The organism is Nonomuraea sp. NPDC049709 (assembly GCF_040674815.1).
GTDB lineage: Bacteria > Actinomycetota > Actinomycetes > Streptosporangiales > Streptosporangiaceae > Nonomuraea.
On the sequence record NZ_JBFANM010000023.1, the window covers coordinates 1 to 55,364 of the forward strand.

Annotated in this window: 58 protein-coding genes (1 of these 58 running past the window's edge); 32 read left to right on the forward strand and 26 right to left on the reverse strand. The window is 70.3% G+C overall.

Annotation, left to right across the window (positions count from 1 at the left end; genetic code table 11):
* The first annotated feature begins 549 nt into the window (after positions 1–549).
* From AB0J69_RS23635 to AB0J69_RS23665, 7 genes are all read left to right on the forward strand, one after another.
* Positions 550–2,523, forward strand: coding sequence for an APC family permease (locus tag AB0J69_RS23635; RefSeq protein ID WP_364120875.1), 1,974 nt, complete (start codon positions 550–552; stop codon positions 2,521–2,523).
* Positions 2,523–2,777 (forward strand): hypothetical protein, encoded by a 255-nt coding sequence (locus AB0J69_RS23640; protein WP_364120878.1) that lies wholly within the window; start codon positions 2,523–2,525, stop codon positions 2,775–2,777. Before AB0J69_RS23635 ends, AB0J69_RS23640 begins: the two co-directional genes overlap by 1 nt.
* A gap of 103 nt (positions 2,778–2,880) precedes the next feature.
* Entirely contained in the window at positions 2,881–3,012 is a 132-nt protein-coding gene (locus AB0J69_RS23645; RefSeq protein ID WP_364120881.1) for a hypothetical protein, read from the forward strand.
* Between the two features lie 149 nt (positions 3,013–3,161).
* Positions 3,162–3,509, forward strand: a complete 348-nt coding sequence (locus tag AB0J69_RS23650) for a hypothetical protein (protein ID WP_364120883.1) — start codon at positions 3,162–3,164, stop codon at positions 3,507–3,509.
* A gap of 246 nt (positions 3,510–3,755) precedes the next feature.
* On the forward strand, positions 3,756–4,178 hold the full coding sequence (locus AB0J69_RS23655; RefSeq protein ID WP_364120886.1) for a hypothetical protein: 423 nt from the start codon (positions 3,756–3,758) through the stop codon (positions 4,176–4,178).
* A 639-nt stretch (positions 4,179–4,817) separates the two neighbouring features.
* Positions 4,818–5,468, forward strand: a complete 651-nt coding sequence (locus AB0J69_RS23660; protein ID WP_364120889.1) for a DUF1345 domain-containing protein — start codon at positions 4,818–4,820, stop codon at positions 5,466–5,468.
* Positions 5,469–5,545: 77 nt separating this feature from the next.
* Positions 5,546–5,902: a response regulator transcription factor gene (locus AB0J69_RS23665; protein ID WP_364120892.1), complete on the forward strand. Its 357-nt coding sequence runs from the start codon at positions 5,546–5,548 to the stop codon at positions 5,900–5,902.
* Here the strand turns inward: AB0J69_RS23665 and AB0J69_RS23670 are convergent.
* Entirely contained in the window at positions 5,880–6,533 is a 654-nt protein-coding gene (locus tag AB0J69_RS23670) for a response regulator transcription factor (RefSeq protein WP_364120895.1), read from the reverse strand. The genes AB0J69_RS23665 and AB0J69_RS23670 overlap by 23 nt on opposite strands.
* 43 nt (positions 6,534–6,576) lie before the next feature.
* Between AB0J69_RS23670 and AB0J69_RS23675 the strand changes: the two genes are divergently transcribed.
* Together AB0J69_RS23675 and AB0J69_RS23680 are read left to right on the forward strand one after the other, a co-directional pair.
* The gene (locus AB0J69_RS23675; RefSeq protein WP_364120898.1) at positions 6,577–8,007 is read left to right on the forward strand and encodes a CHASE3 domain-containing protein; all 1,431 of its coding nucleotides are present in this window, start codon (positions 6,577–6,579) and stop codon (positions 8,005–8,007) included.
* Between the two features lie 120 nt (positions 8,008–8,127).
* Entirely contained in the window at positions 8,128–9,096 is a 969-nt protein-coding gene (locus AB0J69_RS23680) for a PrsW family glutamic-type intramembrane protease (RefSeq protein ID WP_364120901.1), read from the forward strand.
* A gap of 258 nt (positions 9,097–9,354) precedes the next feature.
* Here the strand turns inward: AB0J69_RS23680 and AB0J69_RS23685 are convergent, their stop codons facing one another.
* From AB0J69_RS23685 to AB0J69_RS23695, 3 genes are all read right to left on the reverse strand, one after another.
* Positions 9,355–9,681, reverse strand: coding sequence for an LLM class flavin-dependent oxidoreductase (locus AB0J69_RS23685; protein ID WP_364120904.1), 327 nt, complete (start codon positions 9,679–9,681; stop codon positions 9,355–9,357).
* Positions 9,653–10,402, reverse strand: coding sequence for an SDR family oxidoreductase (locus AB0J69_RS23690; protein WP_364120906.1), 750 nt, complete (start codon positions 10,400–10,402; stop codon positions 9,653–9,655). Before AB0J69_RS23690 ends, AB0J69_RS23685 begins: the two co-directional genes overlap by 29 nt.
* An 81-nt stretch (positions 10,403–10,483) precedes the next feature.
* Positions 10,484–11,224 carry an SDR family oxidoreductase gene (locus AB0J69_RS23695; protein WP_364120908.1) on the reverse strand — a complete coding sequence of 247 codons (741 nt, stop codon included), beginning with the start codon at positions 11,222–11,224 and terminating at the stop codon, positions 10,484–10,486.
* 127 nt (positions 11,225–11,351) lie between these two features.
* Between AB0J69_RS23695 and AB0J69_RS23700 the strand changes: the two genes are divergently transcribed.
* Positions 11,352–11,951, forward strand: coding sequence for a TetR/AcrR family transcriptional regulator (locus tag AB0J69_RS23700; RefSeq protein ID WP_364120911.1), 600 nt, complete (start codon positions 11,352–11,354; stop codon positions 11,949–11,951).
* A gap of 223 nt (positions 11,952–12,174) precedes the next feature.
* On the opposite strand, the gene AB0J69_RS23705 is transcribed toward AB0J69_RS23700, so the two are convergent.
* Positions 12,175–12,786, reverse strand: a complete 612-nt coding sequence (locus tag AB0J69_RS23705; protein WP_364120914.1) for a TetR/AcrR family transcriptional regulator — start codon at positions 12,784–12,786, stop codon at positions 12,175–12,177.
* 36 nt (positions 12,787–12,822) lie between these two features.
* Positions 12,823–13,662, reverse strand: a complete 840-nt coding sequence (locus AB0J69_RS23710; RefSeq protein WP_364120917.1) for a hypothetical protein — start codon at positions 13,660–13,662, stop codon at positions 12,823–12,825.
* Between the two features lie 76 nt (positions 13,663–13,738).
* Here AB0J69_RS23710 and AB0J69_RS23715 point away from each other — a divergent pair, with 76 nt between their 5' ends.
* The gene (locus AB0J69_RS23715; protein ID WP_364120920.1) at positions 13,739–14,746 is read left to right on the forward strand and encodes an alpha/beta hydrolase; all 1,008 of its coding nucleotides are present in this window, start codon (positions 13,739–13,741) and stop codon (positions 14,744–14,746) included.
* Between the two features lie 256 nt (positions 14,747–15,002).
* On the opposite strand, the gene AB0J69_RS23720 is transcribed toward AB0J69_RS23715, so the two are convergent.
* The 4 genes from AB0J69_RS23720 to AB0J69_RS23735 all read right to left on the reverse strand — a co-directional run bounded on the left by AB0J69_RS23720 (position 15,003) and on the right by AB0J69_RS23735 (position 17,008).
* Positions 15,003–15,776 carry an alpha/beta hydrolase gene (locus tag AB0J69_RS23720; protein ID WP_364121300.1) on the reverse strand — a complete coding sequence of 258 codons (774 nt, stop codon included), beginning with the start codon at positions 15,774–15,776 and terminating at the stop codon, positions 15,003–15,005.
* On the reverse strand, positions 15,773–16,033 hold the full coding sequence (locus tag AB0J69_RS23725; protein ID WP_364120923.1) for a hypothetical protein: 261 nt from the start codon (positions 16,031–16,033) through the stop codon (positions 15,773–15,775). The genes AB0J69_RS23720 and AB0J69_RS23725 overlap by 4 nt, the downstream gene beginning before the upstream one ends.
* A gap of 236 nt (positions 16,034–16,269) precedes the next feature.
* Complete coding sequence (locus AB0J69_RS23730; RefSeq protein WP_364120926.1) at positions 16,270–16,497, reverse strand: hypothetical protein; 228 nt, start codon at positions 16,495–16,497, stop codon at positions 16,270–16,272.
* Between the two features lie 106 nt (positions 16,498–16,603).
* Positions 16,604–17,008 (reverse strand): hypothetical protein, encoded by a 405-nt coding sequence (locus AB0J69_RS23735; RefSeq protein WP_364120929.1) that lies wholly within the window; start codon positions 17,006–17,008, stop codon positions 16,604–16,606.
* Positions 17,009–17,162: 154 nt separating this feature from the next.
* On the opposite strand from AB0J69_RS23735, the gene AB0J69_RS23740 reads away from it, so the two are divergent.
* Positions 17,163–17,405: a hypothetical protein gene (locus AB0J69_RS23740; protein WP_364120932.1), complete on the forward strand. Its 243-nt coding sequence runs from the start codon at positions 17,163–17,165 to the stop codon at positions 17,403–17,405.
* A gap of 753 nt (positions 17,406–18,158) precedes the next feature.
* Here the strand turns inward: AB0J69_RS23740 and AB0J69_RS23745 are convergent.
* The 4 genes from AB0J69_RS23745 to AB0J69_RS23760 all read right to left on the reverse strand — a co-directional run bounded on the left by AB0J69_RS23745 (position 18,159) and on the right by AB0J69_RS23760 (position 23,773).
* The gene (locus AB0J69_RS23745) at positions 18,159–19,505 is read right to left on the reverse strand and encodes an alpha/beta fold hydrolase (RefSeq protein WP_364120934.1); all 1,347 of its coding nucleotides are present in this window, start codon (positions 19,503–19,505) and stop codon (positions 18,159–18,161) included.
* The gene (locus AB0J69_RS23750) at positions 19,502–19,825 is read right to left on the reverse strand and encodes a metalloregulator ArsR/SmtB family transcription factor (protein ID WP_364120937.1); all 324 of its coding nucleotides are present in this window, start codon (positions 19,823–19,825) and stop codon (positions 19,502–19,504) included. The genes AB0J69_RS23745 and AB0J69_RS23750 overlap by 4 nt, the downstream gene beginning before the upstream one ends.
* A 255-nt stretch (positions 19,826–20,080) precedes the next feature.
* Complete coding sequence (locus AB0J69_RS23755) at positions 20,081–20,932, reverse strand: alpha/beta hydrolase (RefSeq protein WP_364120939.1); 852 nt, start codon at positions 20,930–20,932, stop codon at positions 20,081–20,083.
* A 102-nt stretch (positions 20,933–21,034) separates the two neighbouring features.
* Complete coding sequence (locus AB0J69_RS23760; RefSeq protein WP_364120942.1) at positions 21,035–23,773, reverse strand: carbohydrate-binding protein; 2,739 nt, start codon at positions 23,771–23,773, stop codon at positions 21,035–21,037.
* A gap of 120 nt (positions 23,774–23,893) precedes the next feature.
* On the opposite strand from AB0J69_RS23760, the gene AB0J69_RS23765 reads away from it, so the two are divergent.
* The 6 genes from AB0J69_RS23765 (at position 23,894) to AB0J69_RS23790 (ending at position 30,324) form a co-directional block, all read left to right on the forward strand.
* Complete coding sequence (locus AB0J69_RS23765) at positions 23,894–24,547, forward strand: GntR family transcriptional regulator (protein ID WP_364120945.1); 654 nt, start codon at positions 23,894–23,896, stop codon at positions 24,545–24,547.
* 76 nt (positions 24,548–24,623) lie between these two features.
* Positions 24,624–25,859 (forward strand): extracellular solute-binding protein, encoded by a 1,236-nt coding sequence (locus tag AB0J69_RS23770; RefSeq protein WP_364120948.1) that lies wholly within the window; start codon positions 24,624–24,626, stop codon positions 25,857–25,859.
* The gene (locus AB0J69_RS23775; RefSeq protein ID WP_364120950.1) at positions 25,849–26,787 is read left to right on the forward strand and encodes a sugar ABC transporter permease; all 939 of its coding nucleotides are present in this window, start codon (positions 25,849–25,851) and stop codon (positions 26,785–26,787) included. The genes AB0J69_RS23770 and AB0J69_RS23775 overlap by 11 nt, the downstream gene beginning before the upstream one ends.
* The gene (locus AB0J69_RS23780) at positions 26,784–27,611 is read left to right on the forward strand and encodes a carbohydrate ABC transporter permease (RefSeq protein WP_364120953.1); all 828 of its coding nucleotides are present in this window, start codon (positions 26,784–26,786) and stop codon (positions 27,609–27,611) included. The genes AB0J69_RS23775 and AB0J69_RS23780 overlap by 4 nt, the downstream gene beginning before the upstream one ends.
* Positions 27,608–29,536 carry a hypothetical protein gene (locus tag AB0J69_RS23785; RefSeq protein WP_364120956.1) on the forward strand — a complete coding sequence of 643 codons (1,929 nt, stop codon included), beginning with the start codon at positions 27,608–27,610 and terminating at the stop codon, positions 29,534–29,536. Before AB0J69_RS23780 ends, AB0J69_RS23785 begins: the two co-directional genes overlap by 4 nt.
* Entirely contained in the window at positions 29,533–30,324 is a 792-nt protein-coding gene (locus AB0J69_RS23790; RefSeq protein ID WP_364120959.1) for a hypothetical protein, read from the forward strand. The genes AB0J69_RS23785 and AB0J69_RS23790 overlap by 4 nt, the downstream gene beginning before the upstream one ends.
* 40 nt (positions 30,325–30,364) lie before the next feature.
* Here the strand turns inward: AB0J69_RS23790 and AB0J69_RS23795 are convergent, their stop codons facing one another.
* Positions 30,365–30,832 carry a helix-turn-helix domain-containing protein gene (locus AB0J69_RS23795; protein WP_364120961.1) on the reverse strand — a complete coding sequence of 156 codons (468 nt, stop codon included), beginning with the start codon at positions 30,830–30,832 and terminating at the stop codon, positions 30,365–30,367.
* A gap of 125 nt (positions 30,833–30,957) precedes the next feature.
* On the opposite strand from AB0J69_RS23795, the gene AB0J69_RS23800 reads away from it, so the two are divergent.
* The gene (locus AB0J69_RS23800) at positions 30,958–33,501 is read left to right on the forward strand and encodes a tetratricopeptide repeat protein (protein ID WP_364120964.1); all 2,544 of its coding nucleotides are present in this window, start codon (positions 30,958–30,960) and stop codon (positions 33,499–33,501) included.
* A gap of 182 nt (positions 33,502–33,683) precedes the next feature.
* Here the strand turns inward: AB0J69_RS23800 and AB0J69_RS23805 are convergent, their stop codons facing one another.
* Positions 33,684–33,983, reverse strand: coding sequence for a DUF4193 domain-containing protein (locus AB0J69_RS23805; protein ID WP_364120967.1), 300 nt, complete (start codon positions 33,981–33,983; stop codon positions 33,684–33,686).
* A gap of 441 nt (positions 33,984–34,424) precedes the next feature.
* On the opposite strand from AB0J69_RS23805, the gene AB0J69_RS23810 reads away from it, so the two are divergent.
* Both AB0J69_RS23810 and AB0J69_RS23815 read left to right on the forward strand, forming a co-directional pair.
* The gene (locus tag AB0J69_RS23810; protein WP_364120970.1) at positions 34,425–35,117 is read left to right on the forward strand and encodes a carbonic anhydrase; all 693 of its coding nucleotides are present in this window, start codon (positions 34,425–34,427) and stop codon (positions 35,115–35,117) included.
* Positions 35,118–35,182: 65 nt separating this feature from the next.
* A complete protein-coding gene (locus tag AB0J69_RS23815; RefSeq protein WP_364120973.1) occupies positions 35,183–35,356 on the forward strand; it encodes a hypothetical protein in 174 nt (57 codons plus the stop codon).
* Positions 35,357–35,689: 333 nt separating this feature from the next.
* Here AB0J69_RS23815 and AB0J69_RS23820 read toward each other — a convergent pair whose 3' ends face one another.
* Complete coding sequence (locus tag AB0J69_RS23820) at positions 35,690–36,493, reverse strand: DUF899 domain-containing protein (protein ID WP_364120976.1); 804 nt, start codon at positions 36,491–36,493, stop codon at positions 35,690–35,692.
* Positions 36,490–37,911, reverse strand: coding sequence for an FAD-binding protein (locus AB0J69_RS23825; RefSeq protein WP_364120979.1), 1,422 nt, complete (start codon positions 37,909–37,911; stop codon positions 36,490–36,492). The genes AB0J69_RS23820 and AB0J69_RS23825 overlap by 4 nt, the downstream gene beginning before the upstream one ends.
* Positions 37,912–37,992: 81 nt before the next feature.
* Here AB0J69_RS23825 and AB0J69_RS23830 point away from each other — a divergent pair, with 81 nt between their 5' ends.
* Positions 37,993–38,535 carry an Lrp/AsnC family transcriptional regulator gene (locus AB0J69_RS23830; protein WP_364120982.1) on the forward strand — a complete coding sequence of 181 codons (543 nt, stop codon included), beginning with the start codon at positions 37,993–37,995 and terminating at the stop codon, positions 38,533–38,535.
* A gap of 793 nt (positions 38,536–39,328) precedes the next feature.
* On the opposite strand, the gene AB0J69_RS23835 is transcribed toward AB0J69_RS23830, so the two are convergent.
* Together AB0J69_RS23835 and AB0J69_RS23840 are read right to left on the reverse strand one after the other, a co-directional pair.
* Positions 39,329–39,952, reverse strand: a complete 624-nt coding sequence (locus tag AB0J69_RS23835; protein WP_364120985.1) for an NAD(P)-binding domain-containing protein — start codon at positions 39,950–39,952, stop codon at positions 39,329–39,331.
* 31 nt (positions 39,953–39,983) lie between these two features.
* Positions 39,984–40,718 carry an SDR family oxidoreductase gene (locus tag AB0J69_RS23840; protein WP_031067588.1) on the reverse strand — a complete coding sequence of 245 codons (735 nt, stop codon included), beginning with the start codon at positions 40,716–40,718 and terminating at the stop codon, positions 39,984–39,986.
* Between the two features lie 143 nt (positions 40,719–40,861).
* Between AB0J69_RS23840 and AB0J69_RS23845 the strand changes: the two genes are divergently transcribed.
* Positions 40,862–41,473, forward strand: a complete 612-nt coding sequence (locus AB0J69_RS23845; protein WP_364120989.1) for a helix-turn-helix domain-containing protein — start codon at positions 40,862–40,864, stop codon at positions 41,471–41,473.
* A gap of 720 nt (positions 41,474–42,193) precedes the next feature.
* Here the strand turns inward: AB0J69_RS23845 and AB0J69_RS23850 are convergent.
* From AB0J69_RS23850 to AB0J69_RS23870, 5 genes are all read right to left on the reverse strand, one after another.
* Positions 42,194–42,952, reverse strand: a complete 759-nt coding sequence (locus AB0J69_RS23850) for an SDR family oxidoreductase (protein ID WP_364120992.1) — start codon at positions 42,950–42,952, stop codon at positions 42,194–42,196.
* Positions 42,949–43,719, reverse strand: a complete 771-nt coding sequence (locus AB0J69_RS23855) for an aldolase/citrate lyase family protein (protein WP_364120995.1) — start codon at positions 43,717–43,719, stop codon at positions 42,949–42,951. Before AB0J69_RS23855 ends, AB0J69_RS23850 begins: the two co-directional genes overlap by 4 nt.
* Positions 43,720–43,722: 3 nt before the next feature.
* Complete coding sequence (locus tag AB0J69_RS23860) at positions 43,723–44,616, reverse strand: ABC transporter permease (RefSeq protein WP_364120998.1); 894 nt, start codon at positions 44,614–44,616, stop codon at positions 43,723–43,725.
* A gap of 8 nt (positions 44,617–44,624) precedes the next feature.
* On the reverse strand, positions 44,625–45,413 hold the full coding sequence (locus AB0J69_RS23865; RefSeq protein WP_364121001.1) for an ABC transporter ATP-binding protein: 789 nt from the start codon (positions 45,411–45,413) through the stop codon (positions 44,625–44,627).
* Between the two features lie 65 nt (positions 45,414–45,478).
* Positions 45,479–46,258, reverse strand: a complete 780-nt coding sequence (locus AB0J69_RS23870) for a helix-turn-helix domain-containing protein (protein ID WP_364121004.1) — start codon at positions 46,256–46,258, stop codon at positions 45,479–45,481.
* A 197-nt stretch (positions 46,259–46,455) separates the two neighbouring features.
* Here AB0J69_RS23870 and AB0J69_RS23875 point away from each other — a divergent pair, with 197 nt between their 5' ends.
* Positions 46,456–47,346, forward strand: a complete 891-nt coding sequence (locus tag AB0J69_RS23875; RefSeq protein ID WP_364121007.1) for a DUF6282 family protein — start codon at positions 46,456–46,458, stop codon at positions 47,344–47,346.
* A gap of 47 nt (positions 47,347–47,393) precedes the next feature.
* On the opposite strand, the gene AB0J69_RS23880 is transcribed toward AB0J69_RS23875, so the two are convergent.
* Positions 47,394–48,281 (reverse strand): transposase, encoded by an 888-nt coding sequence (locus tag AB0J69_RS23880; protein ID WP_364121010.1) that lies wholly within the window; start codon positions 48,279–48,281, stop codon positions 47,394–47,396.
* 293 nt (positions 48,282–48,574) lie between these two features.
* Here AB0J69_RS23880 and AB0J69_RS23885 point away from each other — a divergent pair, with 293 nt between their 5' ends.
* The 8 genes in view from AB0J69_RS23885 to AB0J69_RS23920 are tightly spaced (at most 29 nt apart) and all read left to right on the forward strand, a layout consistent with a single transcriptional unit that may run on beyond the window.
* On the forward strand, positions 48,575–49,441 hold the full coding sequence (locus AB0J69_RS23885) for a hypothetical protein (protein WP_364121012.1): 867 nt from the start codon (positions 48,575–48,577) through the stop codon (positions 49,439–49,441).
* 15 nt (positions 49,442–49,456) lie between these two features.
* Positions 49,457–50,548 (forward strand): ABC transporter substrate-binding protein, encoded by a 1,092-nt coding sequence (locus tag AB0J69_RS23890; protein ID WP_364121015.1) that lies wholly within the window; start codon positions 49,457–49,459, stop codon positions 50,546–50,548.
* Complete coding sequence (locus AB0J69_RS23895; RefSeq protein ID WP_364121018.1) at positions 50,549–51,538, forward strand: LLM class flavin-dependent oxidoreductase; 990 nt, start codon at positions 50,549–50,551, stop codon at positions 51,536–51,538.
* Between the two features lie 6 nt (positions 51,539–51,544).
* On the forward strand, positions 51,545–52,627 hold the full coding sequence (locus AB0J69_RS23900; RefSeq protein WP_364121021.1) for an ABC transporter substrate-binding protein: 1,083 nt from the start codon (positions 51,545–51,547) through the stop codon (positions 52,625–52,627).
* Positions 52,628–52,655: 28 nt separating this feature from the next.
* Positions 52,656–53,849, forward strand: a complete 1,194-nt coding sequence (locus tag AB0J69_RS23905) for a thiolase family protein (RefSeq protein ID WP_364121024.1) — start codon at positions 52,656–52,658, stop codon at positions 53,847–53,849.
* Complete coding sequence (locus AB0J69_RS23910) at positions 53,846–54,508, forward strand: 3-oxoacid CoA-transferase subunit A (protein ID WP_364121027.1); 663 nt, start codon at positions 53,846–53,848, stop codon at positions 54,506–54,508. Before AB0J69_RS23905 ends, AB0J69_RS23910 begins: the two co-directional genes overlap by 4 nt.
* A complete protein-coding gene (locus AB0J69_RS23915; protein ID WP_364121029.1) occupies positions 54,505–55,188 on the forward strand; it encodes a 3-oxoacid CoA-transferase subunit B in 684 nt (227 codons plus the stop codon). Before AB0J69_RS23910 ends, AB0J69_RS23915 begins: the two co-directional genes overlap by 4 nt.
* Before the next feature lie 29 nt (positions 55,189–55,217).
* Positions 55,218–55,364, forward strand: partial view of an aldehyde dehydrogenase family protein gene (locus tag AB0J69_RS23920; RefSeq protein WP_364121032.1) — the 5' portion only. The gene runs 1,281 nt beyond the window's last position; only the first 147 of its 1,428 coding nucleotides appear in the window; its start codon is at positions 55,218–55,220; the stop codon falls past the right edge of the window.

Consider the following 55,364-nt stretch of genomic DNA (forward strand, 5'->3'; position numbering starts at 1 on the left):
CGGCGTCGAGGAGCTCAAAGCCCTCGCCCTGGGCGCGCTGCGGCGGTTACAGAAGATGCCTGCGCTGGTGCGATCGTTCTTCGCCGATCCTCATCTGGCCTACATCGCCGCCAGCCTCCGATAGTCCAGAAACCCACGAACTGATTGGATAAACGGTGTCATTCCCTTCAAAGCTGTTTAATTTCCCTATTTCCGCTAAAAGCGGATGATCCGGGGGCGGTGCACGCAGGGCTCTTTTCACCGCTCCCGCACCAGCCGTTCACCGTTCTGGCGGCGAAATCCTGCCGCCGAGCGGCGACGCAGACACCTGACCCGGCCCGATGTGACCGCTCACCCGCACGCCGACCGCGCACCGACGGCTGCAGGTGCACGACGAACACGTCGCCGCGATGGCGAACCGACCGCCTGCCACCTTCCACACCGACGGCCGCACCCAGCCCAGCCGGCCACCTGGATGATGGATCGCTGCATGTCGAGGCGGTGCACCGCTGCTCCCTCGATTACAGTCAGTGATCGAAAGGAGGCGGTGATGCGTGTGACCGCCGGCCCGTGAAGGACTGGGCGAAGCGGGTCCTGATCGGCCGCCCGTTGCCGACCGGGAGCCTTGCCACACAGCTCCTGCCCAAGCGGCTGGCGTTGCCCGTCTTCTGCAGCGACCCCATCTCATCGGTGGCGTACGCGACCGAGCAGATCATCATGGCCCTCACCCTGGGTGGGCTCGCCCTGCTGCACGTCACGGGGTGGATCGGGGCGGCCATCGTGGCCATGCTGGTCATCATCATCGTGTCCTACCGGCAGACCTGCTATGCCTACCCCAACGGAGGCGGAGCGTACGTCGTCAGCCGGGAGAACCTGGGCACCAACGCCAGTCTGGTCGCGGCGAGCGCGCTGCTGGTCGACTACGTGCTGACGGTAGCCGTCTCCGTCGCCGCCGGAGTCGACGCGATCACCTCCTATCTACCCGCGCTGGAACGCTGGTCGGCCGCGCTGAGCGTGGCCTGCATCGCGATACTCACCCTGATCAACCTGCGCGGCACCCGGGAGTCCGGGCGCGGCTTCGCCGTGCCCACCTATGCCTTCATCGGCGGCATCTACCTGCTGTTCCTGGTCGCGGCGTGGCGGCTGGCCACCGGCGACCTACCACGCGCCATCAGCGCGGACTTCGCCGTCGACCCGCTCTACCAGCCCGTCGGTGTGGTGGCGATCTTCCTGGTGCTGCGGGCGTTCGCCTCCGGGTGCACGGCACTGACGGGAGTCGAGGCCGTCAGCAACGGCGTACCTGCCTTCCGGCCGCCCAAGAGCAAGAACGCGGCGAACACCCTGGCGATCATGGGCGTCTTGTCGATCACGATGTTCTCCGGCATCACCGCGCTGGCGCTGTTCACCGGCGTACGGATGACCGACCCCGATCACCCTGGCCGGGTCGCCGGGATGCCCGCGAACTACGTCGAGCCGACCGCGCTTGCCCAGATCGGCGACGCCGTCTTCGGCGGCGGCGTCCTGTACGCCTACCTCCAGGCCACCACCGCGGCAATCCTGATCATGGCCGCCAACACCGCGTACAACGGGTTCCCCCTGCTGGCCTCCATCCTGTCCGCGGACTCCTACCTGTCGCGGCAGCTTCACAAGCGGGGAGACCGACTGGTCTTCAGCAACGCGATCCTGCTGCTCGCCACGGCCGCGGCGATCCTGCTCGTCGCCTTCGACGCCAACACCTCCCGGCTGATCCAGCTTTACATCATCGGCGTCTTCGTGTCGTTCACGCTCAGCCAGGCAGGCATGGTCCGGCACTGGCAGCGCCTCGGCCGGCCGTACACCCTGAAGGTGCGGCGGCGCCAGGCGATCAACGCGGTCGGTGCGGTGGTGACCGCCGTGGTGCTGGTGATCGTCCTGGTCACCAAGTTCCTCAACGGCGCGTGGATCGTCTGCCTGGCCATGCCGGCGCTGTTCGTGCTCATGAAGGCAATCCGGCGGCACTACGACCACGTGCGGGAGGCGACCAAGCCGGACGCGCCCCCGGTTCGCCCGGCCGTCGGTCACGCCATGGTGCTGGTGTCCCGGCTGAGCAGCCCGGCCCTGCAGGCGCTCGCCTACGCCGCCGCAACCCGGCCGGCCAGCCTCGAGGCCGTCCACGTGTGCACCGATGAGGAGGTGACCCGGGAACTGCGGGACGGCTGGGAGCGGTACGCCCCCGATGTGTCGCTGACACTGATCGACTCGCCGTACCGGACCACCGTGGGACCGGTGCTGCAGTATGTGCGCGAACGACGGGCCCGGCACGACGGCGAGATCGTCACCATCTACATCGTCGAATACGTGATCGGGCACTGGTGGGAGCGGGTGCTGCACAACCGGCTGGCCGCGCGGCTGCGGGACCGGCTGCTGCTGATCTCCGGAGTAATGGTCACGCTGGTGCCCTACCGCCTGGCCTCGGGTGAACGCCGCGCCGCCGACCGGCGTCCTCCTCGGCGGGTCCCTCGCCTGGTCGCGCTGGCCCGAGGGCTTCCCCGAGACTCAGCATGATGCCGAAACACTCGGTCCCCAAGCTCGCCGGCCGACGATCCGCCGATGCGAGCCGCCTGGCCCGGCACGGCAATCTGGGCATCGCTCTGCCCGGCGGCGCGATCGGCCGGCGCCTGCACACGAACCCCGCCCTGATGACGACCCTGCGGGGACTACCTCATCGACACCTGACCGCCCTCCTGCAAACGCCGGACCCCGCCGCCGCGACGATGGCAGCACCCGGCAAGCCTGACAAGCCCCCGCCGTGCGCCTGACCGCCTCCCTGCCACCCGGGGGAGCGCACCGAGATCGTGGCCCACCGGCTCAACCGGGAACCGCGGGCCGTCCGCCGACTCCGGCCTCGCGGACGTCTCGTGCGTGAAGCCGTACACCGAGCGCAAGCCGACGGCGTACGAGCACGCGTGGGAGATCCGGGACGCCTACGAGTACCACGAGTACGAGGATGCGGAGTGCGGGGCCGAGGAACCGGCGGACAGCCGTTGGCGCTGAGAAGGATCTTGATTGCCCGATTCTGAGTCCCGCTCAGCCGTCTCGTTCAGCGAACCAGTCCAGTCACTCTCTGTTGATGATGTGTGACTTTCTGCTTCAATGAAGGGTCTGCCTCCGCAGGCATCTCCGAGAGCAAGGAGTGAGCGCACATGCCCGTCCTCCGCAAGGCCACTGCCGTAGCCGCGCTGGTCATGGCCGTTACCGGCCTGCCCCTGCCCGCTTCCGCCGCGACCGCTCAACCGCCCGCAGCCGGCTTCCCGTGCCCGCCCGTGCTGGGCGTCTGCGCCTACGACGTGGACGACAACCTCAGGGTGCTCTTCGACGACGAAGCCGACATCATCCCGCCCATCGTCCGGGCGGCCAACTACAGCGGCGACCCCTGGTGCTTCTACAACTGGTTCGGTTACGGCGGTGACCGCCGAGAGCTCGCCCCGGGACAGGTCGTCCACGACTTCGGCTTCGTCATCCGCGCCGCTCGACGCGGACCGTGTAACTGACGGAAGCGGCGGCCGACGACCTCCACCCCGCGCACCGCCACCTCCAGCAGCGCCGTGCCCTTGGGCGGGACAGCAGCCCGGCGGGAGGTCGCGGCCCCATTGACCATCACGGCGCCTACACCGCGTCCCCGATTGTTTGTTCAGCACATCGCCCCGTCGCTGGACAAACCACAACCAACTAGCTTGACTCCCCGAACCCTCCGGTCAAGCAGCTTGACCGGGCAAACTAGCCGACAGGGGAGACATATGTTCATGCGATCGGCCCGCCGCGCGGCCACCGTCACGGGGCTCTTCTTTCTGGGGGCCAGTGTGCTGACCGCGACACCCGCGTACGCCGGCGTCAGGGGAGACATCCGTAACGACCTGCCAGCCAGCTACACGGTCAAGATCGCCACGTTCGGCGGCGGCTCGAGCTCGTGCCGGACGTGGAACGCCGGAACCCAGCGCTGCACCCACTGGTGGCTCCCCAGTGGCAAGGCGGACGAGGGCACGGACGGGATCCGGCCCGGAATGGACACCGACGGCTTCATGGTCGAACAGCCGGTCCTCGTCGTGCTGCCGACCGGCGTGGCGATCCGGGTCGCGGCATTCACGTGGACGAAAATCAGCGACTTCGAGGACGTTCACTGCTCGGTGAGCGGGGGAGCGCGCTGTGTGATCAGCAGCTGATCCGGGCGGACGTCCAGGCCCGTCACACATCAAGACGGGCCTGGGCCCTGAGCGGCTCAACGAAGGCTGGAGCGGAATCGGCCACTTCCTGAAGCTCCGGCCCTCCATCAGCTTCGCCAGGACGTCCGCAGAGACCTTGAGGAAGAAGTGCTGGACGACGGCCCCCGCTCCCTTCAGCAAGCCGAAGATCTCACCCGCATACTCTGCATCGACCAGCGTCATGGGAACCAGGACGTCCAGATGGCCGGCGACAGGCGGCGTTTGAGGCCGCGTGTCGCAGACCCGGCCATGCCTCGACCGAGACCACCCAGCTGTACGCGCGGCTGGACGACAAGGTCGCCGACGCCGAAAGCGGCGTCGCGACCAGACAACGCGCTGAGCAACCTGCACGACCGAGAGCGGGCCTCTCTCACCGCGATAAAGATCGTTCTCAGCGCCAACGGCTGTCCGCTCGTCCCTCAACCCCGGAATACGCGCACCGATCGGCCCAGACCGTCCTGCGCCGCCGGAGCCCTGGCGGCTAGCAGGTAGCGGCGGCTTACCGCTGGCCCCATCCCCGGACGGGCGCTGGCCGCGATGCCCGCCGGCCCGTTCGCGGCGAGGCTGGAAGCACGAGAACAGAGGATAGGGGCGATCCTGATGACGCGGGTGTCGGAGATGCTCGGAGCCTCGGTACGGCGGGCCGCGCTGACCGCTGCCGCGGGCGGGCTCCTGGCCGTGGCCATGGCCGCGGCGGTGGTGCCGTTGCCGTACGTGCCGTTGATCGGCTGGGACGCGGTGGCCGTGGTGTTCCTGGCGGTCACCTGGGCGCGGATCGCCCGGCTCGACGGCCCGCAGACGGCCGCCGACGTGGACCGGGAGGATCCCACGCGCGCGGGCGCGGACGTGGCCGTGGTCGTCGCGGCGGTGGCCAGCCTGGCGGCGGTGGGCTACATGATCATGATCGCCGGAACCGGGGCAGCCTTGGTCGTGGGGCTCGGCGTCGCCAGCGTCGTGGCGTCGTGGGCGGTCGTGCACACGATCTTCACGCTGCGGTACGCGCTGATGTACTACTCCTCGGGTGGCGAGGGCATCGACTTCCACACCGGCGACCCCGGCGGGGCCCAGCCGCGATTCACCGACTTCGCCTATCTGGCCTTCACCGTCGGGATGACGTTCCAGGTCTCCGACACCGAGTTGCACACCTCCGCGTTCCGCTCGACGGTGCTGCGCCAGGCCCTGCTGTCGTACCTGTTCGGGACGGTCATCGTCGCCCTGACCATCAACCTCGTCGCGGGCCTGGGCCGATGACCGCGCCGGCGGTACGCACGAGAGGGTTCCAGCTAGCGGGAATGCCCCGCGCCCTGCCGGGGTGGGAGCCTGGGGAGGTGGAGTTGCGCTGCCTGATCGTCGATGACAGCCGGCGGTTCGTGGAGGCCGCGAGCCGGCTGCTGGAGCTGCAGGGCGTCCAGGTCGTCGGCACGGCCGAGACCGGAGGCCAGGCGTTGGAGCTGGCCTCGGCGCTGCGGCCCGACGTCGCGCTGGTCGACGTCGGGCTCGGCGAGGAGAGCGGCTTCGACGTGGCCCGCCGCCTGGAAGCCGTCCCGGTCATCATGATCTCGACCCAGGACGCCGACGACTTCGCCCAGCTCGTGGAGGCGAGCCAGGCGGTCGGGTTCCTGCCGAAGGCGCGGCTGTCAGGGCCGGCGATCCGCGAGCTGCTCAGCGGGCATCGAGGAAGGTGAGCACGGCCAGCACCCGGCGGTGGTCGTCGTCGGCCTCGGTCAGGCCCAGCTTGGTGAGAATGCTGCGTACGTGCTTCTCCACCGTGCCCTCGGTCACCCACAACCGGCGGGCGATGCCGGCGTTCGAGCGGCCCTCGGCCATCAGCGACAACACCTCGCGCTCGCGCGTGCTGAGCGCGTCCAGCGGGTCGTTGCGGCGTCGCGCCGACACCAGCTCCTGGACCAGTGCGGGGTCGACGACCGAGCCGCCCCTGGCGATGCGCAGCGCCGTGTCGACGAAGTCCTCCACGTCGGTCACCCGGCTCTTGAGCAGGTAGCCGATCCCGCCGCCGCTGGCCAGCAGCTGCATGGCGTGCTCGGCCTCGGCGTGTGCCGACAGCACCAGGATGCCCACCTCGGGGTGCCGCTCGCGGATCTCCGCGGCGGCCCGCAGCCCCTCGACCGTGTTGGTGGGCGGCATCCGGATGTCCACGATGGCCAGCTCCGGCCGCCGTTCGCGGACCAGGTCCAGCAGCTGGACGGCGTCACCGGCCTGCCCGACCACGTCCAGGCCGGAGCGCGCGAGAAGGCTGGCGAGCCCCTCGCGCAGCAGCACGTCGTCGTCAGCGAGAACCACCTGCGTATCGGCCATGTCGGCATTATGGGACCTTGTCCCCGATCGGTACACTCCGGGCATGCTCGATGGCCGGTCAGGCGCAGCCAGGAACGATCCAGGCCGCGGTCTCACCCTCCGCACCGTTACGGCCGGCGCCGTGCTGGCGCTGATCGTGGGCACCGCCTTCGCGGTCCTGCTGGTCTCGATCGGCGACCTGCGTGACGCCTGGCGTCGCGAGCAGCGCTCCGCACAGGTCCTGACGATGGCCAACCGGCTGGAACGTCTGATCATCGACATGGAGACGAGCCAGCGCGGGTTCGCCCTCACCGGCCAGGAGAGCTTCCTGCAGCCGTGGCAGGCGGCCGTCGCGGCCTTCCCCGGGCAGGCGGTCGAACTGGAGCGGCTGGTGGCCGACGACCCCGCCAACCACGTGCTCGCCCGGAGGATCGAGGCGGAGGGCACGTCGTACATCGACGCCTACTCCGTCCCGCTGGTGCGGGCCATGCGGAGTGATCGGGCCGTGGCGCGGGCGGCCGAGACCGCGGAGGGCAAGCGCCGCGTGGACACGATGCGCGGGGAGTTCGACGCGCTGGTGGCGGGCGCCCTTTCCATGGCCCGGACCGAGCAGCGCCAGTCCGACACGGCGGCCCTGCGCGCGATCACCATCGGCGTGGCCGGGCTGATCGCGTCGGTCGCCCTGATCGGCGCCTACTCCCTCTACCTGGCCCGCGCGGTGGTCACCCCGGTGCGGCGGCTCGCCGGGGCCACGCGGCAGCTGGCCGGCGGCGACCTGCAGGCCCGGGTGCCCGAGCGCGGGGTCGGCGAGATCCGCGTCCTGGAGCGCGGCTTCAACACGATGGCGGCCACGCTGGACAGGCAGCGGGAAGAGCTGGCCGCATCCCGCTCGCGCATCGTCACCTCCGCCGACCAGGTCCGCCGCCGTATCGAACGCGACCTGCACGACGGCATCCAGCAGCGGCTGGTCTCGCTCGTGCTGGACGTGCGCACCACTCAGGCGACGCTGCCGCCGGACCGCCCCGACCTCGCCGAACCCCTCGACCGGCTCGCCGACGGGCTCGGTGGGGCCGTCGACGAGCTGCGCGAGATCTCCCGCGGCATCCACCCGGCGATCCTGAGCGAGGCCGGACTCGGCCCGGCGTTGAAGACCCTCGCGCGCCGCAGCGCGGTGCCGGTCGAGCTGGACGTGAACGTGCCGGGCCGGCTGCCGGAACCCGTCGAGGTGGCCGCCTACTACGTGGTCTCCGAAGCGCTCACCAACACCGCCAAACACGCCCAGGCCGCGGTCGTGACCGTGCGGGCGTGCCTGGAGCAGGGGACGTTGCGACTGCGGGTGAGCGACGACGGCGTCGGCGGCGCCATGTCCGGCACGGGCTCGGGACTGCTCGGGCTCGCCGACCGCGTCGAGGCGCTGGGCGGCACGTTCACCGTAGACAGCCCGCCCGCCCAGGGCACCACCCTGCACGCCGATCTGCCGGTCACCGGAGGCTGACCGGGATCCCGGGATTCCAGCCAGCCGGTAGCCGGGATGGCCGCTGGCCGGGGCGACACCGCGGCGGGGCCCGCGGATCCTGAAGGGAAAGCCTTGAGCACTCCCCGGAAGGAGCCCGCGGTGAAGTCACACCCGGCAGTTTTCCCTGATGTCGCATTCGTCAACGAGCCCAGAGCGCGGCGCACCGGCCCGAGCTGGGTCCGGATCCTCCTCGGAGGGCTGGCGCTGTGGGTGGCGACCGTGGTGGTCACGTTCGTCACCGGCAACGTCAACCTGGTGCCGACGATCATCCTGGTGGGCAGTTTCCTGGTCCCCGTCACGTTCGTCGCGTTCGCGTTCCGGCGCGCCGACGCGGTGATCACCACCCAGCGCATCTTCTCCGCGTTCGTGTACGGCGGCGTGCTCGGCGTCCTGGGCGCCTCGATCCTGGAGTCGGCGCTGCTGACGAACATGTCCAGCTGGGGCTACCTGGCGATCGGGGCGATCGAGGAAGGTGTCAAGCTGGCCGCGCTGTGGCTGCTCGCCCGCCGGCTGCCCTTCTACACCCCGCGTGACGGCATGGTGCTCGGCGCGGCCGTGGGCTTCGGCTTCGCCGCGTTCGAGAGCGCCGGGTACGCCTTCAACGCGCTGTTCACCTCCAGCGGCCTGTCGCTGCTCAATCTCGTTGAGACCGAGGCCCTGCGTGCGGTGCTCGCCCCGGTCGGGCACGGGTTGTGGACCGCGCTGCTCGGCGGCGTGCTGTTCGCGGCCGCGGCGCGCAGCCGCAGCGACCGGCCCCGGCCGAACCTCCCTCTCCTCGGCTGGTACGCCGTCGTGGTCTTGCTGCACGCCCTGTGGGACGCCGCGCAAACCATCGCGGTGTGGCTGACCCTGCTCGTGACCGGCACCCCGGCCCAGTGGCTGGCGATCATCCGGCTCGGGCAACTGCCCGGCGTCACCCAGACCCAGGTCCACCTGTTCACGATGCTGAACTGGGGGCTGCTGATGGTCGACGGGCTGATCGGGATGGCCCTGCTCCTCGTGCGCTGGGTCCGGCTCGGCAGGGGACGCGCGACCGCGCCCTTCCCGCTGACCGCCAGCCTGCGGTGACCGTTCAGCCTCGATGCCTGCCTGGAGGGCGCGCCTTCGGCGGCGCGCCCGGCGGGCCCTTGAACGCCTGGTAGCGGCGTTCGACGGCTTCTTGGCCTTTGTCGTGGTGCAGCACTTGGCCGGCGTCGGCAGATGTGCCGCGCACAGGAAACCGTCGCTCAAGCGGGCGGCACGCCGGATCCCGGCCGGGCTGAAGGCCCCGAACAGGATCTCGGGACCGCCACGGCGGGTAGGCTGCGGTCCGATCGGGCCGATGCCCTAGGCGTACGGCTCGCCCGACCAGACACGGCGCATCACCGCCATCACCTCCTCCAGCCACGCCCCGCACCGGTGCACGTCCACATTCACCGCCTCGCAGTCGTCCCGGCGCGCCCCCAAGCCGATGCCGAGCGCGAAGCGCCCTCCCGACAGGCGGTCCAGGGTCGCGCACTGCCTGGTCAGCAGCGCCGGCTCGCGGAGCGGAGCGAGCAACCCCTCGGTCTGCACGTGGATTCTGGCGGTTGCCCCGGGAAGCAGAGGTGCCGAGAGTGCGGGCAGGACCGCTGACGAATCGAGGTCAGTAGGCGAGTTCTCCGATGCCGCCATCGACGCGCAGGACGGTGCCGGCGGTGTAGGCGGACTCGTCGGAGGCCAGGTAGACGGCCGCCTTTGCCAGCTCGGTGGCGGTGCCGATGCGATGCAGGGGCACGGTCCGCCGCAGTTCGTCGTACACGGCGGCCTGCCGCTCGGGGCCGAGTGAGGCGAACGTGTCCGTGAGGGTCGGCCCCGGGCTCAGCCCGTTGACGCGGACGCCCCGCTCCTTCAGCTCGTAGGTCAGCCCGCGCGACAGGGACAGCAGGCCGGCCTTGGCGGCGCCGTAGACCGCCGCGTTCTCGTGCCCGATGAAGGCGGAGACGGAGCCGACGAGGATGACGGACGCCTGCCGGGACAACAGCGGCAGCAGGGCCTTGACCAGGAAGAACGGCCCCTTGAGGTTGGTGGCGATGAGCCGGTCGAACGCCTCCTCGGTCCATTCCTCGATCGGCAGGTGGGTGACGTCGGCGGCGTTGCTCATCACGACGTCGAGCCGCGGCCACTCCTGCCGCAGCCGCGCCGCGAGCGCTGCCTGGCCGGGCACGTCGCCGGCGTCGGACAGCACGGGCAGCACCCGGCCGCCCAGCCGCCGGGCGGCCTCCTCCAGACGTTCGCGCGAGCGGCCGGTGATCGCGACGGCCGCTCCCTCGGCGAGGAACTCGCGGGCGGTCTCGAACCCGATGCCGCTCGTCCCTCCCGTGATCAGGGCGTACTTGCCCTCAAGACGATCCATTGACCTCGATCTCCTCACTCGCGCCCGAGCGCGTGGTTCTGGTAACGGTGGTTGTGCAGAGGGACCGGAGGGTGCCCCGGGTCAGATGGCGGTGCGGCCTCCGTCGGCTGCCACGACGGCGCCGGTCATGTAGCCGGCCTGGTCGCCCGCGAGGAAGGCGATCACCTGGGCGACCTCGGCCGGGTCGGCGGCCCGCTTCAGCGCGGTCGTCAGCCCCATGCCGCCGAGGTCCGGGCCCATGGCCGCCACCACCTTGGAGGTGGTCATCGGGCCGGGCGCCACGGCGTTGACGCGCACGTTCGAAGGGGCGAACTCGGCCGCCCAAGTGCGGGTCAGCGACTCCAGCGCCGCCTTGGTGGCGCCGTAGACCGCCATCGCCGGCATGCCCAGGGCGGCCGCGGTGGAGCTGACGTTGACGATGCTGCCGCCCCCGCCGGCGGCCATCTTCGGTGCGAGCCGGGCGACCAGGACGAACGGCGCGCGCACGTTGACCGCGAAGGCGGCGTCGTAGCCGGCGAGGTCCTGGTCGGCGGTCGCGCTGAACGGGACGACGCCCGCGTTGTTGACGAGGATGTCCACCGCCCCGGCGTCGTCGCCCAGCCGTTGCACGGCCTGCGGGTCGGCCAGGTCGGCGGGGATGAAGCGCACGGTGCCGGCCGCGCTCGCCCGCACGTCATCCACGACCTGGGCGCCACGATCCGGGTCGGTGCCGGTGATGATCACGTTGGCCCCGCCGGCGGCGAGGATCCGCGCTGTCGCGTGCCCGAGCCCGCCGATGGCGCCCGATCCGGTGATCAACGCCGTCTTCCCGTTGAAGTCCATGGGTCCTGCCTCTCGTCCGCCGGCGCGCTCATGCGCCGGCAGACTTCCGTGTGGTCGTTCAATAAGTCGCTCGGCCTCACCGTAGGGCATTTTGTGCAAGCGGTCAAAAAGTCGTAACCTGGGGGACATGGCACGGACAGGGCGCCCCCGCGCATTCGACAAGGACGAGGCGCTGGAGCGTGCGCTCCTGCTGTTCTGGTCCCGGGGCTACGGAGAGACCTCCGTTCAGGACCTGGTTGACGCGCTGGCCCTGGAGCGGGGCAGCCTGTACGGCGCCTTCGGCGACAAGCGGCAGTTCTACCTGGCGGCGGTCCAGTTGTACTGGGACACCTACGAGCGCGAGCTGATCACGGCGCTGGAGGCCGGGCCGGTGCTGCCGGCGCTGCGCGAGGTGCTCACTCATCCCGCCCGGGCGCAGGAGTATGCCTCCGACGTCGGCGTTCCGCAAGGGTGCATGATCGGCAACACCACGGCCGAACTGGTCCCGCACGATGCCGAGGCCCGCGAGATCGTAGCCCGCTCACACGCTCGCTTCACCCAGATCGTCGCCGACGCCCTGCGGCGCGCGCAGGCCACCAATGAGGTCACCCAGGCCGCCACTCCAGAGGCCCAGGCGCAGCTCCTGCTGTTCACCGTCCAGGGCCTCTCCCTGGTCTCCCGCGCAGGACTCGACACCTCCGCCGCGCTCGCCGCCGTCGACGCCCTGATCGACGCCCTCCGCGCTTGATCCGCGGGCTCGGGGGCCCACCGCGCCGTCGGCCGGTCCGGATCGCTGTGGCTTCGACGAGGTCACTGTGCGACCCGGGGCCTTGCGCGAAACCCTCGAAGGACTTCACCGGTGACGAACGTGCCTGACAACCTCGGAGCCCACTTGCTCAACGGCGGCGGGGCTGGTGGGAGGCACCGCTGCGGTCAGGGCGGGTGAGCGGCGGCTACGGCATCGCCGGCGGTCAGCCGCCGGCGGTCTCGCCCGCCGCCGCGCGGGCGAGGGTGTCGGCCACCGTTGTGCGGGCGAGCCGGGCCACGGAACGCAGTTCGGCGTCGGAGGCGCCCGCACGGCTGAGCACGGCCAGCGACTGGTTGATGGCGACGACGAACGCGGCCAGCTCGTCCAGGACGTGGGGATCGGCCGGTGCGGCCGCCAGCGCCGCGCGTACCCGTCGGCGCTGGATGTCGAGCAGGGTGCGCACATGGCCGCGGCTCTCCTCACCGAGGATCGCCGACTGCGCTGCGGACTGCGCGATGAGGCACCCCGTAGGAACCGACGGGTCGGCGATGCGCGCCAGCACCACGTCCAGGAACGCCTCGATCGCGCGCACCGGATCGTCGGAGTGCGCGGCGAGCGCCTCCTCGTACTGGGCGCCGTAGGTGGCCGCGTAACGGTCGAGACACTGGCGGAACAGGGCGTCCTTGCCGCCGAACGTGCCGTAGAGGGAGCCGCGGCCCAGACCGGCGGCCGCGCCCAGGACGTCGAGCGAGGCATCGGTGTACCCGCGCTGCCAGAACACGCGCATCGCCTGGTCCAGGGCCGCGCCGACGTCGAACTGCTTGCGGCCTGACATGCCAAACCTCCCGGACTCTTGGTATCCGCCGTGATTCTATCCACATGTTGGACTGAACGATAAAACTATCTTTGACTGTTCAGTACAGGATGGCATAGCGTGCTGGAGCATTCGCAAGGGAGAAACCACTGTGATCCACGACATCGCTCCAGAAATCGGTTCGCGGGGCTGCGGCGGCCGCCGCGTCCGCGCCGGGTTCTGGCTCGTGGCAACGGTGTACGCCCTGGTCATGCTGGGCGGCACCCTGCCGATTCCGCTGTACGCGTTCAGGGCGCCACGCATGGGTTTCAGGCCCTTCACCACCACGCTGGTGTTCGCCGTGTATGTGCTGGGAACGGTGCTGGCGCTGATGATGTTCGCGTCCCTGTCCGATCGCGCGGGGCGCCGGCCGCTGCCGCTTTCGCCGCGTTCGCGGTCAACGGCCGCGGGCTTGTTTCCTCCCTGGTGCCCGCCTTCCTGCACGATCGGCTGCACGTCGACAACGTCGCCGCCGTCGGCGCGCGGATCGGGCGGCTGTTCCTGGTCGCCCTGGTCTCCCGGCTCGCCGCCCCGGCGCGGTGGCCCTCCGGCCGCCGACCGGCGCCGCTGTGGCTCGTCGCGGGCGTCGTCGTCCAGACCGCGCTGTGGACCCGGTCGCTGCCACTGTTCGTCGCCGGCACGATCCTTGCGGGCGCCGGCGTCGGGCTGGTGTTCCGCCGCGGCGTCGCCGTCACCCAGCGGCTGGCCCATCCGCGGCGCCGGGCGGATCTCCTGTCCACGTACTTCCTGGTCGTCTGCACCGGGTCGATCGTCCCGACGCCGGCGCCTGGGAGTCCTCGACCAGGCGCTCGACGAGAACCTGGCGACGTTGCTGCTGTCGGTCGCGGTCGTGGCCACCACGCTCGCCTCGGCGCTGAGGCGTCCCCCTCCGGCTGCTTGACGCGGCCGCATCACCTACCAGAAGGGAAACGCCGTGAAGGCACCCATGCTCGAAGGTCCCGGCTCGGTCGGCGGTGCGCCGCACCTGCCGCCCGGCTTCACCGACACCTTCATCAGCCGCTACGTCGACACCGGCGACGTGCGCCTGCACGCGGTCACCGGCGGCCGGGGACCCGCGCTGCTGCTGCTGGCGGGCTGGCCGCAGAGCTGGTATGCCTGGCGGCTGCTCATGCCCGCGCTGGCCGCCGACTTCCAGGTCGTCGCGGTCGACCCGCGCGGCGTCGGGCTGTCGGACAAGCCGCAGGACGGCTACGACACCGGCACCCTCGCCGCCGACATGGTGGCGTTGATGGCCGCGCTCGGGCACCAGCGCTTCTCCATGGTCGGCCATGACATCGGCATGTGGACCGGCTACGCGCTGGCCGCCGACCACCCCGAGCGCCTCGACCGCCTGGCCGTCGCCGAGGCCGCCATCCCGGGCCTGTCTCCCTCACCGCCGCTCTTCCACGGCGCGCAGGCCAACGACCGCCTCTGGCACTTCGCCTTCAACCGCCTCACCGAGCTGAACGAGCTGCTCATCCAGGGCAAGGAGCGCGTCTTCTTCGGCCACCAGTTCGCCACCAAGGCCGTGCGCAAGCTCCCTGACCACGCCGTCGAACACTACGTCGGCCCCCTCGCCGCCGACCCCGACGCCCTGCGCGCCAGCTTCGCGTTCTACCGCGCACTCGACACCACCATCGCGCAGAACCAGCGGCGCAAGGCCCGGCGGCTGACCATCCCCGTCCTGGCGATCGCCGGTGCGGGCAACTCCGGTGACCTGGTCGAAAAGACCATGCGGCTCGCCGCCGACGACGTGGAAAGCGTGATCATCCCCGACTGCGGCCACTATCCGGCCGAAGAGGCCCCCGAGGAGATGCTGGCGGCCCTCAAGCCGTTCCTGACGGCCCACCGCTTCGATGCGATCAGGGGAGAAAGGGTTCCGAGCTGCTCGCCCGGCTGGCCGCCCAGCGCGACCAGATCGACAGGCGGATCGCCGACCTGACCGGCATCCGCAACCGGCTCGACTCTGTACTGGGCCGACCACGGGCGCGGTGGTCTCAGCGGGTGCGGTTGGCCGTTGTCGCCGCCACCATGAGGGCGGCGACGGAGTCGCGATGGTCGTGCTCGTTGCGCCTGAGGACGATGTAGCTCGGTTCGGCATCTGCGACAGGGACGCAGATTGTGCCGGCTGATGCCGGAGCGACAAGTGAGCCAGAACCGGTGGCGGAGGACCGCCGGTTCGTGATCACGGTGCGAGTTCACGTGCGGGTGCTCGCGTAGGCGGCGAGGATCGGGGCGGTGGCCGCGTCGGGGCGCGAGAGCATCACCATGTGGGAGGAACCGGCGATCTCCGCTGTCTTGCTGCCGGCACGTTTGGCCATGAAGCGCTGGGCGGCGGGCGGGATGGCGTTGTCGGCGCCGGCGACCAGATACCAGGACGGGATGCTCTTCCAGGCGGGTGCGGTGCTGGTGGCGCTCAGTCGGGCCACGCTGCCGGGCCTCTGGGTGGTGGCCATCAGGCGGGCGGTGGAGGCGGGCAGGTCTGCGGCGAAGACCTCACGGAACGTGGCCGGTCGATGTAGCCGTCGACACCGTCCGGACAGGGGCGGGCGAGGATGGAGTCGGGCAGCTTGCTGCCGGGGAAGCGGCCGGTCAGCCGGCCCACTGCAGGCGCTGGATGATCGGGTTCCAGCCCGGAGGAGTCGGTGAAGGCGCCATGCACCAGCACAATGGTGGGTTTGGCGGCCCCCGCCTGGGCGGGCGCGGTGTCGCCCAGAGAGAGCACGAGCAGGAACGCGGATAGGGGAGCGGCGAGGGCACGGCCTGGTCTGGTGGTGATCATCGGCTGTCCCTGTCCCTGTCCCTGTCCGGGAGGGATGAAGCGCTTGATGAAGGTCAGGGCGGTGTCGCAGACCTCGTGCCAGCCGCTGTCGATGGTCAGCGAGTGGTCGCGGCCCGGCATTTCGACGATCTCGGTGACGTGGTGGGTGTTGCGCGCCTGCTTCTTGTAGGAGGCGCGGGTGATGGCTCAGGGGACGGTGTGGTCCTTCTCACCGGAGATCAGGGGGAGCGGGCCGCGGTTGCCGTCCGTGCTGTCGACCTTGGTCTCGCTCCACGGGTTGAAGTTGGCGACCGCGGCCTGGAACAGCGGCGCGCCCGGGGCCGGGACGGCGAACGTCTCGTACAGGTGCTTGGCCTCCTCCTCGCTGACGGCGTTGGCGAAGGCGTAGCGGAACTGCTCGTAGGTGAGCGGCACGGCGCGGTGGATGTCGGCCGGGTTGGTCAGCACCGGCGCGGCCGAGCGCAGGGAGGAGATCGGCAGGGGCAGTACGCCCTGGAACGGGGCCGGGTCAATATCGCGACCGAGGCCACTGACATGCCGCGTGCGGCGAGGATCTGGGTGAGCAGCCCGCCGAAGGACCGACGATGGTGGGCTTACGCTGCAGCTTGCCGATCAGGTCGCAGTAACGGTCGGCGACTTGAGCCACGGTCTTGTGCGCGAACACCTCAGGGTGGGCGTTCGCTTCATAGACCGTGTCGGGGTCGTCGGGGCAGCCGGGCGCGACGGGCGCGAAGCCGGCCGCCGCGAACACCTCCGCCCATCGTTCCCAACTGGTGGGCAGCAGCCAGCTCGGCCAGGTTGACCGTGTCGGTCCGGTCCAGTGCGCGCCCCACCAGCGCCACCGTCGCGACCAGCGCGACGATGGCCAGCAGAGCGGCCGGATACCACCTGCGGATGGGACGTCGGCTCACACCGACATGTTCGCCGCCGTCCAGCACCCGCGGCATAGATCACGGCCCATCCCGGTGCCGAATCGTGCCCTATCGGCAGCCGGCCGCGCTGATGACCGACGCCCTCTCAGCCCTGATGGTCCAGCGGGGTGACGTTGGGTTCGGGCAGTTCCAGCTGTTTGCGCAGCTCGTGGTTTTCCAGGGTGAGCTGGTGGACCGCCCGGACCAGGGCGGGAACGTCCTCCCGGATCTGGGCGAGTTCCTTGTTCTTGTTCTCGATCGTCTTCTTCAGCTTCTTGATCGTCGCGCGCAGCCGCACCTCGACGTCAGGTGTGGCTCCGCGGGCTTGGACGTGCTCATAAGACTCGTTCTTGAGATCCTTGTGCCGTTGGGTGAGAGCGATGCGGTGGCCGTCGGCCTCCTGGGCCAGCGCGACGATGGTGAGCGCGCCGGTGGAGTTCTCAGGCGCGCTGGCCAGGATGCGGTCCATGGCGGCGCGGATGCGCTCACGTTCGTCGAAGGCGGGGCTCACGTCGTCGTCTCCTGCAGGGAGATCCGGGTGCGATCATGGGTGTCGGCCAGGGCGCGGAGCGTGCTGGCGCGACCGCGCAGCCGGTCGCTCACCGGCTGAGGGGCGTGCGCTGCCCGTTGTCGAGGACGTCGGCGCGGGCGCGCAGGCCGACGGCGTGCCGGTCGGTCTGCGGGCGGTGTTCCCGCAGCCGGGAATGATCCGCTTCCGGCTCAAGGGCGGCAAGATCATCGCCGTGCCGCTGGCAGCGGAGGTGATGACCCTGCTGCGGCCGCTGATGACCGGCCGCGACGCTGGTGACCTGCTACTGCTGAGGGCCGACCGGCCGCAGCTTCGACCGCTGGCGGCAACAGACCGCGCCCCGCCGCCCGCGCCACCGGGCTGGACCTCGCGAAGCTGACCCCGCACATGCTCCGCGCCACCGCCGCCACCCTGCTGCGAGCCGCCGGCGTCCCGTCGAAGCCGTCCAGGAACTGCTCGGGCACGCCTCCCCGGTCACCACCCAGCGCTATGACCGCGGCCAGACCGCACTGGACGGCCACGCCGCCTACCGGCTCACCGACCTGCTCACCCAGCAGCCCGCTCCCGGCGTCGGCGACAGCACTGCCGAGACCGCTCCTGAGACCGACGCCACCGGCGAGACGGCCGCCACCGTGCGCACCCGCCGGAACCGGCCTCCGCACCATCGCGGCGCACAACCGCTGGCAGGAAAGCGCCGCAAGCCTGCCGACCCTCCACGGCGAAACCGCTGAGCGGCCAGTGGCCGACTGGTCGTTCTTGGAACGGCACACCAGCACCCCAGCGGGAGCGGATGTGCAGCCGCAGCCGCGAGCGCCCGCGGGGATGGTCGAGCAGGACCTGGTGCAACAACCGCCCGACCGGTGCGGGCCGCCCGGGCCGGGCGGGCTGTAGGCGCACACGCCTGGTCGCGGCGGCCGGCCAGCGCCGGCACCAGGCTGCCCAGGGGCCGGGTTTCCCGCCCGCCGACCAGCAGCACAGTGGCGACGGCGCGGGCGAGTTCGGGCTCACTGGCGTTTCCCGCTTCGGGCCCGCCACCGCCTGCTGAACGGGACAAGCGAAGGCCGAGCGGTGGAGGGGCAGACGGAGTCGGCGGCGACGGTGTTCTCCCACATGGCCGCCAGGCCTGTGGTCGTCAGCCGAGCAGGAACGTGCGGGCCTGGTCCGCGACCGGCCCAGGGGCCATCCAGAAGGCGGAGTGATCCTGGTCGGCGAGCGTCAGCACGGTCACGTTCGGCAGGATCGCAGCCAGCGCCTGTGCACCGGCGCGTATGAAGGCCTCGCCGTTGCCACCGACGGCCACCGCGACCGGCGCCTTGATCGACCAGCGGTCGGCGGGCAGTGGCTTGCCGTCCTGGAGTCCGCGCATGATCTGGCCGTCGTAGGCGTAGGTGTGGGCGTACTTGACCATGGCCTCCCAGGAGGGGTCCTGCTTCATCGCCGGGATGTACTCGGCCGGGACACCGATCATCTCGGTCATGAAGTATTCGACGGCTTCGCTGCGCTTACCCGCCGCGACCAGGGCGTTCTGGTGTTCGACGTAGTCGGCGGGCGCCGGGGGCTTGGAGTCGTCGACGATGAACGGCGGCTCGTACAGGTAGAGTCCCGTGACCTTGTCACCCAGCGCGCTCGCCGCGTCCAAGGTCAGCCCGCACCCACCGGAACCGCTGGTCAGGGCCGCGGAGCCGCCCGCGACCTCGATGAGCGCGGCGATGTCTTCGATCTCGCGCGCCGGGTCGTAGGGCTGCGGATCGCCGCTGGCCCCACGGCCGCGCCGGTCGAAGCTGATCACGGTGAAGTCCTTGGACAACGCCTCGGCCACGCCCGCGACGCCGGTGTGGTCTTCGGCGACATTGCTGATCACGATGATGGCCGGACCGGACCCGGTCTTCTTGTACGCGATGGTGGTGCCGTCGGCGGAGGTGATGGTGGAAAGTTCGGACATGATCGTTTCTCCTTCGCTGGTTGACGGGCCGTCCAGCAGGCCGCCAAGCCGGTCGAGCGCTTCGGCGTAGCCGTCGGCCATCTGGAGTTCGACGGCCCGTTGCAGTGCTTGGCCGTCGGGGAAGCTCGCGGCGACGGAGACGATGCAGCCGTTGCCGGTGGAGGTGAAGGTGACCGAAGTCGGGAAGGTGCCCGTGCCGTCGGGCCGCCACGCCGCGTCGGCGAACACGTCGTCGTAGGCGAGCTCGCAACGATCGACGACGGTGGTGTAGGTGGCGATGCTGCGCACCGGCGCGGCCGAGCCGTCCACTGGCGCGATCTCGAAGCGCCAGCGTCCTCCCGGCCGCACGTCCATCTCGTACACGGTCGCGGCCCACCCCTGCGGCCCCCACCAGCAAGTGATCGCCTCGGCGTCCGTCCAGGCCCACCACACACGCTCGAGCTCGGCCGCGTAGGTGCGGCTGATGTGCAGGGTGTTGGCCGACCTATCGACCACGATCCCGTCCGCGGTGTCTGGGGACATGCTCAAGCTCCTCATTGATCGGCCGTGTCGTCGAGAAAGGCACCGAGGCGATCCATCCGCTCCGACCACAGAACGGCGAACCCCTGCACCCAGTCACTCAGCTCACGCATCGCGCCCGGGTGCAGCCGGTAGATCCGCTGCTGTGCCCGCTTGGTCACCTCGACCACTCCCGCCTCGGACAGCAGTCGCAGATGCCGGGACACCTGCGGTTGGCCCAGGCTCAGCGCTTCGACGATGTCACCCACCGACCGCGGGCCGTCCCTGAGCAACTCGACGATCCGGAACCGGTTCGGCTCCGAGATCGCCGTCATTCGCAGTTGCACGCTGTTGACCACACCTCGAACATACATGACGGTGTATATATGTACAAGTGTATGTATTGCGCAAGGGTGCCGGTCGTCTGCGGGCGTGTGCGATCCGGGATTTGACTTCCCGCGTCCTACCTCATGAGCCTTCCAGCCGCTGCGCGAAGGACCTGGGTGGCCTGCTCTCCGTACTTTCTGGTTCCCGCGACACGCGAGGTGGTGCCCGGGGCGCTCCGACGTCGCTCGCGCAGGAGCGCCCCGGGGTTCGAGCGGGGGAGGTGCGTTCTAGCGGACAGTGGCATCGGCGGCCTGCTCGATCAGGCGCGTGACCGTGTCGGGCCGGGAGACGGACACCGCGTGGGAGGCGTCGACCTCGACGGCGTGCGAGCGGGCGCGCTTGGCCATGAAGCGCTGCGCGGCCGCCGGGATGTTCCTGTCCCGCGTCGTGATCAGCGTCCAGGACGGGATGGTCTTCCACGCCGCCTTGGTGGCCTTCTCCTCCAGCGCGGCGGCGGTGACGGGGCGCTGGGCGGCGGCCATGACCTTGGTGATCGCGGCGGGGACGTCGGCCGCGAACTGCCGGCGGAACTTGTCCTGGTCGATGTAGAGGTCGGTGCCGGAGGTTCCGTCCGGCAGGGTGAAGGGCACGGGCTCGAGCGTCTCGGACAGCGTGCTGCCGGGGAACCTGGCGGCCAGGTCCGCGGCGCTCTCACCGGTGTCCGGCGCGAAGGCCGCAATGTAGACGAGCGCCTTGACCTGGTCGTCCCCGTCGGCGGCGGTGCTGATGACCGATCCGCCGTAGGAGTGACCGACCAGTACCACCGGACCTCGCACGCTGTCCACCAGACCGCGCAGGTAGGCGGCGTCACTGGCCGGGCTGCGCAGCGGGTTGGCCGCGGCGATCACGGGATACCCGTCATGCCGCAGCCGCTTGACAACACCCGTCCAGCTCGAGGCGTCGGCGAAGGCGCCGTGTTCCAGGATGACGGTGGGCATGGCGCGTTCGGACGCGGCCGCGTCCGCCGCCGGGGTGCCGGTCAGGCCGACGGTCGCCAGGGTGACGATCGCGAGGCCGGCGCCGGCCAGGGTCGTACGGATCCAGGAGGGGCTGGTCTCAGGGGTTGAGGTCGCAATCATGCCTCCTAAGACCGGCCAGGTGTCCGGTATGTGACAACTTGGGGGAGAATTGGGGATCTGCTGTCCCGGATGGATCGGCTGCCGGGGACGCCGTCCGGGTGGTCACTCCAGGGCCACCCAGTCGATGTTCGCGACGCCCGCGCCCCCGTTCGCCACCAGGAACAGGTCGTGCACACCGCTCGTGTCGGCGATGCCGACGCTCTGCGTGGCGAACCGGGTCCACCCGCCGGTCGAGGCCGTCGTGAGGGTGCCGATCACCGGACCGGCCGGCCCGTCGATCCGTACCTCGAAGCTCTGGCCCGCGTACGCGGGGTCGACCCCGACCGAGGCGGAGAACGACGTGCGCCCCATGCCGAAGTCGATCGACCGGAACGTCAGGCTGTCGCCGCCGTCGAAGCTCCCGGCGAACTTCCCCGTCCCGCCCGCGGCCACGCTGGTGCCGGAGCCGGCGTCCGCGTGCTCGGCCTCCAGCTTGGCCGGGGTGCGGGTGAAGGAGATGGTGTCGATGTCGCCGATGCCCGGTCCCGTGCCCAGGGCGATGAGGTACACGTCATGGGTGCCGCTGGTCGGCGTGATCGGCGTGTACTGGGGCACGAAGCGGTCCCAGCCGCCGGTCGCCGAGACCGTCGCGGTGCCGATGACGGGGCCGGTGGGCGAGTCGATGCGGATCTCGAAGCGCTGGTTGGCGTACTGCACCTCGGTCGCGAGGGTCGCCGCGAACATGGTGCGCCCGTTGCCGAAGGCGACGTTCGCGTAGCGCAGCCAGTCGCCGCCGTCGAAGCTGCCGACGACCGTGCCGGTCCCGCCGGAGCGGGTGTTCGTGCCGGAGGAGGCCGCGGCCGACTCCGCCTGGACGGTCGCGCCGACGGAGCGTACGCCGGCGGTCCACTTCGTCGCGCCGTACTGGTAGGCGCCGATCGTGGGGGTCGCGTCGGTCGAGCCGTCCGTCCAGGGCGGCAGCACCGCGCCGGCGTTGCGGGCGGGGGAGCCGGAGGTGACGGTGAAGTCGCGCCCGGCGGCGTTCGTGAACTGCGGGTCGGTCGAACTCGGCAGGTTGTCGGAGACCGTGACCCCCGGCATGGTGTCGACGATGCCGATGTTGTTCTTCACCTCGGAGGTGGAGTAGGTGCCGCCGAACAGGCTGACCGCCTTGGGGTCGGTGCCGCTGGTGTTGCCGTAGATCTTGTTGCCCGAGGTCGTGCCGCCGTTCGGGTTGATCAGGACGACGCCGTACGTGGTGCGGTTCCAGGCGACGTTGTCGGCGACCGTGGCGTTGTGGGTCTCGAGGTCGAGGTAGACGCCGGGCGCCGGCCCGTCCTGGGCCACGCCCGGGGCCGCGTCGTGCAGCAGGTTGTGGTCGATGATCGTGTTCGCCAGGTTCACCCGGCAGCACACGTAGATCGCCCCGACGTCGTTGACGAGCTTGCCGTAGTCGCCGAAGTCGTTGTACCGGATCAGATGGCCGGAGGAGACGGTGCCGGCGACCTTGTTGTCGATGTTGAGGTTGCTGCGCCCGCTGCCCCAGGCCGTGTTGTGGCTGATGAGGTGGTCGCTGCCGAGCACGTTGATGCTGGCCGCGTAGCTGCCCATGTAGTCGGCGTTCGTGATGCGGTTGTTGGTCACCGTGTTGCCGGTGCCCGCCACCAGCACGCCGTTGCCGGCGCTCCAGTCGATCGTGCTGTTGCGCAGCACGTTGGCGGTGCCGCGCAGCTGGATGCCGCTGGTGGTCTCGCCGGCGGTGAGCACGTCGCACGGGTCGGCGGGGGTGACCTTGGCCGGGTCGACGACGAGGTCGCTGTAGGCGGAGACGTAGCGGGCGGTGATCCCGTCGAGCGTCACGTGGTGGGTCGAGGACGAGGTCTGGACGGTGGAGCCCTTGATGCCGATGCCGAGCACGGTCGTGTACGAGCGGCCCGACAGGTCGAACGCGAGCTCGCGCTGCTTGACCTCGACGGTGTGGGCGGACGGGGCGGCCCCGTCGGGGGTCCAGAGGTAGAGGTGGCCGTCGGCGGCGCGGTGGTGCCACTCGCCCGCCTTGCCGAGCAGCGCGAGCTTGCCGCTCAGCGAGTACAGGTTGCGCTGGTTGGGGCTGAGCCCCACGCAGGCCGGCAGGCTGCTCGCGGTCACCGACCCGACCGCCGAGCTGGTCACGGTGCCGGACTCGCTGACGAACCAGTTGTGCGAGGTGAGGCGGGCGCCGACCCACCAGCCGGCTGGCTGGGTGAGCGCCGCGTCGGAGAGCGAGGTCTGGGTGCCGGACTGCGCGGAGGCGAGCACCGGCTCGGCCGGGTTGTTGCCCGGGTGCGGCCACGCCGCCTCGGGCTGCATCGCCCCGTCGACGAACACCTGCTGCCCGGGCAGGGCGCCGTTGACGGTGACAGGGGCCCGGTAGATCCGGCCGGCCCCGACCGCCGCGGCGAACTCCGACCCGGTGAGGGTGGGGTCGGCCGCCTGGAGCGCGGCCAGCTGGGCTCCGGTGACCTGGGACCAGCCGGTCACCGGGTCGCTGCCGTCGACGATCACCGCCGCGCCCGGGGCGGCGGTGTAGGTGATGCGGTTCGCTGCCGTGCCGTCGGCGACCGGCTTGACGGTCTCGCGGTACGTCCCGGAGGCGATCTGGCAGGTGTCACCGGCGGTCATGACCGTGCCGCATCGCTGGATGGTGCGGAACGGGGAGCCGGAGGTTCCCGGGTTGGAGTCGGAGCCGGAGGTGCTCACGTAGTACGTGGTGCCTCCCGTGGCTGCGGCGGGGGGTGTGCTGGTGAGGGTGCCACCGAGTAACGCGGCGGCGGTGGTCGTGGCGAGTGCGGCGGCACGGGCCGCGACGATCCGACGGGCCATCCGAGATCCAATCACTAATCGATTATCGAGAAGTTAGTGACCAAGGTCCCGCCGCGTCAATGGGGACAATCGACTATCGCTAGCCTAGGCAGCACCATCGGAACGCAAGGAAAGGCGGCCATGACCGACACCGGCATCAACCGGGGACTGCTCTCGGACCAGGTGTACGACCTGATCCTCACCTCCATTCTCGACGGCACGCGCGCCCCCGGATCCCGCGTCGTGGAGTCCGAGATCGCCCGGCAACTCAGCATCAGCCAGGCGCCCGTCCGCGAAGCGGTCAAGCGGCTGGTGCACGCGGGGCTCGTCGTCTCGGTGCCCCGCCACGGCAGCTACGTGACCGAGATCTCGGCCGAGGAGTTCGCGATCGCGCGGCAGATGCGCGCCTCGATCGAGGCGGCGGGTGCCCGCCTCGCCGTCACGGCCGCGACCGCCACCGACCTCGCCCGGCTGCGCGCGATCGTCGCGCGCATGGAGAAGGTCGTCGCCTCGGGGGACTGGGCGGCCTTCCGCAAGCTCGACGTCGAGTTCCACCGCAGCGTGATCGCCTCCACCGGCGTCTCCGTGCTCGCCCGGCTCTGGGACACGCTCGAACCCATGCTCATCAGCCAGCGCGCGATCGGCGACCCCTCCTACCTCGGTGACCGGGCCCAGGTCGTCCGCTGGCACGCCGACCTCATCGACGCCGTGGTGAGCGGCGATCCGGAGGTGGCCGCAGCGGCCTTCGCGGCGCACGCGTCGGGCGACCTCGGGACCGACCGGTCGTCGTCCTAGGCTTGCCAGTCAGATGGACCACGGTCTACTGTGCCAATCGCCTATCGATAGGCGATTGTCTTAGCAAGGGAAAATCATGCGATACAGCATGCGCGGCGTCGCGATCCTGCTCGGCTCGGCGATGGCGGCCGGACTCCTGACCGGATGCGCGAGCAGTGGCGCCGAGGAGGGCGGAGGCGAGCTCCGCATCCTCGCCAACATCACCCCGGTCCTGACCAAGCAGTACTACGAGAACCTCGTCCAACCCTGGGTCGCCCAGAACAAGGGGGTGAAGGTCACCATCGAGGTGCCGAGCGCGGAGGACGTCCAGGCGACCCTCCAGCAGGAGCTCGCCTCGGGCGACGTGCCCGACATCGTCGCCAGCAACCTCGACCCGGTGGTGGCGCCGCAGCTGCTCGCCTTCCCGGAGGAGGACTGGGTGCTCGACACCCCGCTCGTCCAGGAGAACAAGGTCGGCGGCAAGATCTGGCAGGTCGCCACCGGCGCGCAGATCCAGTCGCTCGTCTTCTACAACAAGAAGGCCTTCGCCGACGCCGGCATCGACGGGCCGCCGGCCAGCCTGGAGGAGTTCACCCAGGACCTGAAGGCGCTCAAGAAGGCCGGCTACCTCCCGCTGCAGACGGCGGGGGAGTGGGTCACCGGAGCGCAGTTCGCCATGCTGGCCAACCCGCAGCTCCTCGGGTCCGGCGACTTCTACGCCCAGCGCAACGCCGGCACGGCCACCTTCGCGGCGAGCCCGTACAAGAACTACCTCGACGCCTACGCCGGCTGGATCGCCGACGGGCTGGTGGACCGGGACGCGCTGGGCCTGAAGTACCAGGACTCGATCGACGGGTTCACCTCCGGCAAGGCCGCCACGTACGTGATCGGCAACTGGATCGTGCCCTCCATCGACGAGGCCGCCCCCTCGTTCGACGTGGGCGTCTTCGCGGCGCCGTCGCTCGACGGCCGGCCGGCCGGGCAGCTCGGCGGGCCCGCGCAGCCGTACTCGATCCTGCAGGCCTCGAAGCACAAGGATCTCGCGCTGAGCCTGGTCAAGTACCTGGTCAGCGACAAGACGGCGGTCACCGCGTCGCTCGCCTCGGAGGGCAACTTCCGCCAGGAGCACCCGTACAAGGGCAGCCCGCTCAACCAGCAGGTCGCGGCGATCCACGACGCCGCGCCCCGACTGGTGCTCGGCACCTCCGGCCCCACGATCCCCGGCGGGTTCGGCGACGAGCTCAACAAGCAGGTCCAGGCTCTCTACGTCGGCACCGCACCGGCAAAGGCGGCGGCCGCGCTGGACTCGTGGTGGGATCTGAATGCCGGCTAGCAACACTCGGGCCGGTGCCGCCGGGGCGGCGCCGGCCACCCGCCGCGTCCGGGGCGCCCGCCTCGACCTGCTCACCGACACCGTCATGATCGCGCCGGCGCTCGCGCTGGTCACGCTGTTCGTGCTCGTCCCGATCGCGATCGCGGTCTACCTCAGCCTCACGAACTGGGACGGCTTCACGATCCCGCCGTCGTGGGTCGGCACCCGCAACTACGAGCGGCTCGTGCAGGACCCCGAGGTGCTGCGGGCCGCCGGCTTCACCGCGGTGATCGCCGTCGTGGGCACGATCGCCTGCAACGCGCTGGGCCTGGGCATCGCCGTGCTCCTCAACCGCAGCAACCGCGTCACCACGGTCATGCGCGTGCTGGTCTTCTCGCCGTACGTGATCGGGCCGGTCATCCTCGGCTTCCTCTGGGCGTCGATCCTCGGCAGCAACGGCGCGGTCAACGCGCTGCTGACCGGCTTCGGCGTCGAGCGGCTGCCCTTCCTGGCCGACCCCGTGTGGGCCACCGCCACCACCGTCGTGGTGATCATCTGGGCCAGTTTCGGGGTCAACGTCGTGCTCTACCTCGCCGGCCTGCAGACCATCGACGCCTCACTCCTGGAGGCGGCGGTCATCGACGGGGCCGGCCCCTGGCAGACGTTCTGGCGGGTCAAGCTCCCCGTGCTCGCGCCGACCGTCACGCTCAACGTCGTGCTCGCGGCGATCGGGCTGCTCCGGGTCTACGAGCTCGTCCTCGCGCTCACCGCCGGCGGGCCCGCCGGGGCCACCCAGACGTCGGTGTTCACCATCCTCACGACCTCCTTCAGCCGCTCGCAGCTCGGCTACGGCGCGGCCCAGTCGGTCGTGCTGATGATCGCGATCATCGCGATGACGGTCGTCGTCACCCAGCTCCGCCGGCGCGGCGAGCAGGCGGTCGCCGCATGACCGCCCGCCTGCTCCGCGGCGTCGTGCTCGTCGTGCTCGCCGCCGTGATGGCCGCCCCGCTCTACCTGCTCGCGACCAACGCGTTCAAGAGCCAGGACGACATCGTCGGCTCGCCGTTCGGCGTGCCCGCAGACGGGTTCACGCTCGACAACATCGTGCGGGCCGCGACCTCCGCCGACTTCAACGTGCTCGGCGCGTACGGCACGACCGCGCTCCTCGTCGCGGCCGTCAACGTGCTGTCCATCCTGGTCACCGGGCCGGCCGCGTACGCGATCGCCCGCGGGACCCGGCGCGGCCACCGCCTGGTGCTGCTCGTGCTGCTGATGGGCCTGTTCATCCCGAGCCAGGCGATCGTCATCCCGGTGATCTACGTGCTGCGGACCATCGGCCTCATGGGCACCGTGCCCGGGCTCGTCCTGTTCCAGACGGCGCTGACGATCCCCACGACGGTGTTCCTGTTCACCGCGTTCGTGCAGAGCATCCCGCGCGAGCTGGACAAGGCGGCCCGGATCGACGGCGCGAGCCGGATGGGCACGTTCTGGCGCATCATCTTCCCGCTGATGCGCCCGGCCGTCGCGACCGCCGTCGTGCTCAACTCCGTGAGCGTCTGGTCCGACTTCGTGAACCCGCGGATCATCCTGGGACCCGGATCCGGCGTCTACACGGTGACCACCGGGGTGTTCGCGGCGGTCAGCAAGTACTCGACCGACTTCACCATCGTCTACTCGAACATGCTGCTCGCGGTCGCGCCCGCGCTCGTGTTCTACGTGCTGCTGCAAAAGCGCATCATCGGCGGCCTCACCTCGGGAGCGGTCAAGGGATGATCAGGATTTCCGCCACCGTGCCCCTGCGCGAGCTGCCCCGCTGGGCGGTCCTGGAGCGCGAGCTGCTCGCCCGCCTCGACCGCGCCTGGCGCGAGTTCGAGCGGCGCTTCTGCGAGCCCGACGGCCGCCTGCGCTACCGGGGCCGGATGTACGGCCGCGACGGCGTCGACGACTTCTACGAGCCGTTCTTCAACTGGCCCGTGCTGTACCGCCTCGGCGGGTCCGGCGACCTGCTGGAGGCGGCCAAGCACCACTGGGAGGGCGTGACCCGGCAGCTCACCGAGTTCGGCTTCGTCCGGGAGGAGTACGAGCTCGGCTACGACTGGTTCCACCAGGGCGAGTCGCTGCCGTTCTTCCTGTCGATCTGCGCCGCGGACCCCGCCGACGCCGCCTTCCGGGCGCGGGCGAGCCGCTTCGCCCAGCTCTACCTGCCCGGCGCCGGCAACTACGACCCGCTCACCCGTACGATCGTCGCCCCGCACACCGGCTCCGGCGGCCCGCGCTGGGGCGTCGGCGAGGACTGGGAGGAGTACCGCGCCGACCAGCCCGGCATGGAGATCTACGGCCTGCCGCTGCTCGACGTCCCCGGCGTCCGCGACTGGGAGGACCTGCGCGACCCGGCCGCGGCCCGCGCCATGGGGCAGGCGATGCAGGAGCGGATGGGGCGCGGCGACACCGCCGTCAACCTCGCCGCGACCACCCTCGCGGTCAACGCCTGGCTCTACGACCACGACCCGCGCCTCGAAGCGTGGGTGCTCGAGTACGTGGACGCCTGGCGCGAGCGCGCGGCCGCGAACGGCGGCGTGCTGCCCGACAACGTCGGCCCCGGCGGCACCGTCGGCGAGCTGCACGGCGGCGCCTGGTACGGCGGCCACTACGGCTGGACCTGGCCGCACGGCCTGCACTCGATCGCGCCCGCCGCCACGGTCGCCGCGCTCAACACCGTGGTGCTCACCGGCACGCTCGACCGGCTCGACCTCGTCGGCGGCACCCTCGACGCCGTGATGGCGCAGGGCGAGGTCGCCGACCGCATCGCCACCCGCGGCAGCCTCGGCCCCGGCTGGGCCGAGCGGCTCGGCGCCGGCGAGAGCACCCGCGAGCTGCTCGTGCCCTACCGGCACGGCCCCCGGGGCTGGTTCGACCGGCACCCGGTGCCGCTCGCGCCCGTGCTCTGGCTCGCGTGGGCGCGCGGCGACATCGCCCACGACCCGCGCATCGAACGGCTGCGGGCCGCCTCCGACTCCGACTGGGAGGCGGTGCGCTGGTTCCACGACAAGGAGGAGCAGGGCCACGAGGCGCCCTGGATCGGCTACCTCGCCGGACGCAACCCGGACTACCCGGAACGCGCATTGGAGCTGGCCCTCGCCCAGGTCCTGCGGCGGATGGCGCTGATCGCGCAGGCCCCCGGCGAACCGGCGGACGGCGACATCCACTTCTGGCAGCGGCTCAACCCCGTCGTGACGGAGGTGCTGAGCCAGCTCGTGACCGGCGCGCCACCGGCCGTCTACTACGGCGGCCTCGCGCTCGCCCGCGTCCTGGTCGGCGACGGGGCGCGCGGCCGCCCCGGCCTGCCGCCCGGAGTCGCGGCCCTGGTCAGGGCGGTCGAGGAACGCCGCGTCGCGCTCGACCTCGTCAACCTCGGCGACGACGACCAGCTCGCCGTCGTCCAGGCCGGCGCCTTCGGCGAGGACGAGATCGTCAGCGCCGGCCACGACACCGCCGAGCCCGGCTACCCCGGCGACGACCGCCGATACGACATCCCGCCCGCCCCGGCCACGCGCCACCGCGTCGCCGTCGGCGCCTCGCGGATCGAGGTGCTGCTGCCCGCGCGCACGCGGATCGCCCTCGACCTCGAGATCACCCGGCGCGTCCACCGCGCCTCCCACCAGGACTTCGTCCGCACCGCTCAGGAGAACCACGCATGAACACCGCCCCCGAGTCGCCGTCGGCCGTCTGGCCCCTGCCTGTCCGCGGTGAGCCCTTCGACCGGGCCGACCCCGACATCCTGCGCCGCATGAAGGCGGTCAGCGCCGCCACGGCCTGCGCCAAGCTCAACGGCATGGGCATCACCCGCACCGCCGTCCAGGGTCCCGCCCCGCTCGAACGCGGCAGGAGCGTCGTCGGCTCCGCCCTGACGCTGCAGTTCATGCCGCAGCGCGAGGATGTCGCGAGCGGCCTGGGCCAGGAGTACGTCGAGCGCGACACCGCCCTGTGGGCCGTCCTCGAGACCGTGCAGGAGGGCGACGTGCTCGTCGTCCAGGCCTACGGCAGCACGTTCACCGGCTGCTTCGGCGACATGCTCGTCCGCTACTTCAAGCGTCGCGGCGGCGCCGGGATCGTCGTCGACGGGCGCATCCGCGACTCCGGGCGCGTGCGCGAGCTCGGGGTGCCGATCTGGTGCACCGGCACGACGCCGCACTACGCCTCCCAGACCGACCTGTTCCCCTGGGCGTACGACGTCCCGGTCGCCGCCGGTGGCGTGCTCTGCCTGCCCGGCGACGTCGTGGTCGCCGACGACGACGGCGCGGTGATCGTGCCCTCGGGCAAGGCGCTCGAGCTCGTGCAGTCGGCCGAGGACCACGAGAACTGGGAGGAGTTCAGCCGGATGCGGCTCGAACAAGGGGCCCGGCTGTCCGACTACTACCCGCTCAGCCCGGACAGCCGCGCCGAGTACGAGGCGTGGCGCGACGCCGGTCGCCTGCCGCTCCTCTGACGCCACGGGCCGGATCACTGGGCCGGATCACTGGGCCGGATCACTGGGCCGGATCACTGGGCCGGATCAGGGGGCCGGGATCCGGTCGAGCTCCACCAGGCCGAAGCCGAGCTGGCTGTACAGCTCCAGCTGGTCGAAGTACTCGCGGTGCGAGTCGATCTTCCCGTTCGAGACGTGCGCCTTCGTACTCGGCGCGGCCCCGGTTGACCTGAACGGTCTGCGTGGCCGGGGCGGTTTCGGTCATGACAGGGTCCTCCAGCGTGGCCTTGAGCTCGGCGGGCGCTGACGCGCGGCGCTCGGCGTACTTGTCGATCCACCGGTTGTGGATCAGCTGGATCGGCACCGGGCTCAGGAAGTGCAGCTTCTCCCGTCCCGGCTTGCGGGTGACGACGAGGCCGGACTCCTCCAGCAGCCGCAGGTGCTTCATGACCCCGAACCGGGTCGTCTCCACGCCCGACTCCAGGTCGGAGAGCGTACGGCCGTCCCGCTCGAACAGCCGGTCCGGCAAGTGACGCCGGGTGCGCCCGGCCGCGGGGATCGGCGCGGGTGGCGGGCCAGTAAACCGCGCCCTGACTCGCCGCGTTTACCGTAGTCTGGCCCTGATCCAGACCGGTGCGCGCGGGAGATGTCGTCATGCTGTCAGGAGCGAGTGACCGACCTCATGCGAGCCCTCCGGAGGAGGAGCCGGACCTGGGCACGTTGTTGCGCACCTGGCGCGATCGCGCCCTGCTGACCCAGGAGCAGCTGGCGGAGCGGGCGGGTGTCAACGTCCGCACCGTCCGCCGGTTGGAGACGGGTGAGTTGCGCCGGCCGCGCCACGCGTCGGTACGGCTGCTGGCCGAGGCTCTGGGCCTGGGGGCCGAGGAGCTGTGGCTGCTGAAGCGCGCCGCGGGCGGAGCCGAACAGCCCCCGCCCCTGCTGCGTCCGACGCCGCGGCAGCTGCCCGCCGATGTGGAGTTCGTCGGCCGGGCGCGGGAGCTGGCCCTGCTGGACGAGGCCGGCGGCGCGTCCACGGTGGTGATCACCGCCATCGACGGCATGGCGGGGGTCGGCAAGACCGCGCTGGCCGTGCACGCCGCGCACCGGCTGGCCGCCCGCTTCCCGGACGGCAACCTGTTCGTCGACCTGCACGGTTACACCCAGGGCATGGCCCCGGCCGACCCGGCCGACACCCTGGCCCGGGTGCTGGACGTGCTGGGCGTCGCCGGAGAGTCGATCCCCCAGCACGTCGACGACCGGGCCGCGCTCTACCGGAGCGTGCTGGCCGGCCGGAAGATGCTGATCCTGCTGGACAACGCCGCCGACGAGGCCCAGGTGCGGCCGCTGCTGCCGGGCGCGGGAGGCTGCCTGGTGCTGGTGACGAGCCGGCGGCGGCTGGTCGAGCTGAATGACGCGCGTACGGTGTCGGTGGACGTGCTGCCTGCCGAGGACGCGATCGCGCTGTTCGCGGGCACCGCGGGGCCGGAGCGGGTCGCGGACGCCCCCCGCGAGGCGCTGGCCGAGGTGGTGCATCGGTGCGGGCTGCTGCCGCTGGCGATCCGGCTGGCCGCGGCCCGGCTGAAGGCGCATCCGACCTGGACCGTGGCACACCTGCTGGGACGCCTGGAGGAGCACGAGCGCCGGCTGAGCGAGTTGCGGGCCGGGCAGCGCAGCGTCGTCGCCGCGCTCGACCTGTCCTACCGGGAGCTCACCGCCGCCGAGCGACGCGCGTACCGGCTGCTGGGGCTGCACGCCGGGGTGGACATCCCGCCCGATGCGGCCGCCGCGCTATTGGCCACCAACGTCGAGGACGCCTCCGCGCTGCTGGATCGGCTGCTGGAGATGCATGTCATGCAGGAGCCGGTGCCCGGCCGCTACCGCTTCCACGACCTGATCCGCACGCACGCCGCCGAGGTGGCCGCGCAGGAGGAGCCGGAGGCCGATCGGCGCGCCGCGCTGAACCGGCTGCTGGACCACTACGCCCAGGGCGCGTCGGCGGCGATGGACCGCCTCTACCCCTACGAGGCCGACACGCGCCCGCTCCCGCCCTCGGGCACCGTGTCCATGGCCGATGCGGCGCAGGCCACCGCCTGGCTGGACGCGGAGCTGGTCAACCTGCTCTCCCTGGCCCAGCACGCCGCCGAGCAGGGCTTCCCCGAGCACCTCCAGCACCTGTCGGTCACCCTGCACCGGTGCCTGCGCACCCGTGGCCGCTACGCCGAGGCCGAGACGCTGCACGCGCGGGCGCTGGCCGCCGCCCGCGCCGCCGACGACCGTACGAGCGAGATGGAGGCGCTGCTCGGGCTGGGCGAGATCCGCTACAAGCAGAGCCGGTACACCATCACCATGGAGGACACCTCGCGTGCCCTCGACATCGGCCGCGCCATCGGCAACCGCTCCGGCCAGTTGCGCGCCCTGAACACCCTGGGCCTGCTCCGCGCGATCCACGGGCAGTACAAGCAGTCGGCCGAGGACTTCACGCAGGCGCGGGACCTCGCCCAGCAGATCGGGCAGCGGACCGGCGAGCTGGACGCGTTGATCGGCTTGGGCCACATCCACCGGATGACGGGACGGCCCGAGCCGGCCGGCGACAACCTGGTGCGGGCGCTCGACATCGCCAGGACGATCGGCCACCGTACCGGTGAGATGCGCGCCCTGCTCGGGCTCGGGCACATCCACCTCGGCCGGGGCGAGCACGTGCCCGCCACCGAGCACTTCACGCGGGCCCTGGACCTGGCGCGCGCCACGCAGCATCGGCTCGGCGAGCTCGACAGCGTCACCGCGCTCGGCGATCTGCACCGCATGCAGAAGCGTCACCAGCAGGCCCGCGACTGCTACCAGCAGGCACTGGACCTCGCCCGCGAGATCGGCAACCGCAACTGGCAGTTCGAGGCCGTGCACGGCATGGGCCGGCTGCAGCACGCCTGCGGGCAGGACGACCAGGCGCTCGACAGCCACGACCAGGCCCGGCAGCTCGCCTCGGACCTCGATCAACCGGGCGACGAGGCCCGCGCCCACGACGGCCTCGCGCACGCCCACGCCGCACTCGGCCAGTACGAACAGGCCCGCCACCACTGGACCCGGACGCTGACCATCCTGAGCGACCTCGGCACCGACCAAGGCGACGAAGGGGGCGTGGACGTCGAGACCATCCGCGCTCACCTGGCCCGGCTCGGACCCGCATCTACTGAATCTTGAAGGACGAGCGATGGCCGCCGTCGAGGATGCGCCTGGCGGTGATGGCTCGGCCGACACCCCATGAACAGGCGCCTGCTCCGGCGGCATGGCCAGGAGGACGGCCTGATTGGCTACCAGGCTCGCCAACGTTGTCGCGCTCAGACATCAGCGATCGTGCTTGGTGGCCTTGATCGTCGCCGTGCTCAGGCGGCGCACTCCAGGCAGATCTGCTGATCGTCTCGGCCAGCGGCGCGCTGGCTGCGGTGGTGCACCAGGAAGCAGCGCGAGCAGGTGAACTCGTCCGCCTGGGGCGGGATCACCCGTACGGACAGCTCTTCGTTCGACAGATCGGCGCCCGGCAGTTCGATCGATTCGGCCAGGTCGGTCTCGTCGACGTCGAGGCTGCCGGACGAGCCGTCGGCGCGGCGGGTCTGGAGTTCCTGCAGACTCTCCTCTGCCGGGTCGTCGTCGGTCTTGCGGGGGCTGTCGTAGTCGGTTGCCATGATGTCCTTCCGCCTCATCTATGCGTCTTCCCGGGGCCACTTGTGTGTGTGCACCGATCCGCCGGGAGATTCCCGTCCGTTGCCCGCACGAATCCACAACGAACCATCCGGCTCCAAGCGGTCAGGAACGATTCATGGCGGTGGCCGACCGGTTGGGCGGCCACGGACCTTGGTGACGGCCCGTCCTGAGATGATGCCGGTTTTACGCCGGGCAGGCTTGCGCAGGCCATGAGCAGGGTCGGCGAGACCGGTCTCGCCGACGAACGTCTCCCCTTTGGCAAGCGCTGCGCCTAGGGACACGTTCGGGGGCGGAGGGCCTTTGCCGGGAGGGTGGTGTCATCCAACGCTTTACCGGCTCTTTCCGCGCGGAAACAGGGTGACGCGGGTCCGTGAGGCGACCCGGCGATCAAGGCGTACTCTGTGTACCGCATACTGGATCCCATGCCTAAGAAGATCATTGGCCGTCGTACAGTACTGCTCGCCGCTGGACTGGTCGCCGGACAGGTCCTGTTAGACGGCGGGGCGGCACAGAGCCTCGCACGACCCTCCGCGCGCCGGCCCGCCACCCCGGACGAGGCGTGGGCGAAGCTGCGCGAGGGCAACCGGCGCTGGGCCGCCGACGCCTCCACCCACCCCCACCAGGACCTCGGCCGGCGCGCGGAGGTCGCCCAGAAACAGGAACCGTACGCGGTGGTCGTCTCCTGCATCGACTCCCGCGTCCCCCCGGAGATCGTCTTCGACATGGGGATCGGCGACATCCTCACCGTACGCAGCGCCGCCCAGACCATCGACCCCCTCATCGCCGGCGCCATCGAGTACGGCCCCGCCGAACTGGACACACCCCTGATCATGGTGCTCGGCCACCAGCGCTGCGGCGCGGTCACCGCCGCCGCCCACGCCCTCAAGGAGGGCACGAAGCTTCCCGGCCACCTGCACCGCATCGTCACCGACCTGCGACCGGCCTATGAGCAAGCCCGCGGGGACGTGGACAGGATGATCCGGATCAACACCACCAATGTCGTGGCCGAACTCAAGGCCGACAAGCTGCTCGCCCCGCGCATCGCCGACCGGAATCTCAAGATCGTGGGCGGGTATTACTCGCTCGACACCGGCAAGGTCACCCGGCTGGTGTAACCGCTTCGCGAAGTGGCCGGGGCCGGCCTATCAGGCCCCGGCCACGTCGGAAGGGTTCAGTTCGGATGATTGCGCGAACGTGGCGGGGCCGGACCAGGGCCGGCGATGCCGACGGCTACGTCGACTACCTGTACCGGACCGGGATGGACGCCCACCGCAAGACGGTCGACGGCAGATATCTGGTGGAACGCCAGACGTACACCCTGCACTACGAGGTCGTGGCGGACGGTCAGGCGTAGCCGGCCAGCGGCGGGAGAGCGGACGGGTCGGCTGTCGCGCCGTGACATCCCCCCGCCTGCTCCGGCTTCCCGACGGCAGCACGCGCTCGCACTGTTCGCTTTTTTTGTCCGAGCGGCGCCCCGCCCCCGCCCGCCGCCCGGCCGCCGGCGACAGAGGCGCCGTCGTATGCCGTCAGCACCAGCAGGATGGACATGATCACGAAGCCCTGGATGTGGTGGCCGGTCTCTGCTCGGCGGGAGGGCCAGGACGCAGCCGACCGATATCCCCACCGCATGGAGCAGGGACATGACGCGCTCCTTGCCGTCTGCCCGCTAGCCCTCGTTGTGCCGCGGTCAGTTGTGCAGCGGGCAGGTGCACCTTGTCCGTCCGTCCGACAGCGGGCCGAGGTCGTCGTCGCGCCCTGCCTGCAGGCGCGGCTGCTGGGCCATCGGACGGCCGTCGGCCGACCGGAACTGGCCGCCTTTGGAGCCCCAGCGCTGCGGCCAGCCCTCCGGCGAGTCCTCCCAGTCCTCCTGGCGGCCGTAGACGGTCCGGTCCAGCAGCCCGTACGAGGGTGCCATCGCCTCGTTGCCGCGGCCGGAGGTCCAGTAGGTCTCATACACCTGCTCACCGTCGCGCAGGTAGCACGCCAGGATGCCGAAGTACCGGCCTGCGATCAGCCGGTCCACGGAGTCCTGCGGTACCGAGTACCAGGGAACGGTGTAGCCCATGAAGTCGCGATACCGCGAGCTCTCCTCGTACGAGCCCTCGGACAGGACCGCGTAGCTCACGTCGCGCGAGTGCAGGTAGGCCAGCTCGTTGACGTGGGAGGTGTTGAAGGTGCAGCCCTCGCACTGCTGGGCGGCGGGCCGGCCGGGGTGCCACATGTGGAAATAGGCGATCAGCTGGGACCGGCCGTCGAACAGGTCGATCAACGGCACCGGCCCCTTCGGTCCGGTCAGCGGCGTCTGTGGATCGACCGCGACCATCGGCAGGCGGCGCCGGGCGGCGGCGATCGCGTCACCCTCGCGGGTGTGGGCCTTCTCCCGGATACGAAGCCGGTCCAGCTCGGCCTGGAACGCGGCCCGGTCAGCGATCGGGGGCTTGGGGGCGTCGCCGATCGGCGAGGCGTCGGGGTGGATGGGCTGGTCGATCATGGTGAATCCTCTCGAAGACGTAGGCCGGGCAGGATGCCGTGGGGGTCGTGGGTCGCTTTCACCCGCTCCAGCCTGGGGAGGTTGCCGCCCCAGTAGGAGCGTGCGGGATCGGTGAGGGCGGGATCGGGGAAGTTGGGGTATACGCCACCGCTGGACCAGGACTGGACTGTCTGCCAGGAGCGCCGCAGCCATTCACTTTCCGGCAGGACGGTGCCGGGCAGTGTCGGTCGCAGCATGGCGGTGTGTTTGAGCAGAAAGCGCTCGCTCCGATGCGGGAACGCTGTGGCGTGCGACGGGACGCGGTTGTAGGCGCCACCCCACGGCGTGAGGTCGAGTTCGCGGGACTCGCCAGCCCGCCGGTCGGCCACCAGCTGATCGACCAGGACGTCGAGCGGGCCGGGCGGTATGTCCTGCTGGAAGAAGCCGGACCTGCTGAACAGGTGCCCGCCATCGCCGCCGGGCACGCGCGCGGCGAGCGTGGCTTGCGTGTCCGTCCACGACGTCTGCCGGCGCCACCGGCTCTGCGGGCGGGCCCCGGCCCTGGCGATGAGATCGTCAAGCAGGTCGTCGGTGTGCGCGGGCGACAGCCCGGCGGCCGCTCCGAACAGGCTCACCCGCGCCTGGCCGTGCGGCTCGGCCGGGACGGTGAGCAGCAAGCTCACGGCGAGTTCGTCGGGTGCGTCCGGGCTCCACTTCTGCCAGGCGTCCATGACCTGGGCGGCGTGCCGGTAGTCCCACCGGAGCTCCACGGCGGTGCACCGCGGGGACGGGACCGGCGCGAACGACAGCTCCGTGACGACGCCGACCCCCGCCGCACCACCGCCTCTGAGGGCCCAGAACAGGTCGGCCTGCTCACGCTCGTCACAGTGGGCGAGGCTGCCGTCCGCACGTACGACACGCGCGCCGACGAGCCGGTCACAGGTCAGCCCCCAGATACGACCGAGGAAGCCGAGACCGCCGCCGAGAGTCAGCCCGGCGATGCCGACGGAAGGGCCGCTCCCGGCGGCCAGGGTACGGGCGTGCCGGTCGAGGCGCCAGTACACGTCGGCGAGTCGCGTACCTGCGCCGATGTGCGCATACCCGTCTTTCAGGGAGACTCCGGTGAGCTCACCGAGGTCAATGAGCAGTCCGGTGGTGGTGGAGCGCCCGGCGAAATCGTGTCCGCCGCTGCGTACCGCCACCGGCAGGCCGTTGTGCTTGGCGAAATCGAGCGCGGCCACGACGTCGGAGGCAGCCCGGCAACGTACCACCGCCCGCGGGCGAACCTCGCCGAAGCGCTGCCCGGCCGGTCTGAACGCCGCGTCGTAGCCGGCGGAACCGTCGATCAGCACGACGCCGGTGACCCGCCGCGCCAAGTCCCGCCAAGCCCGGGCCGGCAGCGCGTCGACGCCGCCACCTCCGCTCTGATTCCTGATCACGGGATTCACACTAGGCAGCCAGGAGCCGACAGGACATGGCCGTCGAGGCGTGCCTGGGCGATCGTTGGACGCGATTGTAAAGTGAACGGCGTGAATTCCTTTCGATCGGCAAATGACCTGGATGACCTCGACTGGAAGCTCCTCGACGAGTTGCAGGCCGACGCCCGGCTGTCCTACAACGAACTGGCCCGGCGGGTGCATCTGTCCGCGCCGGCCGTCGCCGACCGGATCCGTCGTCTGGAACGACGCGGCGTGATCGTCGGCTATCAGGCGCAAATCGACCCTGTTGCGGCCGGGTTCCCCATCCAGGCGTACATCGAGCTGCGCTGCGCTCCGAGCTCCTGCCTGCTGAAGAGCTCGGCCGCCGAGGACTACCCGGAGGTGGTCGAGGTCGACAAGCTGAGCGGGCAGCACTGCTCAATGCTCAAGGTCAGGGCCTCGTCACTGGCGCATCTCGAAGGCGTGCTGGAGCAGATCGGCAAGCACGGCCAGATGGACACCCACATCGTCCTGTCCACGCAGTACCACGACCCGCGCGTGCGCCGGAACCATCCCGACCGGCCTGTGACCGCCTCCGCAGGGTGGACGCGCCGCGCTGCAGGAACCGCGAACTCGTCAGACTGACCGCTTACCGGGCGGAGTCCCGGATGGCCTGGATCAGCGCGGCGGTGGCGGGCGGGTCGGGTGGATCAGCGGAGCGAGAGCAGGGCGTTGTCGGCACGGACGAACGTGCGTCCCCCTTCCCCGAGGAGCCTTCGGTGCGGATGGTTTACTCGCGCGTGTCCACCGCGACCCAGTCGCTGCTGCGGCAACGGCACATCCTCACCGAGGCCGGCCTCGTGATCCGGACCGAGGGCGTCGCAGAGGGATTCCGTCCCCGCCGAGGGGGTGCTGCTGTTCGAGGACCCGGCCACCACCTCCAAGATCCCCGCCTTGGAGCGGCCCGCGTTCGCCCGGGTCGCCGCCGCACACCCGGGCGATGTCCTGGCAGTGCCGGAGCCGTTCCGGCTGTGCGGGACTTGGCCGACATCCACGCGGTCCGTGACTGGTGCCCGGCCCGCGGCGTCGCCCTCCGTGTCCTGTCCGGCCCCCCTGTCCGACTTTCACGACCTCGCGGCCAACGACGCGCGACGACCGCGCTGCTCATCAACCTCAGCACCGCCGTCGGGCAGATCCAGCGCGATCTGCAGAACGAGCTGACCGAGGTAACGCTTCATCTGCGGCGGGTACGGCTGCCCTTTGCCCGGATAGATGCTATGCACATCGACCGGCTGCGACCCACAGCGTGTCGTAGCCAAGGTCCTCGATCCCGCGGCAGAACCCGCTCAGGCCAGCGGCGCTGCTGGTAACCCGACTGTGGGAAGTGTGAAACCAAGCTTCATCGGCGAGTCCTTTCGGTGATCCGTCAACACTTTGCTCAGACGGGAAGTTCGGTGATGCTGAGGGCGAAGTCCAAGTTCCCCACCCCGTGGTTGGCGAGGCCCACCGTGACCACGCCGGCTCCTTCCAGCCAGTGCGCCATTTTCAGGCCGCCGACGTCCAGCGGGCGCAGCCCGAGGCTCTCGATGAACGCCTCCACACTCGCCTTGGCCTGCGCATCATCCCCGGCGATGAAGACGTCGGGCCGACCCTTCTCCAGGACATGACGGAAGATGGTGTTGAACGCCTTCACCACGCTGGCGCCGGCCGGGGCCGCCTTGGCGACTTCCTGCGCGATCGAGGTCTCCTCACGGTGGGCCAGCCCGTCGAACGTGGAATTGAAGGGATTGCTGATGTCGACGATGACCTTGCCCGCGAGAGCGTCTCCGTACTGGGCGACGACCGGCACGACACCGTTGTACAACAGGGCCACGATGACGATGTCCCCGGCCGGGGCGGTGCCCCATTCTCCCGTCGTGGCGCCGCCGCCGAGAGCCTTGGCCAGGTCGGCGGCCTTGGACTGATCGCGGCCCATGACCTCGACGGTGTTGCCGCCCGCTACCGCCCGCGCGCCGATGGTGCGGGCCATGTTCCCGGTGCCGATGATGCTGATGTTGCTCATGAGATGTCCTGCCCTGGTTGTGTTGTTCGGTTCAGATGGCGGTGGTGCCGCCGTCGGCGACGAGTTCCATGCCGTTGACGTAGCTGGAGTCGTCGGAGGCGAGGAAGAGGGCGGCGGTGGCGATCTCGTCGGGGCGGCCCATCTGGCCGCGGGGGATGAGGGACTCGAACTGGCGCTTGGTGGCCTCGTCGAAGAGTTCTTCCTGCTTGGCGGTGGCGACCTGGCCGGGGGTCAGGACGTTGACGCGGATGCGGCGGTCCTTGAGCTCGTTGAGCCAGACGCGGGCCCAGGCCTGCTGGACGGCCTTGCTGCCGGCGTAGACGCTCCAGCCGGGGAAGGCGCCGAGGGAGGCGTTGGAACCGGTCATGAGGATGGAGCCGCCGTCGTTGAAGAGCGGGAGGGCCTTCTGGACGGTGAACAGGGTGCCGCGGGCATTGAGCCCGAACCAGGTGTCGAACTGGGCCTCGGTGATCTCGCCGAGCGGGGCGGGCTCGCCCCCGCCTGCGCTGGCCCACAGCACGTCGAGGCTGCCCTTCTCCCGCTTGACGGTGTCGTACAGGCGGTCCAGGTCGTCCAGGTCGGCGGCGTCGCCCTGGACGCCGGTGACGTTGCGGCCGATCTGCTTCACGGCCTCGTCCAGGGCGTCCTGGCGGCGGCCGGTGATGAAGACGTGCGCTCCCTCGTCGACGAACAGCTTCGCGCCGGCCAGCGCCATGCCGGTGGTGCCGCCGGTGATGACCGCTACCTTGCCGTCAAGCTTTCCCATGTTGCTCCTTTAGGTCGGTGGTGCCGTGCGCACCTGGGATGACGGCGTTATGTACACCGTTCTGTGTGCTTACGGTACGGGGGGTGCGGCCGGGACGCAAACTATGTACACCGATCGTTATCCAGCTCGGGTACCATGGACCCGTGACGGAGTTGGAGAAGGGCCCCCAGGGCCGCCGCCGCGGCCGGGGCGCCCGCGAGCGCATCCTCAGCGCGTCCCAGCAGCTGTTCCGTGAGCAGGGCATCAACCGCACCGGCATGGACCAGCTTTGCGCGGCGGCCCAGGTGTCCAAGCGCACGGCCTACCAGCACTTCACCGGCAAGGACGAACTCGTCGCCGAGTACCTGCGCCGGTTCGACCCCTCCGTTCTGTCCGGCGTGTTCGACCGCACCGACCTCACGCCCCGCGAACGACTCCTCGCCGCCTTCGACATCCCTCCCACCACCCCCCTGTGCCCCTACATCGCCGCCGCCGTCGAACTCCACGACCCCCAGCACCCCGCATCCCAGTACGCGCGCGACTACAAGAAAGCCGTCGCCGCGCGGCTCGCCGACACCGCCCGCGAAGCCGGCGCCGCCGACCCTGAACAGCTCGGCGAGCAGCTCGCGCTGCTCATCGACGGCGCCGCCGCGCGCACCCGGGTCCTCAACGCCGACGCCTTCCCCGCCGCCGCCGCCATCGCCGCCGTCCTCATCGACAACGCCATCCCCGCCACAGCCGGCGATGACCGGCGACGGGAGGAAGTGTCAAGTTGACTTGGCGCTCCGCGGCCGGGCTGGACGCGCTGCCGGTCGCACGGCTGCAGCCGCCCGGCACCTGGCCCGGACCTGCTGGCTTTTACGGAACTGGCCGCCCGCCTGCTGAAGGCGACAGCAGAAGCCGCCGGGGAGATCGGCGACCCCAGAGGGCCCGCTGAGGTGGTCGGCCTTCATGATGGTGTGCAGCTTGGCACCGCGCTCGGCGATGCTCCACGACGGTCTCGGCACGCCTGCCCGACGCCACGCCGCGGCTGCGCGCCGTCGGCACCCCCGACGTCGCTCCGCACATCCTCGCGCTGCTGGAACGCGTGCAGCGCGGCGACCGCGACGCCTTCGCCGATCTCTACGCGGCCTTCCGAGCGGTCACCCGGTACGTCTGCGTCCGCATGCGTGACCGCGCAAGTACGGCGTCCCCGGCGCCCAGCCGAGCGAGGTGTTCACCCACGTGCTCGAGCGGGCCTGGCCGAGTCGCACCCGCAGCTCGACGTGGTCGGCGGTGTGGACGCCTGCGGCCCCGACGGCTGCGCACTCTGACGCCGAGTTGCCACACATGGCGAGCCGCGGTGATCCGTCGCGGTCAGTAGGGCGCGAAGTCCGAGCAGGTCCTGCTCTCGCCAGGCTGCGCCGAGCGCTTCGAGGATCCGGCCGGCTTGAAGGTGTCGCGCGTGCCATCGGCGCAGCGCAGCGCCCCGGTTGACCTCCAAGGGCCGGGACGGATCACGCGTCGTCGTTGCGAGGCGCGTCCATGTGGGTGACGAGGTTGATGCCGCCGTCGACGCGGATCACCTCACCGGTGACGAAGGGGGCCTTGATGAGCGCCAGGACCATCGCTGCGACGTCGGATGGTTGCCCGAGCCGGCCCAGCGGTGTCATTGCCCCGGTGCGCGCCGCCCGCGTGGCGAGGCTGTCGGAGGTCAGTCGGGTCTGGAGCGGCCCTGGGGCGATCGCGTTCACCCGGACGTCTGGACCCACGGCCTTGGCCAGCAGCCTCGTCAGGTGGTCGAGCGCGGCCTTGCTGACGGAGTAGGGGATCGAGCTGCCGAGGGGGCGCGAGCCGCCCACCGAGGTGATGTTGATGATCTGGCCGCCGGGCTCCATGACCTTCACAGCGGCGACGGAGACCTGCCACGTCCCGACGACGTTGACGCCGAGGATCCGGTGCCAGTCGTCAGCGGTGATCGCATCCAGGTCGGCGTGGGGGACGGGTCGCGACACCCCGGCGTTGTTCACCAGCAGGTCGAGCTGGCCGTGCCGCTCCACGGCCGTCTCCACCAGGCGCACGGCGTCGGAGGGATCGGCGATGTCGGCCTGGACGTAGCTCGCCCCCGGGAGCTGGGCCGCGAGCCGCTCACCGGCGTCGACCGAGGTGGCCGAGTTCACCACGACGGTGAAGCCGTCGGCCGCGAGCGCGCGGGCGATCCCTTCTCCGATCCCGGAGCTCGAGCCCGTCACGATGGCGACACGTGGCGCGCTCACCGGGCGACTCGCTCGGCGACGGGCGCTTTCAGCGCGTTCACGATCGCCCGGCCTCCGCTGGCGAGGATCGAGGTGTCGTTGCTGACCACCACGTAGTCGTAGCTCCGGGCCAGCGCGGCCCGGGCCTGGTCACTCGTGGCGGACGCGGTGCCGATGGGAACACCTGCCGCGGCGGCAGCCGCCAGCGCGGACGTGGCGAGCCGGTCCACCTCGTCGCTTCCCGCCGCGACGCCCATCGACATCGAGAGGTCGGCCGTCCCGACGAGCGCGGCACCGATGCCGTCGAGGGCCAGGATCTCCCTCGTGTTCCTGATCGCCACCTCGCTCTCGAGCTGGACGACGCACAGGGCCTGCTCGTTGCCGTACTCGAGGTAGTCCGCCCGTGGCAGCAGCCCCCAGCGACCCGCTCGGCTGGTGCCGCCGGACCCGCGGTCGCCGCGCGGCGGGAAGCAGGTGGCCCGCACGACCGCCCGGGCCTGCTGAACCGTGTCGACGTGCGGCACGACCACACCGGCCGCGCCGGCGTCCAGGACCCGCTGGATCACGCTGAGGCCGTGGTCAGGCACCCTGACGAGCGGGTCCATCCCGAGGGCGCGGGCCATCGCGATGTGGGTCGAGGCGGCGCCCAGGTCCAGTGTCGTGTGCTCGAGGTCGATGACCACGAAGTCGAAGCCCGCGTGGGCCATGATCTCGACACTCTCGGGGCTGGAGAGCTTGATCCAGGTCCCGAGCGTGCCGCCGTTGATCCCGTCGCGCACTCGTGCCATGGCTCAGACCTCGCTGGCGGTGTCGGTGGGGGTGGCGGTCCAGAAGACCAGCCACTTGCCGAGCTGCACGACGACCGCGTGCAGTGCGATGCCGACGGCCGACAGCACGACGATCACCGCGAAGGTCCTGGCCACGTCCAAGGTGAAGTTGCTCGCCTGGATCAGGTAGCCCAGACCTTCGGAGCTGCCCACGAACTCCGCGACCACGGCGCCGGTCACGGACAGGATGACGGCGACCTCCAGTCCCGCGAAGATGTGCGGAAGAGCCGACGGGATCTGCAGGTGCCGCATGACCTGCATGCGGGACGCGCCGAAGGACCGGAGCATCTCGACCTGCTCGTAGGCGGCGGACCGGAATCCCAAGATGGCGTTGATGAGGAGGGGGAAGAACGCGATCAGGGCCACGGTCAGCACCTTCGAGCTGATCCCGATGCCGAACCAGACGATCAGCAGAGGCGCCATGGCGACCTTCGGGATGGTCTGGGTCAGGATGAGCAGCGGGAAGAGCACGCGCTCCACCGCCCGGAACTGGGTGATGAGCACAGCGGAAACCAGTGCCGAGCCGACCGCGATACCGAACCCGATCAGGATCTCCTTCAAGGTGACGATCGAGTGGGTCATCAGGCTGCCGTCCTGGAAGCCGTCGACCAGGGAGGCGGCGACGGCCGTGGGCGCAGGGACGAGGATGTTGGAGACGTCGAACATCTCCACGACGACCTGCCAGACCACCAACAGCCCGATGAACACCAGCACGCTGTAGGTGATCTCCGGTACTCGGCGGCGTCGGCGTCGGACCGGGGTGTCCGAGCCCGTGGGCGCCTCCACCGGCACGGTCTCGCCGCCCGGGACGGCGAGTGCCTCTCGGTCGGCTGCAAGGCGCTTGGTGTTGGTGGACATCAGGTCTCCTAGTGGGCGCTGTGCTCGGAGTCGAGCAGCTTGCGGATCTTCAGGACGATCTCGCCGAACTCGGGCGTGTTGATGTTCTCGAGCCGCCGCGGCCGAGGGAGCGCGACCTCGACGACGTCCGCCAACCGGCCGGGTCGCGGTGTCATGACCACGACGCGGTCGGCGAGGAGCACCGCCTCGGGGATGCTGTGCGTCACGAACAGCACGGTCTTGCGGTCCTGGTCCCAGATCTTCAGCAGGTCCAGTCCCATCTGGTCGCGGGTCATCGCGTCGAGGGCGCCGAACGGCTCGTCCATGAGCAGGATGCGCGGGTCGTGCATCAGGGCGCGGCCGATTCCGACCCGCTGCTGCATCCCGCCGGACAGCTCGTTGGGGTACCGGTCGCCGAACTCCTCCAGGCCGAGCATCACCAGCAGCTCGGCGGCCTTCGCGTGGGTCGCGGCGTCCCGGGCGTGGTGAAGGTCCGGCGACGTCAGCAGGTTCTTCCGCACTGTGCGCCATGGCAGCAGCAGCGGCTGCTGGAAGACCATCCCGAGCTGGTTGCGGTGGGTGTCCTCCGACGGCCCGAAGGTGACCTGTCCGGAGGTCTGGCGGGACAGGCCCATGATGATCCGCAGCAGCGTGCTCTTGCCGCAGCCGCTGGGGCCGACGATGGAGATGAACTCACCGGCTCGGACGCTGAGGGAGACGTCGTCGAGAGCCTGGACGGTCCCGCCGGACTTCGTCGGGTAGAGCATGGACAGCGAGTCCAAGCGGATCACGCAGTCGGTGTCGGTGCTGGTCGGCATGTCTGTCATTCCTCACCTGGTTCGAGCGCAGGCTGCCCGCGCCTCGGTTGTCGTGCTGGCAGCAATCAGTCGGTCGACGCGGGCCACGTGCCGCCCATCTCCTTGGTCAATCGCTTGCAGACGGCCTTCAACGCCGTGGCCTCTCGGGAGTCCAGCGCCTCCGGCAGCATCCGCTCGGTGCCGACGGCCGCGATCGTGGCGCAGATCCCGGTCGCCGCGAACACCGGCGCCGCGACGACGCAGATGCCGCGGTGGTTGACGTGACTGCTCATGCCGGCCTGTCGGATCGCCTCGATACGACGGCGAGTCTCGGTGCGCTGGGGCTCGGGGAGGCTGCCGGTGAGTCGGTCGGCGTGGAACTGGTCGGGGAGGAAGGCCAGGAAGACCTTGGCCTGCGAGGAGTCCAGGGCGAGCTGCGAGCCCACGCGCACCGTCACCACGGTGGGATGGTCGGCCTCCTCCACCAGCGAGACCACCGGGCCGGAGGTGCCCCACAGCGACAGCACGGTGCTGATCTTTATCTCGAGCGTGAGCTCGCGCATGTAGGCCGGCGCCTTCTGCATGATGCGCTGCTGTCCCAGCATGAAGCTGCCGAGCTGCAGGATCGACCGTCCGGGACGGACGAGTGCGGAGTCCTCCACGCGCTCGAGCAGGCCGGAGCTGATCATCGAGCTGAAGTAGCGGTGCACCGTGGTCCGGTTCAGACCGAGTCGGCGGGTGGCCTCCGCGACGGAGAGCTCCGGAGTCTCCGGACTGAACAATCCGAGGATCTGCGCGGTCCGGCTCACCGCCTGGATGTCCTGCTCGCGAGCAGTCACCGGCTTGTCGACCTGGCGCTCCGTCATCGGCCCTCACTGTCCACAAAGAGTGCGCGTAGTTCGCAGTACGGACAGAGGGTAAGTGTGCTCTGCGTCTAGCTGCAAGGTTTTCCTGGGGATTCGCGGAAGCGTTTCCCAAACGCCCCCTATTGACAGGCCGGATAGCGAACTCTCAGTCTGTGATGCGAACAGCGATGTGAACACCGCCGACGCCCGGAGACTTCATGACTGACACACCCGCCATCATCAAGCTGCTGAACGGCTGCGTTGACCTGCACTGCCATTCCGGCCCGAACCCGTTCCCTCGACGCATCGACCATGCCGAGGCCGGCAAGGACGGCGAGCGGCTCGGCATGCGGGGCGTGCTGGTGAAGTCCCACCACCACAACACCGTCATGGACCTGCTCGCGATGGGCGACCGGCTGGCGAAGATCAGCACCCCGGTCTTCGGCGGCATCACCCTGAACAGCATGGTCGGCGGCATCAACCCGCACGCGGTGGCCATGTCACTGCGCATGGGGGGCAGGGCCGTGTGGTTTCCGACGTTCTCGGCCGGCCGGCACATCGACTGCCATCCGGAGGGCGTCGGCTTCCCCACGGCGAGCGTCGAGGTGCCGTCCTCCCGGGTCGACATCCACCAGGAGGACGGTGAGCTCATCCCTCAGGTCCACGAGGTGCTCGACCTGGTGAAGGAGAGCGGCGCGATGGTGACCGGCGGTCACATGGAGACCGAGTCGATCACCCAGCTGTTCGCCGCGGCCAAGGACAAGGGTGTCACCCGGATGCTGCTCAACCATCCCGACTACGTCATCGGTGCGGACGAGGCGAAGTGCCGTGAGCTCGTCGGCTACGGAGCGTTCGTCGAGCACGAGACCGGCTTCTACGACCCCGAGGGGACCAAGAAGTGGGACCCGAAGATCCTCCTGGACTGGATCGAGAAGATCGGCCCGGAGCACACCGTGATCGCCTCCGACCTCGGTCAGAAGGATCGGCCGCTGCCGGTGGACTCCTACATCCGCGTCGCGACCGCGCTGTTGGACCTCGGCCTGGACGAGAGGTCGCTGCGGCAGATCTTCTGCGACAACCCGGCCTTCCTGCTCGGTCTGGACGACTGAACCGGCATCTTGCTGCTGACCCGAAAGACATCCCAGGAGTTTGAATGTCAAGCCGTAGCACTCTGTACGTGATGCGACCAAGCGGTTGCTTCGTCGTAGAGCGTGCCGGTTTTCAGGCAGCCGTGCAGGATGCCGACGAGCCGGTTGGCCAGTTGGCGCAGCGCGGTGTTGTAGCCGACTCCACGAGCGCGTTGCTTGTCGTAGGAGGCGCGGGCGCCGGGCGAGACGCGCTGCGCCACCGAAGCCTGGGTCATCAGGGCGTCGATGAGCCGGTCGTTGTGCACGAACCGGGCCAGGACGCTCCTCTTCTTGCCCGAGGCTCGCGTGATGGGACTGGTCCCGGCGTAGTTCTTGCGGGTTTTGGCGCTGGCGTAGCGGTCGCGGTCATCGCCAGAACCCTCCTCCACCTGCCCCTGCAAGGTTGTGACCTGCTCACCGAGCAGGGCCAGGACCGCGACCAGAGCCCGGTCCGACACCGCGTAGGCGGCGGTGACCATCGCGGGCTGGCCCAGGTGCTCGGCACGCAACGCCGCCTGAATGTCACCGGCGCGGGCAGCCAGGTCGCCACGGCGGCGGGCGCGCTTGAGCGTCGCGCTGATCTGGCTGAGGGTCAGCTTGGCGGCCGAGGCCGGGTCGGGCGCCGTGGCCGGGAGTTCCAACGCCTCGACCGCGGTCAGGGCGGCGGGGAAGTACTCGCGCAACGCGTGCCGCAGCCGCTGCCCGGCCCGCGACGGGTTGACCGCGAACACCGTGTACCCGGCCGCGACCAGCGCCAGCACCCACGGCCCTCGGTCGGTCTCGATCCCGACCAGCACCTCCACCTCGTCATCGGCGGCGTCCCCGGCCTGCTCAGCGATCATCGCGTGCAGCCGGGCCGTCCCCGCCACACCCTCGGGCAGGCGGGCCTTGCCCGGCCGCCGACCGACGGCGTCCATCACCTCCGAGTCATCTCCAACGAACAGTCGCAACAGCTCTCCCCACCTAGTAAACGATCACCAGCAGCAGCCAGCGGGAGAACCACCAGCGACCTCATCAAGCAGTGCTCACAACGACACCGTCAGCGGGCAACGACATCCCAGAAGCGATCAACTCTCCCGGCCAACCAGCAAGGGCACTGTCTTTCGTCAGGACTCGAAGTCCAGGACACACAAGTGCTCACCTGCCGGACGGCTACCAACCAGCGAGTCTGCCGCACAAGCAGACCCTCTACGACTGATGAGGACAGACGATGACCACCCTGGCCACCCCGCCCGACGTGGAGTTCTCCGACCTCGGTACGGGCGATCCCGACGAGACGACCCCTGGCGGATCGTCGACGTGGTACTTCCGCGGACACAACTTCGTGCTCGCTTACACGACGCTGGTCGCCGGCGACGTACTGGAGCGGGGTGATCAGCCGGACGAGTACGTCGTGATCCTCCCCTACGAGGAGTCCAGCGTCGAGGTCCGTGCGTCGCGGGAAGTCGCGTCGGTCTCGGGCAAGGCGGTGGTGATGGTCCCACCGGGCAGCAGTGCGATCGTCGGCGTCGACGACTGCACCGTCGTGCGGCTGTTCAGCTCTCGGTCCACCGACCTGCTGGACAAGGCGCGCAACCGGGATTCGTACGCAGAGCCGCACCCGAACGTCAGGCCGTTCGAGCCGTGGCCGGACCCGCCGGAGGGTTATCGCATCCGGCCCTACCGACTGGCCGACCTGAAGGTGACGCAGGACGCCGTCCGCCCGGGCCAGATCGTGCGGTGCAGCACCTTCATGGTCAACTTCCTGGCGCCCAGGATCGGTCCGCGTGATCCTGACACCCTCTCGCCGCATGACCACGACGACTTCGAGCAGTGCTCGCTCGCCGTGGAGGGGGAGTACGTCCACCACCTGCGGACCCCGTGGTCCAAGCGTCGCAGCGAGTGGCGCGAGGACCGGCACCTTCGGTGCGGCAGTCCTTCGGTGGCCGTGATCCCTCCGCCCATGATCCACACCAGCGAGGCCGTGGGCTCGGGGACCAACCAGCTGATCGACATCTTCTGCCCGCCGCGTCTGGACTTCTCCCGGACGCCGGGCCGGGTGCTCAACGAAGACACCTACCCGCTCCCCAACCAGTAAGAGGACGGTTCCGTCGTGAAGACCGGACGAGCGGTGAAGGTCGTGAGTGGTGCGGTCGCCGTCCTGTGCGCGGCCGCAACGCTGAGTGCGTGCGGTTCCGACAGCGGATCCGACGACTCGGCCAAGGCCGGCGGGCTGACGCCGGTGACGTTCGCGATGGCGTCCCCGAGCTGGAACGCCGGCTACGCAGTCATGGCCGTCGTTGAGGCCGAGGGCTTCTACGAGGAGGAGGGTCTGAAGGTCACGACCAACCTGTTCCCGTCGGCCACCCAGGCAGCGCAGCAGGTCGCCGGCGGCGGGGCCGACCTCGGCCTCATGACGGTCGAGCCCGTGGCCATCGGGCACGACAAGGACCTGAACCTGGCCTACTTCAGCTCCTACTGGGCGAAGTGGATCTACAGCCTGCAGGTGCCGGACGGTTCGGACGTGACGAGCATCGCCGACCTGGAGGGCAAGAAGATCGGCGTCTCCGCGGTCGCGAGCTCCGGCGCAACGTTCGCCCGGACCGCGATGGAGCTCAACGGGATGAGCCAGAACGCTGCCAGCCTGGTGCCGATCGGTGCCGGCGCCCAGCAGATCAACGCCATCAAGAGCGGCCAGGTCGATGCGCTGGCGCTCTGGGACATCCAGTACCAGATCGTCAAGAACGCCGGCGTCACCCTGACGCCGCTTCCGGTCAAGGAGACGGCGGACGCGTGGGGCGGCGGCTTCGCGACGACCCGGAAGAACCTCGAGGCCAAGAAGGACGTCCTCGAACGGTTTGGTCGTGCGGTGGCGAAGGCGTTCGTCTTCTCCAAGGCCAACCCCGAGGCCGCGATCCGCGACCTGTGGAAGCTCCACCCGGAGACCCGCGGGTCCGACCCGGAGGAGAAGGCGCTGGCTGACGGGATCAAGGTTCTCGAGGTCCGCCTGGACGGACAGGGCTTCGACGACAAGGCCCTGGGCCGGATCGACGAGGCTGCGTTCACCCGTTCGCTCGACTTCCTGGCCTCGGCCGGACTGATCAAGAAGTTCCCGGCGAAGGAGATCTACACCGACGCGATGTTCAAGGCGTTCAACGACTTCTCCTACGACGACGTCATCAAGCAAGCAGAGAGCGCCGGCTGAATGCGGCTGGGGATCGCGCTCGACCTGAGCTCCCAGGAGCCGGTCCGCCCACAGGTGGATCGCACGGTCACGATGCTCGCCCGCGCGGAGCAGCACGGTTTCGACTCCGCGTGGGTGGGGGAGAGCTATCACGCGGCCTCTCAGCCGTTCCACCTCCCGTCCGCCCTGGTGGTCCTGGGACATCTGGCCGGACGGACGTCCCTGGCGCTGGGGTCAGCGGTGCTGCTCCTGCGCGCGTACAGTCCGGAGAAGCTGGCCTATGAGGCCGCGCTGCTCGACCAGCTGTGCGGCGGGAAGCTCACCCTCGGCCTTGGGCTCGGCAGCCCGGAGGTCGCCCAACGGGTCGGGCTGCCCGCGTCAGGTCCGGCCGGCGCGGCCTTCGACGCCACGCTGAAGCTGCTGCGTGACGCCTGGTCCGCCGACGCGAGTACCGATTCGCCGGTGGCGATCCCGCTCCCGGTGCAGCGCGGCGGGCCGCAGATCCTGGTGGGCGGCAAGGTGGCTGCCTCGGCCCGTCGTGCCGCGACGCTCGCCGACGGATTCTACGGCGCGACGAACTACTGCGACGACCTGTTGATCAAGCAGTCGGCCGCCTATTGGTCGTGTCGCGGCGGACGGCCGGGCGGGACGGGGGGAGTGGTCGCCACCACCAGGTTCTGCGTCGTCCACGAGGATGCCGCCACTGCCCGCGAGCTCGCCGCGTGCCACCTGAAGGTCGCGACCGACTACTACACCGAGCGGGGCGCATGGATGGGTGCGGACGGCCCCGCTGAGCTCGAGCTCCCCATGGTGGGCACGCCCGACGAGATCGACGCGACGATCTCCCGGTACGTCCGGGCGGGGGTCACGTCCGTCCAGCTGCGGGTCGCCCCGTTCGGCACGCCGCCGGACGTCGCCCGCCACACGCTCGACCTCGTCGGGCGGCACGTCCTCCCGCACTGGCACGACACGACGCCTTCCGACGCGATCACGAGCTCTGATGGGGAATGACCGACGATGACGAGACGACTCAAGAGCTTGACCGGCCTGTTCGCAGGCATGCTCGTGGTGACCACGCTGGGCGCATGCGGTTCGGAGGGGGGCGACTCGGCGGGCGGCGACGACCTCGACACCGTCACGTTCGCCCTGAGCGCGCCCAGCTGGAACTCCGGCTACACCACCTTGGTGGTCCCCGAGGCCGAGGGCTACTTCAAGGACGAGGGGCTCGACGTCAAGGTCCAGCTGTTCCCCTCCGGCACGCAGTCGGCGCAGCAGCTGGCCGCCGGCGGCGCCGACATCGGACTGATGACCGGTGAGCCGGTCGCGATCGGTCACGCCAAGAACCTGGGCCTGGTCTACTTCGCGTCGTACTACCCGCACTGGATCTACAGCCTGCAGCTGCCCCAGGGCTCGGATGTGAGGAGCATCGCGGACCTGGAGGGCAAGAAGATCGGGGTGACCGCGGTGGCCAGCTCGGGCGGGACGTTCGCCCGGACTGCGATGGAGCTCAACGGGATGAGCGAGAACGCTGCCAGCCTGGTGCCGATCGGTGCCGGCGCCCAGCAGATCAACGCCATCAAGAGCGGCCAGGTCGATGCGCTGGCCCTCTGGGACACCCAGTACGCGATCGTCGAGGACTCCGGGATCGAGCTCACCCCGTTGCCGGTGCCCCAGACCGCCAGCATCTGGGGCGGCGGGTTTGCGGCGACGCAGAAGACGATCGACGAGAGGAAGGACATCCTGGAGCGGTTCGGTCGCGCCATCGCGAAGGGCTTCGCATTCGCCCAGGCCAACCCCGAGGCCGCGATCCGCGACCTGTGGAAGCTCCACCCGGAGACCCGGGGCACCGGACCGGAGAAGGACGCGATGGCGTCCCAGGTCAAGATCCTCCAGGTCCGGCTGGCCGACCAGGGGGTCGAGAACGACGACTGGGGCCGGATCGATCCGAAGGCGGCAACCGGGATGGTCGAGTTCATGACGTCCGCCGGGCTCGTGGGCAAGGCGTTCCCGGCCACGGAGATCTACACGACCGACCTTCTCGACGCCATCAACGACTTCTCCTACGACGACATCCGCAAGCAAGCGAAGGACGCCTCCTGAGATGGGGCAGGAAGTGGAGACGACCCGAATGAGCAGCTCATTCGTGTACGCGTCGGTCCGGACCCCGTTCGGCCGGTTCAACGGAGCCTTGGCCGACACGAGGACCGACGATCTGGCCGCGACTGCGATGAAGGGACTTCTCGACCGCTCGCCGGGCCTGGATCCCGGCCTGGTCGACGACGTGTTCTGGGGCAACGCCAACGGCGCCGGCGAGGACAATCGCAACGTCGGCCGGATGGCCGTGCTGCTGGCGGGCATGCCCGTCTCGGTGACCGCCACCACGGTGAACCGGCTCTGCGGCTCGTCGCTGGACGCCGCCATGATGGCCTCACGCATGATCGAGGTCGACGACGCGGAGATCGCGATCGCCGGAGGCGTGGAGTCGATGACGCGGGCGCCGTGGGTCCTGCCGAAGCCGTCGCGTCGGTTCCCGGCAGGCGACGTCACCGCCGTCTCCACGACGCTGGGCTGGCGTCTGGTGAACGAGCGGATGCCCGCCGAGTGGACGGCCTCGCTGGGCGAGTGCAACGAGCAGCTGCAGGAGAAGTTCTCGATCTCGCGCGAGCGGCAGGACGAGCTTGGCGCTCGCTCGCACCGCCTCGCGGCGGAGGCGTGGAAGAAGGGCTTCTACGACGACCTCGTGGTGCCCGTCCCCGGCACCGACCTGGTCCAGGACGAGAGCATCCGCGCCGACACCTCGATCGAGGCGCTGGCAGGGCTGAAACCGGCGTTCCGGCCAGACGGGACGATCACCGCCGGCAACTGCTCACCGTTGAACGACGGCGCGAGCGCGGTCCTGCTGGGCTCGGCGAGCGCGGCTGCGACCATCGGTCGTGACCCGGTCGCGCGGATCGCCGGTCGCGGCTGGGCGGCGCTGGAGCCGCAGCAGTTCGGCTACGCCCCGGTCGAGGCCGCCAACGGCGCGCTCGAGCGGGCGGGCATCACCTGGGACGACATCGGCGCCGTCGAGCTGAACGAGGCGTTCGCCGTCCAGTCGATCGCCTGTGTTGACGCCTGGCTCGAGCTCGGGCTGCGGGACGCCGAGGTCGTCAACGCCAAGGGCGGGGCGATCGCCATCGGGCACCCGCTGGGTGCCTCGGGCGGGCGCATTCTCGGGACCCTCGCGGCGCGGCTCGTGGAGTCCGGTGAACGATGGGGCGTGGCAGCCATCTGCATCGGTGTGGGTCAAGGCTTGGCGGTCGTGCTGGAGAACGTCGCATGACGCTGCTCTGCACCTCTGTCGACAAGGCGGTCAGCGGCATCGCCGACGGCTCGACGGTGCTGGTCGGCGGCTTCGGCACGGCCGGCATGCCGTTCGACCTGATCGACGCGTTGATCCGGCAGGGAGCGCGAGACCTCACCGTCGTGTCGAACAACGCGGGCAACGCGGACACCGGGCTCGCGGCGCTGCTCGCGGCCGGGCGGGTGAGCAAGATCGTGTGCTCGTTCCCCCGGCAGACGGACTCCTGGGTCTTCGACGAGCTGTACCGCAGCGGGAAGATCGAGCTCGAAGTCGTGCCGCAGGGGAACCTGGCCGAGCGCATGCGCGCCGCCGGAGCCGGGATCGGCGGGTTCTACACCCGCACCGGAGTCGGGACCCTCCTCGCGGAGGGAAAGGAGACCCGCGAGATCGACGGCCGGACGTACGTCCTCGAGCTGCCCATCGCCGCCGACGTCGCGCTCATCAGCGCCCACACCGCAGACACTCTCGGGAACCTCGTCTACCGCAAGACGGCACGCAACTTCGCTCCCGTCATGGCGACGGCCGCGACGACCACCGTCGTGCAGGTGCAGCACGTCGTCGAGCCGGGAGTGCTGGATCCTGAGGCCGTGGTCACCCCAGGCATCTACGTCGACCGGATCGTGCAGGTGTCGTCATGAGCGCGGTGTCTCCGAGCATCGTCGAGCACACCGACCGTGGCCCGCTCGGACGGGACGAGATGGCCCGGGTGCTCGCGGGCGACATTCCCCGCGGGGCGTACGTCAACCTCGGCATAGGTCAGCCCACGACCGTCGGCGACCACCTCCCCCCGGAGTCGGGGGTCATCCTCCACACCGAGAACGGCATGCTCGGCATGGGGCCGGCGGCGACGGGCGACGCGATCGATCCCGACCTGATCAATGCCGGCAAGTTCCCGGTGACCGAGCTGCCCGGCACCTCGTACTTCCACCACGCCGACTCGTTCGCCATGATGCGAGGCGGCCACCTCGACCTGTGCGTCCTCGGCGCCTACCAGGTCTCGGCATCGGGGGATCTCGCCAACTGGCACACCGGCGAGCCCGACGCGATCCCGGCGGTCGGCGGGGCGATGGACCTCGCCGTGGGCGCCAAGCAGGTCTTCGTGCTGATGTCGCTGTTCACCAGGACCGGCGAGCCGAAGCTCGTTAGGGAATGCACGTATCCGCTCACCGCGCTGCGGTGCGTGGACCGGGTTTATACCGACGTCGCCACGTTCGAGATCACCGGGGGGGACCAGGTCCTCGTCCGGGAGACGTGGGGGATCTCGTTCCACGAGCTCCGCTCGCGCGTCGACGTCCCGCTCACCGTGGCGACACCGTGACCACGCTCGTCAGGAGGTTGGAGAGCGACATGTCCACTAGGCACCAGTTCTACATCGGGGGTGCGTGGGTCGATCCGGCCGCGCCGCGGACCTTGGGCGTCCTCGACCCCGCGACCGAGGAGACGTTCGCGACGATCAGCCTCGGGACGGCCGCGGACGTCGACCGCGCGGTGGTG

Coding starts and splice junctions, on each gene's coding strand:
- AB0J69_RS23915 (WP_364121029.1), top strand. CDS start 54,505: ATGAGCGCGGTGTCTCCGAGCATCGTCGAGCACACCGACCGTGGCCCG.
- AB0J69_RS23775 (WP_364120950.1), top strand. CDS start 25,849: ATGCCGGCTAGCAACACTCGGGCCGGTGCCGCCGGGGCGGCGCCGGCC.
- AB0J69_RS23755 (WP_364120939.1), bottom strand. CDS start 20,932: ATGATTGCGACCTCAACCCCTGAGACCAGCCCCTCCTGGATCCGTACG.
- AB0J69_RS23785 (WP_364120956.1), top strand. CDS start 27,608: ATGATCAGGATTTCCGCCACCGTGCCCCTGCGCGAGCTGCCCCGCTGG.
- AB0J69_RS23910 (WP_364121027.1), top strand. CDS start 53,846: ATGACGCTGCTCTGCACCTCTGTCGACAAGGCGGTCAGCGGCATCGCC.
- AB0J69_RS23810 (WP_364120970.1), top strand. CDS start 34,425: ATGCCTAAGAAGATCATTGGCCGTCGTACAGTACTGCTCGCCGCTGGA.
- AB0J69_RS23905 (WP_364121024.1), top strand. CDS start 52,656: ATGAGCAGCTCATTCGTGTACGCGTCGGTCCGGACCCCGTTCGGCCGG.
- AB0J69_RS23900 (WP_364121021.1), top strand. CDS start 51,545: ATGACGAGACGACTCAAGAGCTTGACCGGCCTGTTCGCAGGCATGCTC.
- AB0J69_RS23790 (WP_364120959.1), top strand. CDS start 29,533: ATGAACACCGCCCCCGAGTCGCCGTCGGCCGTCTGGCCCCTGCCTGTC.
- AB0J69_RS23800 (WP_364120964.1), top strand. CDS start 30,958: ATGCTGTCAGGAGCGAGTGACCGACCTCATGCGAGCCCTCCGGAGGAG.
- AB0J69_RS23855 (WP_364120995.1), bottom strand. CDS start 43,719: ATGGCACGAGTGCGCGACGGGATCAACGGCGGCACGCTCGGGACCTGG.
- AB0J69_RS23875 (WP_364121007.1), top strand. CDS start 46,456: ATGACTGACACACCCGCCATCATCAAGCTGCTGAACGGCTGCGTTGAC.
- AB0J69_RS23700 (WP_364120911.1), top strand. CDS start 11,352: ATGGCACGGACAGGGCGCCCCCGCGCATTCGACAAGGACGAGGCGCTG.
- AB0J69_RS23885 (WP_364121012.1), top strand. CDS start 48,575: ATGACCACCCTGGCCACCCCGCCCGACGTGGAGTTCTCCGACCTCGGT.
- AB0J69_RS23675 (WP_364120898.1), top strand. CDS start 6,577: ATGCTCGATGGCCGGTCAGGCGCAGCCAGGAACGATCCAGGCCGCGGT.
- AB0J69_RS23895 (WP_364121018.1), top strand. CDS start 50,549: ATGCGGCTGGGGATCGCGCTCGACCTGAGCTCCCAGGAGCCGGTCCGC.
- AB0J69_RS23655 (WP_364120886.1), top strand. CDS start 3,756: ATGTTCATGCGATCGGCCCGCCGCGCGGCCACCGTCACGGGGCTCTTC.
- AB0J69_RS23745 (WP_364120934.1), bottom strand. CDS start 19,505: ATGAGGAGCTTGAGCATGTCCCCAGACACCGCGGACGGGATCGTGGTC.
- AB0J69_RS23690 (WP_364120906.1), bottom strand. CDS start 10,402: ATGGATCGTCTTGAGGGCAAGTACGCCCTGATCACGGGAGGGACGAGC.
- AB0J69_RS23640 (WP_364120878.1), top strand. CDS start 2,523: ATGCCGAAACACTCGGTCCCCAAGCTCGCCGGCCGACGATCCGCCGAT.
- AB0J69_RS23820 (WP_364120976.1), bottom strand. CDS start 36,493: ATGATCGACCAGCCCATCCACCCCGACGCCTCGCCGATCGGCGACGCC.
- AB0J69_RS23780 (WP_364120953.1), top strand. CDS start 26,784: ATGACCGCCCGCCTGCTCCGCGGCGTCGTGCTCGTCGTGCTCGCCGCC.
- AB0J69_RS23660 (WP_364120889.1), top strand. CDS start 4,818: ATGACGCGGGTGTCGGAGATGCTCGGAGCCTCGGTACGGCGGGCCGCG.
- AB0J69_RS23880 (WP_364121010.1), bottom strand. CDS start 48,281: ATGGACGCCGTCGGTCGGCGGCCGGGCAAGGCCCGCCTGCCCGAGGGT.
- AB0J69_RS23760 (WP_364120942.1), bottom strand. CDS start 23,773: ATGGCCCGTCGGATCGTCGCGGCCCGTGCCGCCGCACTCGCCACGACC.
- AB0J69_RS23685 (WP_364120904.1), bottom strand. CDS start 9,681: ATGGCGGCATCGGAGAACTCGCCTACTGACCTCGATTCGTCAGCGGTC.
- AB0J69_RS23835 (WP_364120985.1), bottom strand. CDS start 39,952: ATGAGCAACATCAGCATCATCGGCACCGGGAACATGGCCCGCACCATC.
- AB0J69_RS23865 (WP_364121001.1), bottom strand. CDS start 45,413: ATGCCGACCAGCACCGACACCGACTGCGTGATCCGCTTGGACTCGCTG.
- AB0J69_RS23870 (WP_364121004.1), bottom strand. CDS start 46,258: ATGACGGAGCGCCAGGTCGACAAGCCGGTGACTGCTCGCGAGCAGGAC.
- AB0J69_RS23765 (WP_364120945.1), top strand. CDS start 23,894: ATGACCGACACCGGCATCAACCGGGGACTGCTCTCGGACCAGGTGTAC.
- AB0J69_RS23840 (WP_031067588.1), bottom strand. CDS start 40,718: ATGGGAAAGCTTGACGGCAAGGTAGCGGTCATCACCGGCGGCACCACC.
- AB0J69_RS23770 (WP_364120948.1), top strand. CDS start 24,624: ATGCGATACAGCATGCGCGGCGTCGCGATCCTGCTCGGCTCGGCGATG.
- AB0J69_RS23805 (WP_364120967.1), bottom strand. CDS start 33,983: ATGGCAACCGACTACGACAGCCCCCGCAAGACCGACGACGACCCGGCA.
- AB0J69_RS23650 (WP_364120883.1), top strand. CDS start 3,162: ATGCCCGTCCTCCGCAAGGCCACTGCCGTAGCCGCGCTGGTCATGGCC.
- AB0J69_RS23815 (WP_364120973.1), top strand. CDS start 35,183: ATGATTGCGCGAACGTGGCGGGGCCGGACCAGGGCCGGCGATGCCGAC.
- AB0J69_RS23670 (WP_364120895.1), bottom strand. CDS start 6,533: ATGGCCGATACGCAGGTGGTTCTCGCTGACGACGACGTGCTGCTGCGC.
- AB0J69_RS23695 (WP_364120908.1), bottom strand. CDS start 11,224: ATGGACTTCAACGGGAAGACGGCGTTGATCACCGGATCGGGCGCCATC.
- AB0J69_RS23860 (WP_364120998.1), bottom strand. CDS start 44,616: ATGTCCACCAACACCAAGCGCCTTGCAGCCGACCGAGAGGCACTCGCC.
- AB0J69_RS23705 (WP_364120914.1), bottom strand. CDS start 12,786: ATGTCAGGCCGCAAGCAGTTCGACGTCGGCGCGGCCCTGGACCAGGCG.